Origin of the sequence: Mesobacillus sp. S13, from assembly GCF_020422885.1 — a bacterium.
In the GTDB taxonomy this organism is placed as follows: Bacteria; Bacillota; Bacilli; order Bacillales; family Cytobacillaceae; genus Mesobacillus; species Mesobacillus selenatarsenatis_A.
The window spans coordinates 2,402,444-2,460,114 of record NZ_CP084622.1 but is presented as its reverse complement, the minus strand read 5'-3'; the positions used below and the strand labels follow the sequence as shown (position 1 = coordinate 2,460,114).

The window sequence follows — 57,671 nt, the reverse complement described above, 5'->3', positions numbered from 1 at the left end:
TAGCCGCAGCATTCATAGCAGGAGCTGTAACCTCAGGCTGAAGGAAAACCAGCCCGGCATATAAAATAAATAAACCTACAACCAATTGGTGTGAATTGATGTAATCGCGAGGCTGGAGAAGCTTCCAGACAGGTAAAGTCGAGGCGATGTAAACATACACCATCAAAACGACAATCCAGACCAGGAATGCCATTGACACACCACTAAGACCGAACAGTACAGTATTATCCGCTCCGCCAAAGTACTTCACAAGATCAATTTGGAGTGCAGGCACACGGCTTGCAAGGATTGCCGCCCCATACATGACTCCCAGAGCTATCAATGAAGGTACAAGCATTCCCTTCTTCTTTTTATAAACTGCGTAACCAATCCAAATTGCAAGCGGGATCTGAAGGAAGACAGATAGAACACTCGCAGGGAATTTTACAAACAGGTTGGCAATGACCCATGCAAAAACAGCATTGACCATCAAAACAAGTATTAAAATAATGAATAAGAACATGATTTTTGCGCGTTTGCCAATCAGTTTATTGGTGATGGTCCCTACTGACTGCCCCTTATTCCTGACTGAGAGGACAAGAGTTCCGAAATCATGGACACCTGCAGCAAAGACCGTGCCCAAAGTAACCCACAGGAATGCTGGCAGCCAACCCCAATATACGGCGATTGCTGGCCCTACAATTGGTGCCGCACCGGCTACAGACGTAAAATGATGTCCCCAAAGGATCATTTTCTTTGTTGGGACAAAATCAACCCCGTCAGAATATTGATGTGCCGGTGTCACATAATTCGGATCGAGACGGTAAATCTTTTCTGCTACCCACTTGGAATAGAATCGATAGCCAATCGCAAAGACAATCATCCCGATCACGGCTAACCATAAAGAGTTCATTGATTAAAACCTCCCTTTTTATGAGTTGGTACTACAACTTAATAATAAAAATATATTGGTGAATTAGTCAATAAATTCTGACTACTTTTATTGAAATTTTGTTATATCCCCTTTTCTCATATCGCAAAAAATTTCCCAACATGATAATTCGACATTTTGCGACTTAGTTGTTGAAATGTTCAGACTATTGAAGTATAAATATGATAATCTACTAATTATTATTAGCTAGAATTTGATTTTAGGAGGAGTTTATTTGAAAAAGAAAGTAGTTTCCTTAAGTTTAACGGCAAGTTTGGCATTAAGCGGATTGGTTGCGGCAACAGGCTTTGCTGCCCCAACGGATTCAGCTTCAAAGAAGTTCACAAAAAGCCATGGCGCTCCTGAATTTGTTGCCGGGAAGCTGACGAATCCATCCCAAAAACCAGCAAAGGACGTTGTTCTTGGATACTTGAAAACTTCAAAAGGAAAATACAACCTGGGAACAAATGATGGTTTTGTCGTTAAATCACAGGAAGCAGATAAACTTGGTGGAGATGTAGTCCGCCTTCAACAGGTATATAATGGTGTCCCTGTCTGGGGAGCAACACAGGCTGCAAGAGTGGACGAAACGGGAGTTCTTAAAGTTCTTAGCGGAACGGTCAGCAAAGGACTTGATAACAAACTTGTTAAGGCATCCAATAAAAAATCCCAAAGAGACGCCATCTCTGTTGCTGAAGGCGACTTAGGTTTCAAACCTGATTATGAAGTTGCGCCATCCGCTGAATTGGTTGTTTATCCTGGAGAGGAACAAGCAGTATACGCTTACCATGTCACGTTGAATTTCCTTAGTCCTGAACCAGGTAATTACCAGTATTTTGTCAACGCAGCAACTGGGGAAATCATCAATAAATACAATGCCCTACACACTGCAGGGAAAACCAATCCTTCTTTAAGTGGAACAAACACTGTTGGATCTGGCGTAGGAGTTCTTGGAGACACCAAAACATTGAATACTCTTCTTTCAAGCGGCTCTTATTATTTGCAGGATAATACACGTGGAAATGGAGTATTCACATACGATGCAAAGAATCGCCAGAGAACGCCAGGTTCCCTCTGGGTGGATGCTGATAATAATTTGAACGCTTCTTATGACGGTGCCGCAGTAGATGCTCACTACTATGCAGGGCTAACTTATGATTACTATAAAAATACTTTTGGCCGTAATTCTTATGACAATAAGGGGGCAGCTTTGAAATCCACTGTCCACTATGGAAGAAGCTATAACAATGCTTTCTGGAATGGCCAGCAAATGGTATACGGTGATGGAGATGGAACTACATTCATCCCACTTTCCGGCGGACTCGATGTAGTGGCACATGAACTGACACACGCTGTGACTGATTTCAGTTCGGACCTTGTTTACCAGTATGAATCAGGTGCTTTGAATGAGGCGATTTCTGATATCTTCGGTACGCTTGCTGAATTCCATGACAACAATAATCCTGATTTTGAAATCGGTGAAGATATCTACACACCAAATAAAGCCGGTGATGCCCTTCGTTCCATGAGCGATCCTGCTAAATATGGTGATCCGGACCACTATTCTGTGCGTTACACTGGCACATCGGATAATGGTGGAGTCCATATCAACAGCGGAATCATCAATAAAGCTGCCTACCTTCTGAGCGAAGGCGGTTCGCATTATGGAGTATCTGTACCAGGCGTAGGAACGGATAAAATGGGCGCGATTTTCTACCGAGCAAACACAGTCTATTTCACATCTTCCACTAACTTCAGCCAGGCACGAGCCGGAGCTGTACAAGCAGCAAAAGATCTTTACGGATCCACCTCCGCAGAAGTAAATGCTGTCAATAAAGCCTTTGATGCTGTAGGAGTTTATTAATAGTTATCTATTAAGCAAGACTGGCTCATCTTTTAGAGGTGAGCTAGTTTTTTTATAGGGTTCTTTTGAAAATGAGGCTTGCTGTTTGGAATGGGTGCTGGGGTGCTCTTGACAGGTTTGCCTCCATAAACTGAAAAGCTGTCATAAAAACAGCAGATTCTTGACAGCTTTGCCCATATAAACTGAAAAGCTGTCATAAGAACAACGTATTCTTGACAGGTTTGCCCCTATAAGCTGAAAAATTGTCATAAAAACAGCAGATTCTTGACAGGTTTGCTCCTATAAGCTGAAAAGTTGTCATAAAAACAGCAGATTCTTGACAGGTTTGCCCCTATAAGCTGAAAAGTTGTCATAAAAACAGCAGATTCTTGACAGGTTTGCGTCCATAAGCTGAAAAGTTGTCATAAAAACAGCAGATTCTTGACAGAGTTATGCCTTTAATCTGAAAACCTATCATAATAACATCAGATTCATGACAGCAGTAGCCCCCTTATCCCCCAGAATCTATCAAAAACAAACTAATTCGCACACCCACCATGATTTTTTACCTATTTACTTTACCGCTTTAATTAAATGATTGACATTGACCCTGAATAGCTGTAATATTTAGAGAAATTTAATAATTCAATATTATGAAATCTTATCCAGAGAAGCTGAGGGTCCTGGCCCAATGAAGCTTCAGCAACCTTCAACCTTGTTTGTTGAAAAGGTGCTAATTCCAGCAAGTTTTTTAACTTGGCAGATAAGAAGAATGGCTATCATCTGTAAAAGTCTTCTTCTTAAGAAGGCTTTTTTTGTTTTATCAAGGACTTCCCGCATTGTTTTCTGGAGCTCATGTGGTACCTGTCTGTTTTAAGTCGAAGATCTCGTCTTTTCTCATAAAACAAAAATTGCCCTCCACTACATCATTAGGAGTGAGTCTATTGGCAGAAATCGATACAAAGCTTGCGCAGCTTGGAAACAGGAGTGAAACAATAACAGGAGCTGTCAATCCACCAATTTATTTGACTACAGCCTATCGTCATGAAGGGATCGGCCGATCAAGCGGCTATGATTATGTCCGCACCGGCAATCCTACTCGTGAAATTCTTGAGAAGGCGATCGCAGACCTTGAGGAGGGTGATCGCGGCTTTGCCTGCAGCTCCGGAATGGCAGCAATCTGGACCGTTCTTTCACTATTCGAGCACGGAGATGAATGGATTGTCTCTAAGGATTTATATGGAGGCACTTATCGTCTTCTCGAACAAGGTTTCAAAAAATGGGGATTAACCAGTACTTATACTGACATGTCTGATCTAATCGAAGTCAAATCGGCCATAACACAAAAGACGAAGGCTCTTTTTGTAGAGACGCCGACGAATCCGCTGATGGAACAAGCTGATATTGAAGCAATTGCCAAGATTGCTAAAGAAAACGGTATTCTTCTGATTGTTGATAATACCTTTTACACTCCCCTGCTGCAAAAACCATTGACTTTAGGAGCAGATATCGTCATTCACAGTGCAACTAAATATCTTGGCGGTCATAATGATGTGCTTGCTGGGCTGATCGTGGCAAAGGGTGAGCACCTATGTGAATCCCTCTTCCTCCATCATAATGGCGGCGGAGCGGTCTTAAGTCCATTCGACTCCTGGCTGCTGATTCGTGGTATGAAGACATTGTCATTAAGAATGGAACGCCATGAGAAAAATGCCAGTGAATTGGTCAGTTATTTACAGCATCATCCTGCAGTGAAGGATGTCCTTTATCCCGGAAGAGGCGGAATGATTTCTTTCAGGGTACACTCCCCTGCCATGGTCAATCCATTTTTACAAAGTCTATCAGTCATCACGTTTGCTGAAAGTCTTGGCGGAGTTGAAAGCTTTATTACCTATCCTGCAACACAGACACATGCTGACATCCCGGCAGAAATACGAGAAAAAACGGGTGTTTGTGAACGGCTGCTGCGGTTCTCGGTGGGAATCGAAAATGTGGAGGATTTGAAATCTGACTTGGATCATTCATTCAATAAAGCACGCCTGGAGGTTGAAGTTTTATGAGCCATCGATATACATTCGAAACCCAGTTGCTGCATAACAAACATAAAGTAGACCCAGCCACTGGCGGAGTGAGTGTGCCCATCCAGCATGCCTCTACCTTCCATCAGTTTTCTGCGGATGAGTTCGGAAAATATGATTATAGCCGCAGCCTTAATCCCACCAGAGAGGCACTAGAGGAAATTATAGCCGAACTGGAAGGCGGTGTCCGCGGGTTTGCTTTTTCATCTGGCATGGCTGCTATTTCAACGGCATTTTTGCTTCTCTCGCAGGGAGATCATGTGGTCGTCACCGAGGATGTTTATGGAGGAACATACCGGATGGTGACACAGGTGTTGAATCGTTTTGGTATAGAGCACACTTTTGTCGATATGACCGACCTTGAGGCAGTGGAACAAGCGATCAGGCCAAACACAGCCCTGCTATATGCAGAAACGCCTTCCAACCCCCTGTTAAAAGTAACGGATATTGCCGCGATCAGCGAAATAGCGAAGAGTCACGGTGCCCTAACCTTTGTCGACAACACTTTCATGACACCTTACTTGCAGCGTCCTCTTGAACTCGGAGCTGATATTGTCCTTCACAGCGCCACAAAGTTTTTATCCGGCCATAGTGATACGGTCGCGGGTCTAGCAGTAGTCAAGGATGAAGAACTGGCAAAAAGGCTGTATTGCCTTCAGAACTCATTCGGTGCAGTCTTGGGAGTACAGGATGCATGGCTTGTGATGCGAGGCATGAAGACTCTGTCGGTCAGAATGAATCAGTCTCAGGAAAGCGCCAAGAGAATCGCTGAATTTTTACATAAACAGCCTTTCATCAAGAATGTTTTTTACCCTGGTCTTCTGAACCACCCTCAGTCAGGCATTCAAAAGCAGCAGGCTTATGGACCCGGAGCTGTATTATCTTTTGTACTTGAGAATTCAGAGCTTTTATCTAGATTTATAGAACAACTGAAACTGCCTGTTTTTGCAGTTAGTCTTGGAGCGGTTGAGTCCATCCTCTCCTACCCCGCAAAAATGTCCCATGCAGCCATGCCGCAGCATGAACGTGAAAGACGCGGAATCAGTGATGGCCTCCTCCGGCTCTCAGTAGGGCTAGAGAGCGCAGAGGACCTGATTGCGGACATTGACCAAGCTTTGAATAGTGCAGGGATTTTTGCAGTAAAAAAGGAGGAAGCCAAATGAGTTTTCTGAAACGCCTGGAAAATGAAATATTAATTGCCGACGGAGCGATCGGGACTCTCCTCCACGCTTATGGAGCCGGTACTTGTTATGAGGAGTTGAATGTTTCGCATCCTGATGACATCATCCAGATCCATAAAGCTTATATCAATGCAGGTGCCGATTTGATTCAGACGAACACCTACGCAGCAAATTATATAAAACTTGAAAGATATGGACTCGAGGACCAGGTAAAAGAGATTAATAGTGCGGCAGTTAAGCTCGCCCGCCAGGCAGCAGGCACTGATGCATATGTACTTGGAACAATTGGCGGGAACCGTGGTATAAGACCATCTGCCATCCCCATTGAGGAAATCAAGAGAAGTTTCAGGGAGCAGCTATACTGCCTTCTTCTTGAGGGTGTAGATGGACTGCTGCTGGAAACCTTTTATGATATGGAAGAAATCGAAACTGTGCTCGAAATTGCCAGAAAGGAAACCAATTTGCCGATCATCGCCCAGGTTTCCCTTCAGGAAATTGGGATCATGCAGGATCAAACTCCCCTTCAGGAGGCATTCCATCGACTCGAAGATCTTGGCGCAGATTTAGTTGGCCTAAACTGCAGGCTTGGACCTCATCATATGATTTCAAGCCTGGAGCAGATTGAGCTGCCTTCTAAGGCATTTCTTTCAGCCTATCCTAATGCCGGTTTGCCTGCTTATACGGATGGTAAATTCCACTACGAAGGCGATCCTGAATATTTCGGTAAGTCGGCCCACAGTTTCCGGAACCAGGGCGTAAGGCTGATTGGCGGCTGCTGCGGAACGACGCCTGAACATATTAGGGCATTTGCTGATGAGTTAAAGGGTTCAGCACCGGTGTTAAATAAGCAAATCCCAGAAAAAAAACCGAAAATTATTGTCACTCCCACTGATATAAAAAGGCCGGTGGCTCCGCTTCATCAAGTAGTACAAGAGCGCCCTTCTGTAATCGTGGAGCTTGATTCACCTCGGAAACTGGATACTACTCGATTTTTTGAAGGAGCAAGAGCACTAAAGGATACAGGGATTGATGCCATTACCCTGGCTGACAATTCACTTGCTTCGCCAAGGATTTCGAATGCGGCAATCGGACAGCTTGTGAAGGAAAAAGTCGGTTTGCGCCCGCTAGTGCATCTAACATGCCGTGACCGCAATATCATAGGACTTCAATCTCATTTAATGGGTTTGCATACACTTGGGCTGCATGATGTGTTAGCCGTTACCGGGGATCCTGCCCGAGTAGGTGATTTTCCAGGAGCATCTTCTGTATTTGATGTCTCTTCCTTTGAGTTAATTGAAATGATCACTCAGTTTAACGAGGGCCTTTCCTACTCTGGAAAAGATCTAGGACAAAAAGGAGTTTTTTCAATAGGTGCAGCTTTCAATCCGAATGTCCGTTCCATCGATAAGGCTGTCTTGAGGATGGAAAAGAAAATCCGGGCTGGTGCACATTATTTCATCAGCCAGCCAGTTTATTCTGAAAAAATGCTTCTGGATGTTCACGAAGCGACGAAGCACATCGATGCTCCTATTTTCATCGGACTAATGCCGCTTACGAGCAGCCGAAACGCGGAATTCCTTCATAATGAGGTTCCTGGCATCAAGATTTCACAGGAAGTCCGTGACATTATGGCGAAATTTAATAATGAACCACTGCAATCGAAAAGGGAAGGAATAGCGATTACAAAGGGTTTGATTGAGGCTGCAGCAGAACTGTTTAATGGAATCTATATCATCACCCCTTTTATGAATTATGAAATGAGCGTCGAATTGTCCAGCTACGCTAATGAATACAGCAGCCTTCTAAAGAGGAGGAAACAAAATGTCAACGTTGTTAACTGAACAGATGAAGAAGAAAATCCTGATCATGGATGGCGCGATGGGAACAATGCTCCAGCAGGCAGATTTGACTCCAGAGGATTTTGGCGGAGAAGAATATGAAGGCTGTAACGAAATTTTGAATTTAACCGTACCAGATGTAATTGAAAATATACACCGGGAATACTTTGAAGCTGGCGCAGACATCGTTGAGACCAATACCTTCGGTGCCACAAGCCTTGTCTTAGATGAATATGGACTGGGCCATAGAGCATACGAAATCAACAAGGAAGCGGCTCTTATTGCCAGAAAAGCTGCTGACGCGTCCTCAGCACCCTCCAAGCCTCGATTTGTGGCAGGATCTATGGGACCGACAACCAAAACACTGAGCGTGACTGGGGGTTCAACCTTTGAAGAGATGTCTGCTTCCTACGAAGAACAGGCTCTAGGCCTGATTGATGGCAATGTTGATTTGCTATTGCTTGAAACAAGCCAGGATTTGCTAAACATAAAAGCAGCCTATACGGGAATCCAGCGTGCATTTCAGAAAAGTGGCAAAGAGCTCCCTCTTATGATTTCCGCCACCATCGAACCAATGGGAACGACACTTGCTGGCCAATCGATCGAAGCTTTCTATATTTCAGTGCAGCATATGAATCCGATTGCGATTGGACTGAACTGCGCAACTGGACCGGAATTCATGCAGGAACATCTGCGTTCACTAGCCTCCCTTTCGACTTCTGCTGTCAGCTGTTATCCGAACGCGGGCCTGCCAGATGAGGAAGGTCAATATCATGAAACACCTGACACGCTTGCCCAAAAGCTCTCCGATTTTGCCCGTGAAGGCTGGCTTAATATTGTTGGCGGCTGTTGTGGCACTACTCCAGCACATATAAAGGCAATTTCTGAAAAAATGCAGCAAAGCCTGCCAAGGCAGACGGAAGAAAATAAACTTCATATGGTTTCGGGGATCGAGCCTTTCATCTATGACGATCCAACACTAAGGCCAATTATGGTTGGTGAACGTACCAATGTAATTGGATCACGGAAGTTTAAGCGCCTGATTTCAGAAGGGAAATTGGAGGAAGCAGCTGAAATTGCAAGGGCTCAGGTCAGAAACGGGGCTCATGTCATCGACATCTGTCTGGCGGACCCGGACAGAGATGAGCTTCAAGATATGGAAGGATTCATAAAGGAAGTTGTTAAAAAAGTGAAGGCGCCGCTTGTGATTGATTCTACTGATGATGAAGTCATCGAAAAAGCGCTCAGTTATTCCCAGGGTAAGGCGATCATTAATTCCATCAATCTGGAAGATGGAGAAGATCGGTTCAAGTCAGTAGCTTCTCTTATACACAAATATGGTGCTGCAGTGGTGGTCGGAACGATTGATGAAGAGGGCATGGGTGTTACAGCTGAAAGAAAATTGGAGATTGCCAAACGATCCTATGATCTGTTAGTCAATAAATACAAAGTTCCGGCCCAGGATTTGATTTTTGATCCGCTCGTCTTCCCTGTCGGCACCGGTGATGAACAGTATATTGGCTCAGCGAAAGCAACCGTGGATGGAATCAGGAGGATTAAGGAAGCGCTCCCGGAAACACAAACGATTCTTGGAATCAGCAATGTTTCTTTTGGCCTCCCTCCTGTTGGCCGTGAAGTATTAAATTCTGTATTTCTTTATCACTGCACCCAGGCTGGACTGGATTACGCCATTGTGAACACGGAAAAACTTGAACGCTTTGCTTCAATAAGTCCACTTGAAATAAAAATGGCCGAGGACTTATTATTCAATACAACAGATAAGACACTTGCAGATTTCACTGATTTTTACCGTGATAAAAAGAAGGAAACAAAAAGCACCCTGCCAGATATGACACTGCACGAAAGACTCGCCTATTATGTAGTTGAAGGCACGAAAGAAGGCCTTCTTCCGGATTTAGATGCTGCTCTTGAAACCTTCCCTGCCCCGCTGGACATCATCAACGGTCCATTGATGGACGGGATGAAGGAAGTTGGCAGGCTATTCAATGATAATCAGCTGATTGTGGCCGAGGTCCTTCAGAGTGCCGAAGTCATGAAAGCTGCAGTTTCTCATTTGGAGCCTCATATGGAGAAAAATGATTCAACTGCTGCAAAGGGAAAGGTGCTTCTCGCCACAGTAAAAGGTGATGTCCATGATATCGGAAAAAACCTGGTGGATATTATCCTCAGCAATAATGGTTATGATGTTGTTGACCTTGGGATCAAGGTTACCCCTACTGCCCTTATTGAGAAGATTAAAAAGGAAAAGCCTGATATCATTGGTCTCTCAGGGTTGCTAGTGAAATCCGCTCAGCAGATGGTGCTGACTGCCCATGATATGAAGCAAGCTGGAATCGATACACCCATCCTGGTGGGTGGTGCTGCTTTATCCCGGAAATTCACAGATACAAAAATCGCCAAAGAGTATGACGGACTTGTAATATATGCAAAAGATGCGATGAACGGGCTGTCAATCGCAAATCAACTCAGGGAGCCGGGCGGGTACGAACAATTTTTAACAGAACATAAAGCGAAACAAGAAGCTGCAATGAATAAGCAAGAATTTTCAGCAGCTGGCCGCACTTCTGCTATAACCGTTTTGGAACGTCCAAAGGTAATCGCAAAGGCACCGGTATTTATTCCACAAGATACAAAAAGGCATTTGGTTAAATCATACTCCCTGTCCCATATTGAGCCTTATATCAACCAGCAAATGCTGATAGGGCACCATCTCGGATTAAAGGGAAAGGTAGATAAATTGCTTGCTGAAGGAAATGAAAAGGCAATTAAGCTTAATGAAATCGTTGAATCTTTGCTAAAAGAAGCAAAAGCAAATGGATGGATTAAACCAGCTGCTGTCTATCAGTTCTTCCCTGCCCAAGCAGATGGAAATAGTCTATATATATTTAATCCAGAACAGCATGATCAAATGATCGAGGCTTTTGAATTCCCGAGACAAGAGGTTTCTCCGGGGCTATGTCTGTCAGATTACGTCCGCCCTGTCAGTGATTTGGAAAAGGACTATGTCGGAATGTTCGCTGTCACAGCAGGAGCCGGAATACGCCAGGCGGCAGAACAGCTGAAAAACGAAGGCAGATTCCTGGAAAGCCATGCTCTTCAGGCACTTGCACTCGAGACGGCAGAAGGGTTTGCCGAATTGATCCACCGCCAAATCCGGGATCGATGGGGTTTCCCAGACACGCCTGATATGACAATGAAGGACCGATTTGCCGCTAAGTATCAAGGTCAGCGCTTCTCATTCGGCTATCCTGCCTGTCCTGATTTAGAAGATCAACGGAAGCTTTTTAACTTGATCAAACCAGAAGATATCGGTATTCAGTTGACCGAGGGGTTCATGATGGAACCTGAAGCATCAGTTACAGCAATCGTATTTTCCCATCCAGAGGCAAGATATTTCAATGTGTTGAAGAATTAAGAAAGGTGAATTGAAGCAAGAGGGTACCCCCCTTCTTGCTTTTATGATTTCAATAATGGATAAATAATCACGAATTGGTAAATATTATTTCCATGAAGAAATGCTGGAGGTTTTTTTTATGGAATATCAAAACAATATGGAGTTTGAAATTCAACATGGGTTTTTGCCGAATATGTACAATTCAGACAGGTTGAGGGTTTTGGAGGTTTCAAACAGCAGTGTGATCATCAAGATGAATAACACGGAGAATCGAAGTGTTTTTCCGCTGGATAATTTTGATTACTGGATCAAACGCGGCCTTTTGGTGAATGTAAACGAAAAAAAGCGAACCTCCTGACAGAATAGGATGCAGGAAGTCCTGGCTGAACTAAAATAAGAAAACAGCGGCTTTATTTTTTAGCCGCTGTTTTTTTGCTATGCTAAGGCCTGAGGCAACATTATTCTGACCTCTTCTCTCTCCTTAGCGGATTGTTCCAATTAAAACGCTTATAAAGTTTATACGTTTCACGAAATTCATCTTTCCTTTTCATTTCTTCTTTCTTTGTGTTCCAAATATATTCTAATGCTAAATAATTCATTTCCATATCGTTCGCCTCCCTTGTTCTTAATTTAAGAATAAGGGAATTTAAATATGGAAACATTCACCATCCGATTGATTCTTTCTACGTCTTTTGGCGGATTGTTTTTCAGACCTCTATACGCCTTTTTTCATTTGTGCTTCGTATTCCTTTGATGTCCTCACTTCTACTGTCAAAGATCCTTTTCCAACGATTGCTTTCAGTAAAAGAGGCACACCTGTTGTGTTCTCGAACCTGAAGTCTTTGCCTCCATAGGAAACCGTTGCGTCCCTTCCTTCTGGGACATAGCCAACAGATAGTGAGTGATGATGTTTTTCTACATACCCGACACCAACTACATCAATAGCGTTGTATAAAGTAGACGAGGTCTGGCAGATGCCTCCGCCTATTCCCATGACCAGCTTTTTATTGACAATTTCCTCAGCAGGCTGGTATCCATGCGCTTCATCACTAGGACCTACAGTCGTATTGAAAGAAAATACATCTCCTACTCCCAGGATGACATTGTTGATTGCCTCTGCTGACAGCTCGATGTTCTTCGTCCTGCCAGCAACGGATGCGTTATAGTAGGTTGTGTATTTACCCACAACTACCTCAGCAAGCTGCCCAGCATCACTAAGTTCATATCCGCTCGCGGTCACATACAGCGGAAGCTCGACATTCCCTCCTTTTTCTGAAGCCTGGATAATATTTTCCACTAGTTCAGCTTCTTCCAAAATGATTAAAGGACTCCCCGTTATCACCTGGCCACCCTGACCAAGTTTATCTGGGATCATCCTTTGGTCATATCCTGTAGTCGTATCAGTACCACGAGCCAACTCACTAGCCCACTTTGCCAATTCAGCTTTATACTTTTCATCATCGCTTCCATAACCCATGTCAATAGGTGTAAGTGATCTGATTATTTCTTGAGTGGTAGGCTCGATAATATGCACTACAATCGGTTCAGCCTCTTCTTCTTTTTCTTCTTCCTCAGGCTCAATTTTGTCATTTGCATTTTCTCTTTCTTGTTCGCCTTCCTGTTCAATCACCTTTTTCTCAGTGTCAGCCTTCTCTGCTGTAGGTTGGGTACAGCCAGTCAATCCAATGAATACCGCAACAATCAACAGCCAAATAACCTTCATTTTTCTCCCCATACTACCCCCATCATTCCTCTATATATTAAAATCCAGCATTCTATTATATTCAGGAATACTTTTCCATATTTCCTAAAGTTCTCTGGAAAATAAAAATAAATACTCATGGCTTCACATTTTTAAGAAAAAAAGATAAAATACATATAAACCAATAAGAAAGGTCGGAATTAATATGACTACCCAAATTCGTACGATTCCTAGGCCGCTGGTTAGAACCAATCAGTGGTTTATTGTCGTAAGTGTCATTAGCACATGGTTAACAGGCTTAGAATGGATCCTGGCTTTGCCGCTTCTCGCAGGAATCTCAGGACTGCTATTTGGATATAATCCGGTAATGAAAATAGCGAGCACCTTTCTTAGAAAGAAAAAATCAGACTATATCCCGGAAGACTGGGATCAACAGCAGTTCAATCAAAAAATCGCTGTTGGCTGCTTAGCAGGCGGACTTATTGCCTATGCCGCTGGTTTAACGTTTTTGGGACACATTTTTACGATCATGGTAGCGTTAGCCGCTTTTATAGCAATCCTGGGATTTTGCATCGGCTGCTTCATTCGTTTTCAATACTCTAAATACAAACCAAAGAAACATGCTGCCAATTCTTGAGAGAGGCCTTCTATTAGGTCTCTTCTTTATTTAGAGCCGACATCATATTCGCATTAAATTGCCGTGATTTCCCCTTTGGAATGCTGAGTGTGCTCCATTCCTCATTCTTGATCAACTTCGCTAAATAGACGATCTGTCCAGCATGAGATGCTTGATGGACAACCTGACGTTGAATCGCTTCAATTGCGGTGTGGGGTTCATTTCTAATGTAGACTGTTTTATCCAAGTCTTCCTGTGATAACTGCGAAAGTGTTTGGAAAAGTATATTCCAGCCAGCATTCCAATGAGAAAATAAATCCTCTCTCGTTTGAAATGCACCTTCGAATTCCCCGTCCCTGTCGCGGTCGGGCTTTTCACCATCACTTGTCAAAAAGTCACGGAATCTTGATTTGAGATTGCCGCTCATATGCTTCGCAATAATGGCAATGCTGTTTGATTCTTCGGTTGGCGAATAGTGAAGCTCCTCTAACTTCAATTGTTCCATTGCTCTTTCGGACTGATTTTTTATGCTTTTGAAATTCTCTGTGGCCAACTTTAAATAACCCATTTTCAACACCTCCATAAAATATTTATTCCTTCAAAAAGCGAGAATTCCTTCTTTGTTTTTTCCAGTATCAGGATTTTTTTAAAAAAATAAAAAAAGCGAGATTCCGATTGGAACCTCACTCAAATTAAACAACCTCTGCCAACTTAGCATTAAAACGACGCTTTTGGATAAAGATCAATCTCAACGATAAGGATATCCCTGCCGCGAGCAATCCGATTGTCAACCCTACCCAATATCCCGAAGCTCCTAGGCCGGTGTTGTGTGCCAGCAGGTAGCCGACCGGCAGGCAGATGAGCCAGTAGGCGATCAATGTGATGATAAAGGATATATTCACATCTTTATATCCGCGCAAGGCGGCTAGTGCAGTGGCCTGGATGGCATCAGATATCATAAAGAACAATGCATAAATCAAAAATTGGCCTGTTAAAGCAATGACCGCGGGTTCATTCGAGTAAAACCCGGCTACCTTATATCGGAATAGAACGACAAGCAGTCCTGCTCCAACAGCGATAATGGCGCCGAGATAAATGCCCATCCAGCTGTATGCTTTGGCATCTTCATAACGGCCGGCACCTACCTCAAAACCAACCAGTACAGTTTGAGCCATCGAAATACTCATCGGGATCATATATAAAAAGGAAACGATGTTCAGTGCTGACTGATAGGCAGCAATTGTCGTAATGTTGAATTTGCTGATAAGAATTGTGACAACAGCAAACATGCTGGTCTCAAAGAAAATCGATAATCCCATCGGCACACCGATTTTCAGAATCTCCTTCACTTTTTCACCGGAAAATTCCTTGAAGTATTTCAACCCGACAAACTCCGAGAATGGCCGTTGCTTGATGATCACCCACGCTGTCAAACCTGCTATCACATAATAAGTGATCGACGTGGCATAACCAGCTCCGGCCCCTCCTAATTCAGGAAAACCCCAGTGGCCGAAAATCAAGACGTAATTCAAAAAGAAATTGAGTGGCAATGACATGAGAAGGATATACATGACCACTCTTGTTTTTCCGAGAGCGTATATGAATGATCTCAATACATTAAAAATAAATAGTGGTATTATACCAAAACTTAAACCAGCCAGATAGCGAAATGCCGTTTCATGGACACTTTCCGGAAGATTCATCGCGGTTAAAATTGGATTAAGCAGAAAAACCCCCAGGATGATGACAAGTACAGCAATCATCAAAGCTAAGTAAATACCATGGGTGAGGATAGAAGATACTTCTCTTCCCTTCTTCTCACCAAATCGCTGAGCTGCAATTGGCGATACAGCAAGAAGGATCCCGCTGAGCCCTGTAAAGACCGGACTCCAGATCGAGGATCCAATGGCAACACCTGCAAGATCTGAGGAATTATACTTTCCCGACATGATGGTGTTGAAAAAAACCATTGAAAACATGCCTAATTGAGTGATTAAAATTGGGATCAACATGACAAAAATCTGTTTTATTTTCTCTTTTGTCGAATATGTCTGGTACATCTGTATACTCCTTGAATATAGTAATTACATAATTATAACAAAATATCATTTCAGGAACCGAAATTTTTTTGAATCACGAAATATTATTATTATTTTAAAAATGGAAATACCCCCCTAATTATTTCCTTTGCAATCCTTGATACAATAGAAGTATATCGAGGAGTGATTCACCATGAAAATCATCAAATTTCTTCTTCTGTCGTCTTTGCTTGCTCTTTTGTCGTTTTCCGCCTGGATCTATTATCCACAATACCAGATAAACAAAATCAAGCAGGAACATGCACCCAATACTGAAAAGACTAATAAGCTCACTTATATAGATTATTATCGTACCTCTTCTGAAAGTACCATCAATCACCTTGCACTCGGTGACTCAATTATCCGTGGATACCGAATCCCGGATGAAGAAAATATCATCAGTCAATTCTCCTCCCAGCTAGGTGTGGAAACTGGCAAACAAGTTCTTTCACAAAATGAAGGTGTGATTGGGATTACAAGCGAGAGGCTGAACGTTCTGGTTCAGGATGGAGTGTACGACGAAGCAATCAAAGAGGCTGACATCATCACTGTCAACGTCGGTGGCAATGACATTCTTAAATTGGTCAAAAAGAGCGATATATATAGTACCCTTAAATCCTTCGACAGTCTGCAGGAAGTGTTTTCTCAAAACCTTGCTGAAATCACTTCAAGAATTCAAGAATTGAATCCATCAGCAACGATCGTCCTCATGGAGCTTTATAACCCGATGCCAGCAGATCATCAATTTTACTCATTGGCAGATAAGCTTCTTCCGCAGTGGAATTTAATGATTTACGAAGCTGCAAATAACACATCGTCTTCTATCGTGGTTCAAACCACGAATGTCATTAACAGCAAAAACCTCGAGTACCTGGCTAGTGATGGAGTGCACCCGAACCTATCAGGGAATACGGCAATATCAAGTCAGATGCTAAAGCAATTTCAACAACAGCAGAAAGCGGATGCCGTACTGGCAAACCGCGAAAATTAAGCTGGGCCTTACGCCTGGCTTTTATTTATTTTCCTGTTCCTCCTGGAAATATTCATTTAACAGAGGATTTTCAGTTGTCGCAAAATTAACCGATTGCAAACTTGTTTCTTCATCCAGTCCGAATAGTTGAGCTACCTCACTCTCGTGACCTGCTTTATCCTTATGCATATCGGCAGACCTCCTTTCATGATTCAATCTATAGTGAACTTCAACTCATTGATTTTTTTCTCTGAGAATGTTTAAGTCTTCAATCAGAATGACGTTACTCATGGATTTCACCACATAGTTTTCAGCCTATAATCAGGTCCTTCACCAAGCAGAGGCAGGTTAAGTCTGTTCATCATCCGTCGGTATTCATGCGAATTAATCTTTCTAATAAACAATTTGTGTAACAAGAGGATGCGGCCTTTGCTAATTTCCAGCTGCCTCACTTCTTTTTTCTGTTTATTTAAGGATAGATTCCCCTTTGAAAACGAAATTATAATGGTATTACTGAACCTGTAATGGTCAGCTTTTACAGTTTTGAAATGACGAATTGATTCACCCTGAGCAACACCTATATTCGTTCGCCACAAAGAAATAAAGCCAGCATCCTGATGTTAATAGGAGTGCTGGCTTTATTTTTTTCATTTTATAAAAACCATACTTTTGCTATCTTCTCGCCATCTATTTCATATATGGCGACAGCTTTTTTGGGTGTGGAATTTGCCCTGCCTGTGACAAGTTCATGGTCGACTACTCTATTGCCATGGACGATCCTTGCCAATAATTCCGCATGATTATTTGGATGCTCCTTAAAAAGCTGGCGATATCTTATCCGCATTTCATCAATGCCCTTAGTCATTACCTTATTGCCGGGAAAATCCATGATGATCACATCATCACTATACACAGATAAAAACTCTTCTAAATCTTGTTTATTATAGGCATCAAGTTGCTTTTGCGCGAGCATTTCTGATATTTTTTCCATAATCCGGTCTCCTCGGTTAGAATGAGTTCACTTCCAATTATACAAAAACCCCCTGGAAACAGGGGGAATGAATTAATTATTGACCAATTTAGCACTTTGCTTCTTAACTGGGGATTTTTTGCCAATTGTGTCTTCTGCCTGTGTAGCTCGTTTGATAAAGAAAGCAAGTACCAAAGCGATGGCTGATAAAAATACAGTGACATAAAATGCGTCATTGATTCCGTGGAGCATAGCCTGCATGGCAATCTGCTGTTGCATTTCTGCCTGAACTGCAGGTGTTACGGCATTTCCTGCTGCTGAAGCCTCTTTTAGCGCTGAAGCAGCTAATTCTTTCCCATATGATTCCGCGCGCATGGACATGACAGTGACCAGCAATGCTGTTCCAATTGCTCCGGATACCTGCTGCATCGTATTGTTCATAGCCGTGCCATGTGGATAATAACGTGCAGGCAACTGGTTAAGTCCGTTTGTATTAACGGGCATATTCACCATCGACATGCCGAACATGCGAACTGTATAGAGGATGATCAGCTGTGTGTATGTTGTTTCCATTGATAGCTTGCTGAAATAGTAGCTAGTCACAAGCGTAATGGTCAAACCTATTAACGCCAAAGCACGGCCGCCAAATTTATCAAATAATCTTCCCGTGATAGGAGACATGATCGCCATGGCAATCGCGCCGGGCAATAACATCAATCCTGCATCCAATGGAGAAATTCCGCGGATGGTCTGTACGTAAATCGGCAGCAACAGCATTCCTGAGAACATGGCCATTGTGACAATCATTGAAATCACAGAAGATAAAGCGAACATTGGATACTTATAGATCCTGAAGTTTAGCATTGGATTATCCTGGCTTAATTGGCGAAGGATAAAGACAATAAGTGAAACCGCCCCGACTGTCAGTGTCAGATAGACATGCGGACTGTCCCAACCTTTCGATCCAGCAGAGCTGAAACCGTACAACAGTCCGCCAAAACCGATACTTGATAAGGATAAAGAGATAATGTCGAGACGCATCTGTACTTTTTCTTTTTTATCTTTTAGCATGAAGAACCCAAGTAAAAGGACAATAGCTGCGATTGGTGTGACAAAATGGAAAAGCATTCTCCAGTCGTAATGCTCGATGAGCCACCCTGAAAGTGTCGGTCCAATAGCTGGAGCGAACATTAGGACCAGACCGAATACACCCATTGCCGTTCCTCGTTTTTCAATCGGAAAGCTGACAAGCATAACATTCATCAATAACGGCATCATGATTGCCGTCCCGGAAGCCTGAATCATCCTTCCTGCCAATAAAAGCGGGAAAATATGAGCTGCTCCGGCTAAAATCGTACCGGCTGTAAACAAACCCATTGCTGTCAAGAATAATCGTCTTACCGAATATTTTTGAATCAAATAGGCACTAAGCGGGATCATCACACCGCTTACAAGCATGAAGCCAGTCGTAAGCCATTGAACTGTTGTTGCTTCGACCTTCAAATCAGTCATTATGGAAGGCAAAGCTATATTGAGCAATGTATTATTTAAAAATGCAATAAATGCTCCAACAATTAATACCGCCAGTATTCCATAGGGCGGTTTGTCAGGTGTTTTCATATTCTGTTCCATTCTTTATTTCCCCCTAGATTGTTCACAAATTTGTAAACAATGTAATTGCATAGACACTAGCATATACCATCGGTCCAATTTTTGCAACGGTTTTAAATCACCTTTACAAAGGGATTTGTAATGTCCGAAAATTTAATGTAGTATATTTTTTATACAACCGGTACAAAAAAGGTCAGGGTGATGAAATGAACGACAGAAAACGCCATGTAATTGAAAAAGCACACCAGCTTTTTATCGAAAAAGGATTTCAGACCACCTCTATTCAGGATATCCTGGATTTCAGCGGAATATCAAAAGGAACCTTCTATAATTATTTTTCGTCTAAGAACGAGCTGCTTATGGATATTTTCAGAACAGCTTTCCGTAAGATGGAATATGAACGGAATGGCATGTTGCTTGGTAAAGATCCTGGGGACGCGGAAATTTTCATCAATCAAATCGAATTTCAGGTGAACGCTAACCGTGAAAATAAGATCATTCCTCTTTTTGAAGAAGTGTATTTCTCAGGAGACAAAGAACTGAAACAATTCATCGAAGTAGGACAAATGAAGGTATTACGCTGGTTCGCTGAACGACTTGGGCAAATAACGGACGTAAGTACACAGCCATATCTTCTTGATGCGGCAATCATGCTTAATGGCATCCTTCTCCAGAACATCAGGTTCCATCGTAAAGCGAACGGAGAAACATCGAGTTTGCACCCTGTTGTTCGGTATAGCGTTACTCGAATTTTGAATATGCTAGATGAGCTTGTGTTTTCCGGGGAACAATTAGTAGCACCAGAAATCATGGAGAAGTGGCTGCCTGTTTCCAAATCAGAGGAACTTGACTGGAGGATTAAAATTCATACAGTCATCTCGCGCTTGAAAAAGCCAGTCTGCAATAACACTGATTATATAAGGAAGCTTGAATTCATTGAGGAAGAAATCCTCCGTTCATCCTCACCAAGAAAATTCCTGATTGATAGTGTCCTTCATTCAATGAAAGAAGTCGATGCCAATGAAATTAACGACTTACAAGCTTTAATTGATGAGAACCTGCTTGAAAAAGCATAAAAAAACGTGGCAGAAAACGATTTTGTTTTCTGCCACGTTTTTTTAAGGAATTTATTGAGGAGATTCCCCTTGCGTACAATTATATTTTTTTACCGCAGTTTGTTTTTGTCCTTCTAATCGAAAATGAGTAAATCTATGGTTCAGTTCTATAAGATCATAATGGCTAATGCATTTTATTGGCAATTTTCACAATTTTATTGGCGATAATTTCGTTTTATTGGCGGTTTCTCTCTCTTTATTGGCGAAAATTTAAATTTATTGGCGAACTGGAAATTTCGAGCGCTTTTTTCCAGGTGAGCAAAAATGGTATCTCGGCCAACTGCATATTCACTACCGCCACTTGCGGTCATTAACCACATAGAAATTACTCTTACTAAACAGTATGTTACGTAGATTCCTGATCAAGTTTACTTAAATAATATTCCACGAGTTCTGGATAGTCCTCGAGTTCTGATTTTCCTTGCTCTGTAATCACATAAATGCCTCTCTCCACTCTTTCAAACCACTTATAATAGTTTTTCTGAAGAATCAAGGGCGTTTTATTTCCTGTTCCGAGAGCAACCAGTGCTTTTGGAGACATTTGCCCGAGCTTTTCAAGATAACAGGCGATTTGGATGCAATTTTCTTTGTAGGCAGTCATGATCTTGGTTTTGCTGCTGCCGCCAATATTATAGTCAGCGCTTCTTCCTTCTATCTCCTTGATCAGCGCAGCTTTTTTCCTGGTGTTCTTGCTTGTCATACGTTTATAAGGTTCGGGGTGAATCTTGAATTCAACTTTCTTCCGGTTACCAGCAAATGATACGATAATCAACCCCAGCTCAAGCCTTTGGATCAATTGTGTAATATCATTCCATCGTTTCCTCGTGATCCGTTTCGGCTTAGGAATAGCTATATAAACAAGGTCTGTCAGGCGCTGCCTTCTCGTAGCCTGAAGCAAAAGGTCGATATTCAGATTTAGTTTTAATTCCACGATTATGAGAACGTCATCCTTTACAGCTGTTAAATCGCAATCGTGCACCTCACCATTGACACGATAGCCTTGTTTTATAAAATGCTTGCGGATCGGCTCATATAAATCGGCTTCGTATAGTTTCGTCATGTGTCAAACCCTTCTGTCTATCCGGCAGTTTTTCCTATCATTATAGCAAACTTTTTAAATGTTTAAGTCATTTAGACAAGCCTTCAACATATAATGTTTACGGATTAAGCAGTGGAGGATGAATGATGAGGGTAGTGTTCTTGTTTTTATTGACGATGCTTCTTGGATTGATGATTTACTTGAAGGTTGAAATGGATGAAGCCAAAAGAGCTTCGAACGAGACGGAAGCAGAGTATATTTTCGAAGAATACACAATCAGCGAGAGAGATGATTCTGGATATTACGGAGCAAGCAGAGATGGCAAAAGCATTTATTTTAAAAAGGAAAAAGTGCCAGACCACGAGAAGATTGAAAATGGCGATTCCGTTCTAGTGTACTTTGATAAAAGCGGGCGAATTGACGGACCTGTAAAAATAGAAAAAATAGACTAGGGAGCCAGTTGATAACCGGCTCCCTCGAATTTTTATCGGATTACCTTTCTTTCCTCAAGCTTTTGTGCGATTGCCGTCGTAAGCTCTTGGCCGCTTTTCGGCAAAGATGTCTTCATTACGGCATTCATAACTGGTGCAAGTGCGCCTTCAGCGGTCATTTCCAGATAACCAGTCATCTTTGTCCGGTTTTTATCCAGCGCTTCAGCGTTAAAATAACCGTTACCACTGAGGTTTTCATTGATTCCCTTTAAATCAAAAGTCACTCTAGTCGGCTCAATCCATTCCTTGATAGTCACCTGCAAACTGATTTTTTTCTTCAATACACCCACTGTTTCCTTGAACGTCCAATTGGACTGTTTTTCGTTCAACTTTTCATGGCTGATATATCCAGGCAATAATGGCGCCCAGTTGTCCATGTCTTTTACGAAATCCCAGACCTGTTCGATTGGAACATCAATGACAATATCGTGTTTTCCTTCTGGCATAATATCTCCTCCTTTTTCATCCTTTATGAGATATATGTTTTCTGTATGGATTTATACTTTGTCCATACTATTTAAAAGAGCAGTTTGCCATTCAATTAAAATTGTATTTACTGTAAAAAAAGACCATTCTAGATTGGAGCCCTCTGTCTGTATATTCCCAACATAAAACACAAAAACACACCTTTTCAGATGTGTTTTGCTGCTACTTCATATCAAATCCATTGACGAAAAATTGTACTGTTTCAAGTTCGTCCTCGCTAAGGTCCCTGCCAGCCATATTCCTGTATTCGTCAATGATCACTTTTGAAACTCCTTCGTATTTTTCTGTCAGATCCGCGATGGATCTTAGGAGTTTTACTTCCTCCTCGAACTGTTGCTTAGATAAGATGCCGGTATGCGACAGAATATAAAAGTCTGCATCAAAGACTTCAAGTTTGTTCAATAATTCCCTGATTCCATCGACTGTATAGTTATCTTTCCCGGAAAAAATATCTGGATAAAAGCTGTCTGCCAGGAACAATATCTTTTCCTCTTTGACATAGATGACCACCGAATCGTCAGCATGGTCACCTCCAACATGTTTAATAATGCATGTGATGCCGCCAAGGTCGATCTCGATTTCATCTTCGAATGTCATCACAGGCAGAGTGATGCTAATGTCCCGCTTTTCAGGAAACTCCTGTTTTATCGCATTAGCGCAAAATTCAATCTCCGTTCCTTCCGCTACCCTTTGATCTATTGCCTGATTGGACCAGGATAATGGGCGCAGCTTTTCAATTTCTTTTTTCGTCTTCGTCGAAGAAATGGATATTATTTTGCCCAAAGCAGATAGGCCGAATATATGATCCCAATGCCAGTGAGTCAAAACTACATAAGAAGGAAGATCCACGCCCTTTTCATTGACCATTTTCATGAAAAGGTTAGCGTGGGCTTCAGAATTTCCCGCGTCAATCATCAGAGTTCTTTCGCTGCCTGCAACGATTCCGAGGATTGGCCTGTCTGTCTCAGAAACTGGCGTCATATACCAAAATCGCTCGCCAATTCTTTCAATTGTTTGCATCCATTTCACCTATTTTCCTATTGCTTTCGTCCAGAAAGCCTTTAATTTTTCTTGATATTCTTCTTCAGCGATTGTATACGCCTCTGTGTGCCCAGCTCCCGGCACAATCCAAAGTTCTTTTTCGCTATTTGCTGTATCAAATAAACGTTGTCCCATTTCAGTTGGAACTAATGCATCCTGATCACCGTGGATGATGAGTAATGGAATTTTGTTTTTTGCAACACTGTCAATTGCCGATGCTTCAGCGAATGAATATCCTGCCCTGATATCCGTGATGAAACTTGTAACCTGCATGACCGGGAAAGCTGGCAGTTTGTATAAATACTTCAATTGGTGGCTTAATTCCTCAAGAACTGTCGTATATCCACTGTCAGCAATGATTCCCTTAACTTGCTCAGGAAGTTTTTCGCCGCTCGCCATTAGGACCGTTGCTGCCCCCATGGAAAAGCCATGCAAGAAGATCGTTTCCGCTCCAGCTCCTTCAGCTAAAAACCTTGACCATTGAACATAATCTTTGCGATCATGCCAGCCATACCCAATATACTCACCTTCGCTAAGACCGTGTCCCCTTGCATCAGGCTTAAGAATATCATAGCCCTGCTCATAATAAAACTTCGTGATACCAGGCATTTGTTCACTGTTTCCTTTATATCCATGAGCAAGAATCACTGCTTTACCGGAGGGATTCTCATTCTTTAGAAAGCGAGCCTTCAGTTTGAGCCCGTCTTCTGATTCTATTTCTACCAACTCAAAATCCTGTTTCGCTGTCCAGTCAGTGATTTCCTCCAGCTTCCTCTGCTCCTCATCTTCACTTAACAGTTTGGCAGCCGTTACACTTTTTCCGCCACCATGAAGGTCAACAGATTCTTGGCTCCGATTAATCGCGACATTATAAAAATAATTCCCTGCAGCAATCAATAGAATGAAAATCGTCAGAAACGTACCAGTTACTATCCATATTAATTTTTTCTTCACAATCACATTCCCCTTTTTCCCCTAGTTCTTGTCCTTTTTAAAAATAGTTTACCAGAAAGTATGGAAAAAAAGACCTTTTAGCGGGAATTTGTAAAAGTTAGTGCGGACCATTTTATGGGTATATACCAATAAAACGGATAGGAGGCTGATTGCAATGGAAATTGAAAAAAAACATATCCTTAAGTCATATAAAAACGAAGAAGAAGCTATAGATTCTATTGAAAAAATGAAAGATGAAAAAGATCATCCAGTAAACAGTTCCATTTCCGGCTATAACGTAGAAAAGAAATCCACCAAAGAATACCCTACGAATGCCTTTAGTCCAGGCGAGCTCGATATGGGAGAGCCGGCTTTTGAAGATTACAAGGATGACCCAACAGAAAACCCAGCATTAGAAACAGATAAAAAAAGGGATATAGAGCGGCCATTGCCTGAACGGGCTATGAATAATCGCATTAGATAAAACAAGGTGCACGGATGTTTATCCGTGCACCTTGTTTATTATTCAATTTCATCGATACATTGATATGCAACAGATTTTTCTAATCTATTTGTGAAAAACACATTTGTTAACTAATATATTTTTAGGTTGACATAAAATATTCAAAAAGTTTATTCTTTATTTATATTACGAAAAAGGAGCGCATCATACATGAAGTTCAAAGCATTGGATTTAACTCTAGCATCAATGTTCGTTGGCCTAATGGCTATCGGAGCTAACATCACCTCATTTGTGCCGTTCATGGTCGTTGGCGGTGTACCAATCACTCTTCAAACATTTTTTGCTATATTAGCAGGGATTATCCTCGGCAGCAGATTAGGAGCAATCTCAATGACTGTATACGCATTAGTAGGATTAGTAGGCGTACCGATTTTCGCTAGATTTGGAGCTGGTTTTTCTACTATTATCAGTCCAACATTCGGATTTATCCTTTCTTTTATTTTAACCGCCTATGTTGCAGGCAAAATCGTTGAAAAAAACCGAACACTTTCTGCTTTTGTCATTGCTTCATTAATCGGTCTCGTCATCAATTATGTTTTCGGAACAAACTGGATGTATTTTGCCTATAAATTCTGGGCAACTGCACCGGAAGGATTTACATATAAAATGGCTTGGCTCTGGATGGTCGCGCCGCTTCCAAAAGATATCATCCTTGCCGTGTTCGCTGGCATGATGGGTCACAGACTGGAAAGAACGGTCCTATCCAAAGGCAGTTTCAAGCACTTAAGAAAAGCAGCATAATCTAAAGGGGTGTAAGCATGGGAAACTGGAAGGAGTTAGCGCTTCACATTCTCGATGGATACGAGTTATCTGATGCAGAGGCATTAAGTATACTTAATTGTCCCGACAGTGAACTGCTCGAATTGCTTCAAGGAGCATATACAATACGGCATAACTATTATGGAAATAAAGTTAAGCTAAACATGATCATCAATACTAAATCTGGATTATGCCCGGAAAATTGCGGTTACTGTGCTCAGTCGAGTGTCTCTAATGCACCGATCGAAAAATATCGGATGATGGATAAGGAAACAATCCTGCAAGGTGCAGAACAAGCATATAACCTGAATGCAGGCACGTATTGTATTGTTGCCAGCGGCAGAGGACCTAGTGAAAAAGAAATTGATACAGTTACTTCTGCTGTTGAGGAAATTAAAGAAAAATTTGGACTTAAGGTTTGTGCTTGTCTCGGTATCCTTAAGCCTTCTCAAGCAGAAAGACTCAAGGCAGCAGGTGTTGACCGGTATAATCATAATCTCAATACGTCAGCAAGCCATCACAATGCCATCACGACATCACATACATACGAAGATCGAATCAATACTGTTGAACTTGTTAAAAGTTCCGGGATCTCACCATGTTCTGGAGTCATTATCGGAATGAAAGAAACTATGCAGGATGTGGTCGATATGGCCAGAAGTCTCAAGACGTTGGACGCTGATTCGATTCCAGTGAATTTTCTTCATGCTATTGACGGTACTCCTCTTGAAGGAACAGACGAATTGAATCCACGCTATTGCTTAAAAGTCCTTTGCCTGATGAGATACATCAATCCAACAAAAGAAATTAGAATTTCCGGCGGCAGAGAAGTTCATTTGCGAAGCTTGCAGCCTTTAGGCCTCTACCCTGCAAACTCCATCTTTGTTGGAGATTACTTGACAACAGCAGGCCAAGAAACTACTGCTGACCATATGATGCTACAAGATTTGGGATTTGAAATTGAATTTGCAAAAGAAATGGCAACATAAAAAAGGAAAACAGCTATTAAGGCTGTTTTCCTTTTTTGTTCTATAGCTATATGTAAGGAGACTGTACCTAATCAACCCTAAGGTCATGTCCCCAGTAAAAAGTAATCTGGCTCCCCAGGCAACTCACAAATCACTTCCTTTTATTATCCTTTTCAATTTTCCTGTGATCCGGTTTCTTCGGATAATCAGCAGTACCTTGAGGCGGTGCAGTAAAATCCCCTCTTTCATTTAGGTAATTACTTTTACTCTTCATTATAAAATCCTCTCCCTTCTATTACATATCAGAATGTTGCTCCTTGATTTGTTTCTTGATCGCCTTATCCCTCTCTCCACCATCTGCAAGTTCCTCGGAAAACTCATGCTCCTGAAGTCCCGGCTTACCCAAGAGTTTTGAACTCTCAATTGTCTCGGCAGAAAGATTATTATTGGCTGCACCTTCTTCGTTCCATTTTCCCATGCTACTCCCCCCTTTTTTCTTACTATTTGTTAAATCATTCCCCTTCATTCCAGATTAATGATGTATGAAAAAGAAATAAATCATTTGCTTTATTTCATGCACTTTTTTAAAAGTGGGCAAGAATAAAGATATAAATTTACATGGATGGACGTGAATTTCATGGATCACTGCGAACTGGTTGTGCTTCAAACAAGCGATATTCATGGCAATCTTTTACCTATAAATTATGGAGATCATTCGATAACACATTCAGGGATGGCGAAACTGGCATCTGCCTTCAAAGAGGCACGGCTAAATTGTGATTGCAGCTTATTAATAGATAACGGAGATGTCATTCAGGGCACGCCCCTTACTTATTATTATGCGAGATATATGAACAGACTAAAAAATCCAGTTATCAGTGTAATGAATTACCTGGGGTATGATGGCGCAGTCATTGGTAATCATGAATTCAATTATGGAAAGGAATTATTGAAAAATGCCATTAAGGAATCCAATTTTCCATGGCTATCCGCGAATATAGTGACGATGCATTCTGGGGAACCTGCTTTCGGAAAGCCGTATTTTATCAAACCCTTCTCAAACGGCTTGCGTGTAGCGGTCCTTGGAGCCACAACACATTATATACCGAACTGGGAAAACCCTGCTCACATCAAAGGGCTTGAATTCCATGATGCTTTTGAAACACTAAAAAAATGGGTTGTGTATTTACAAGAACACGAGAAATACGACCTCCTCATTGTTTCTTATCATGGTGGATTTGAACGAGACATTGAAACAGGATGTGAGACTGAACAACTAACTGGTGAAAATCAAGCCTATCGAATTTGTAAGGAAATACCGGGAATCCATGTTTTACTGACTGGTCACCAGCACTGCCAGCTTGCGGGGCAACTTAATGGAGTGCTGGTTGTTCAGCCAGGCCATAACGCACAGGCTTTTTCAAAGGTATGTATTAAATTTGAAAAACCGAATGGTACTTGGAATATTGCTGATCAGTTACTTGAGGTAATAGAAATTGATAAAAGCGTTAAGCCTGATGCAATTATCCTAGAGTTGACCAAGGAGTACGAAGAGGCAACGCAAAAGTGGCTCGATCAGCCTATCGGGGAAATTATTGGGGATATGCGTGTCTACTCCCCTTTTGAAGTCAGAAAAAAAGATCATCCACTCATCGAGTTTATAAATAAGGTACAAATGGATGCTGCCCAAGTGGATATATCTTCAACAGCGCTTTTCCATAATGGTGCCCCTGGATTTCCGAATAGGATCACCATGAGAGACATCGTTTCAAACTATGTCTACCCCAATACGTTGAAAGTGATCACTGTTTCAGGACAGGATATTAAAGACGCACTCGAAAAATCCGCAGAATATTTCCTATTAGATTCCAAAGGCGAAATCCAGGTTAATCCCGCCTTTGAGTCTCCTAAACCACAGCATTATAACTATGATATGTGGGAGGGAATTGAATACCTGCTTGATATCTCCCAACCTATCGGTAACAGGGTGAAACATCTGGAGTATAAAGGGAAACCTTTGCAATTAGATAATGCCTTTGACATAGTCGTCAATAATTACCGTGCAGGCGGTGGCGGAAACTACAATATGATCAAAGATAAGCCTGTTAAAAGAGAAATCCAGACAGACATGACAGAATTACTAGCTGAATATATCCAGAGACATGGGAGAATTCAGGCTACTTGCAATAATAATTGGAGAGTGTTGTCGCCTTAATAGGCAATTAGGACGAAATCTTTTATTAATGTTTGCTATTGATTCCAGTATCTGTTATGATGAAATAGAATTATTTTTGTTCGGTGTAAAGGATAGAAATTATTTCGTCTTAATGATCACTTTGGGCAAGGATAGTAACATAATGTGCAAATGCACTGGGAGGTAACAAGTAATGGAACAAGGTACAGTAAAATGGTTTAACGCAGAAAAAGGTTTTGGATTCATCGAGCGCGAAGGTGGAGACGACGTATTCGTACACTTCTCTGCTATCCAATCTGAAGGTTTCAAATCATTAGACGAAGGTCAAAAAGTATCTTTCGACGTTGAGCAAGGCGCTCGCGGACCACAAGCTGCTAACGTAACAAAACTATAATATTAGTTTTGTAAAATGAAGAAGGTTCCACTGGGACCTTCTTTTTATTATGCTTACTTCCCTCTCTCACCACCCCACTAATCCAACAATCACCAACTTTTTCATTCACATATCCCAATCAAGCTATAATTAGAAATGAACTTTTTACTAACCATGAGAATGGAATGTGAATTTTATCGAATATGTTATCGACTCCAAGCAAATAATTTAAAAGACTAAAAATAAGGCGGGATTACTATTGAATCAGCTGGAATTATTGCTCAGGATCGCTATTGGTTTTATTGTCTTACTTTCAATGGCACGATGGGCTGGCCGAAAAGAAATCAGCCAAATGACTTTTTTTAACCTAGTATCCGCTATTGCATTTGGGTCAATAGCGGCCGCGCTGGTAGTCAATTCTGCGGTAAGCATTGTTAATGGTGTCATTGCGTTAGTTGGCTGGGCTGCTTTTACAGTCCTAACCGACCAAATTCACTTAAAATCTAAAAAAGCCAGGAAACTGCTCGTCGGTAACCCGGTTATTGTTATTAACAAAGGTGAAATAATGGAGGGGGCTCTTAGGCAGACTCGTCTTGATGCAGATTCACTACAAGCGAGACTCCGGGAGAAGAATATCTTTTCTTTGAGCGATGTTGACTATGCAATCTTTGAAACAGACGGAAAACTTTCTGTCTTAAAGAAAGAAGGCAAGCAGACGGTTACAAAAAGTGACATGAAAATAGCGAAGACTTCAAGCGACTTTGTTCCGCTTTCAACAGAACTGGTATCTGATGGAATAGTAAATGTCCAAAACCTTGCAAAGATGAATAAGGATCAATTGTGGCTTAACCAGCAGCTTCAACAGGCTGGAATTCAGTCTGCAGAGGATGTCTTTTATACAGAAGTACAGCCTGATGGGAAGTTGTATATTGATAAAAGAGATGATCTTTTGAATTAAAAAGGGTGATGTTTAACGTATTCTCTTTATTGTAGTTCAATCTGAAACTATTGGAATGGGCCTCAAAACTAGAGAATAACTCATACTGAAAAAGTAAAAGAGGTGGAAAGCATACATCCACCCCTTTTCTTTCTATTACACTCCCTTAAATGCCAATCGATAGATTTCGGCTAGTTCTGATACTAATGGCAGCTTAGGGTTGGCAGTTGTGCACTGGTCTTCGAAAGCACGATCTGCAAGCTGGTCTACTTTTGCTTCAAATTCGGCTTTGTCTACTCCATTTGCTTCGATGCTCATTGGAATATCCATTTTCCTTGCTAATTTGATGATTGCCTGGACGAGACTTTCCACCCCTTCTTCAGTGGTTCGACATGGAAGTCCTAGTATCCTGGCGATTTCTGCGTACCGCTGGTCGGCGACAAAGCTTTCATATTTAGGGAATGCCGTGAATTTCTTCGGCTTTGTCGCGTTATAACGGATGACATGCGGCATTAAGATAGTATTGGAACGGCCGTGTGCAATATGGAATTCCGCTCCAAGCTTATGCGCCAGGCTATGGTTGATACCCAGGAATGCATTGGCGAACGCCATTCCGGCAATCGTTGAGGCGTTGTGAACCTTTTCCCGTGCCACTTCATCCTCCCCATTTCGATACGCTCTTGGCAGATACTCAAATACCAATTGGATGGCTTTAATTGCAAGACCGTCTGTATAGTCATTTGCCATGCAGCTGACATACGCTTCAATGGCATGTGTCAGTACATCCATTCCTGTATCGGCCGTAATATGCTTCGGCACAGTCATGACAAACTGCGGATCGACAATTGCGACATCAGGAGTCAATTCATAGTCTGCGAGAGGGTATTTGATATTGGCCTTTTTATCGGTAATAACCGAGAAAGATGTCACTTCTGATCCAGTGCCTGATGTTGTCGGAATCGCCACAAATTGTGCTTTGCGGCCTAGCTGCGGGTATTTGACGATTCGTTTGCGAATATCAAGGAATTTCTGCTTCAAGCCATGGAAATCGGCGTCAGGATATTCATAGAACAGCCACATGCCTTTTGCCGCGTCCATCGCTGAGCCACCGCCCAATGCAATGATGACATCCGGCTGGAAGCTCGTCATCATTTCCGCGCCTTTCATGACCGTTTCAATAGATGGATCTGGCTCTACATCAGAGAAGATTTCACAGTGTACGTAATCTGGACGCTTCCTTAAGTGATATAGCACTCTATCAACATATCCCAGCTTCACCATACCAGGATCGGTGACAATGAAAGCTTTCGAGATTTTTGGCATTTTCGCAAGATATTGCGTTGAGTTCTTTTCAAAGTATATTTTTGATGGGACCTTGAACCACTGCATATTCACGTTCCTTCTCGCAACTTTTTTCACATTGATCAGGTTGATGGCACCGACGTTCGTAGAAACTGAGTTTCCGCCATACGTTCCGCAGCCAAGTGTCAAGGATGGCAGGTAGGCATTATAGATATCACCAATCGCCCCCTGGGAAGACGGTGCATTCACGATGATACGCCCCGCTTTCATTTTTAGCCCGAATGCTTTTATGACTTCATCACTAGTGGAATGAATGACAGCAGAGTGGCCAAGCCCGCCGAATTCGAGCATCTCTTCTGCCCGCTTAAGACCTTCTTCCGTTCCATTCACTTTGTAGCAAGCCAATACAGGACTTAACTTTTCACGTGAAAGCGGGTATTGCGCACCGACACCCTTCAGCTCTGCAATAAGAATTTTAGTTTCTTCAGGTACTTTCACTCCTGCCATTTCAGCAATCTTATGTGCCGGCATTCCCACTATATCTGCATTAACTGCACATGAGTGTTCATTGATGACAAGTTTCTCAACCTTCGATCTTTCTTCTTCATTTAAAAAGTAGCAGCTATTGGCGATCATTTCTGCTTTAACCTCATGATAAATCTCTTTGTCAATGATGACAGCCTGTTCGGAAGCGCAGATCATCCCGTTATCGAAAGTTTTGGATAAAATCAGGTCATTGACTGCGCGTTTCACATTAGCAGTCCGTTCGATATAGCAAGGCACATTCCCTGGCCCAACGCCTAATGCTGGTTTTCCTGAACTGTAAGCCGATTTCACCATTCCGGCACCGCCAGTAGCTAATATCAAAGAAATCTTCGGATGGTTCATCAATGATTGTGTTGCTTCCAGAGAAGGCTTTTCAATCCACTGGATACAATCTTCTGGTGCACCGGCTCTAACTGCTGCATCGCGGAGGATTTTCGCTGCCTCACTGCTGCATTTTTGCGCAGACGGGTGAAAAGCGAATATGATAGGGTTTCTTGTCTTTATTGAGATTAACGCTTTGAACATCGTTGTTGAAGTAGGATTCGTTACAGGTGTAACTCCCGCAATCACTCCAACTGGCTCAGCAATCGTGATCATTCCTTCATGCTCGTTCTCGTCAATGATGCCTGCTGTCTTGTCATATTTGATATTGTGATACACATACTCTGTCGCAAACATATTCTTGATGATCTTATCCTCATAAACACCGCGTTTTGTTTCTTCAACTGCCATTTTAGCAAGGGGCATATGTTGATCAAGACCCGCCAGCGCCATTTCTTTTACAATTTTATTCACGGCTTCTTGATCTAGCTCCCGCATTTTCGCTAATGCATTCAATCCTTTTTCTAAAAGACTATCAACCATTTTAGTGACGGTTGTTTGTTCTTTTACCACTTTTTCAATTGTCCCCATGTTCAGGACCTCCTCTTTCTTTTAGGTTTTGCTAAATGTATGTTGTTCATATGTTGTTGAGTTTTGGATTAGGTTCATTGATTGAAGAGAGTAAGTGTTTTGTTTGTGAACATTTTCACAATTAGTGTCGAAAAAATCACTCGCAAACTGGATTTCTAGGTATTTTTTCAAAGCTGATGTCTGTTAAGAATTTCGTGCTTCTCTTAACAATGACAACGAAGTTAACTGTCCAGATGTAAGCTGGAATTTCTGTATCATCTTTATACATCATTGCTTCAAACTCATCACCTATTACTTCCTCGAGCATTTCCTGAGTATAGGTCTCAGTATCAGTTGAGAAAGGTTTAAATTCGCAGTACATCATTTTAATCACTCCTTTTCCTTTTCTAATTAAAGATTAACACATAAAACGAATAATACTTTGTGAAATATTGAACAAAGTATGAATTATCATTGTTCAATATTAGTAGGAAGTGAGACCAATAAAATGAAAACGCTTACAAATATAATGTTATTTAAATATAATAAAAGAGACTCTTTAAAGAGTCTCTAAAAATCAAATTGTACCCCGGTCAACTCTTCTGACACTTGCCATAAACGGTTCATGGTCACTTCATTAAACACACCAGGGGCCGGGATTTCAATTGCAGGATATCCTTTTCTATTGCCCCTGCCATCTGGGCCGATATATTCACCGCCGTTCAAGCTGTCATCCGCTGCGGCATAAATCGTCGGAAGTGCCCCCATTGCTGCAGGTTGGGAGAAGAGTTTCATCAGACCTTTCATATATTTAGGAGTTTCACCTTTTCCTAAATTGAATAGATTCGTATTTGATATTCCCGGGTGACAGGCAACACTGATTGTTTCAATTCCATGCAGTTTCAAGCGGTTATCAAGCTCCTTTGCGAATAACAGGTTCGCAAGCTTGCTCTGACCGTAAAACTTCATTGCTTTATAGCCTTTAGAGCCGTCTAGATTGTCAAAGTCGATTGAAGCTCCACGATGAGCAATACTGCTTAGAGTGACCACTCGGGATCCAGGTGTCTTTTTCAAAAGTGGCAGTAAAAGGCCTGTCAACGCAAAATGTCCTATGTGATTGCTGCCAAATTGAAGTTCGAACCCATCTTTTGTCTTGCCGTATGGAGGAATCATCACCCCAGCGTTATTGATTAATATATGTAAATGTCTAAATTTTTCGATAAAACCTGAAGTAAAATGGCGGACACTTGCAAGGTCTGCCAGATCCAGTTTCATCATTTCAACTGATACTTTACTATTTTCTTGCAGAATGGAATCTACAGCAGCCTTGCCCTTTTCTTCATTCCTCACCGCGAGAATGACATGAGCTCCCTTGTCGGAAAGCTTTCTGGCAGCTTCAAAGCCAATTCCGCTATTTGCTCCCGTAATAATAACGGTTTGTCCTGATAAGTTCTCCCTTAACATATACATGCACCTCCAAAAGCTTCTATTTTACAAAATGGCAAATGTTCTCGATGACTTCTTTTTCCCAATAGTATGAATTAAAGGTATGGTCTGCCCCAGTCACCAGGTGTAGTGCAGCCCGTCCCTGGTAGCATTTCTCCTGATATTTCTTGGATTCCTCAATCGAAACAGCTTCATCCCTTGTTCCATGGATGATCAAAACATCCCGTTCAAATGATTTAGCCCTTTCCCATACATTAAAGGAATTTAGCTCAGCAATAAAATCCTTTCCTATTAAATTCCCACCTATGTCGAATGCGTTCTCTTCTTTTATATAAGCAGAATTTTTCTCCATAACTTTCACCTTCTCTGCCATATTGCCAGCTGGAGCCAGTAAAATAAGTTTCTCAATTTCCCCTGGATGATCTCCGGCAAGAAGACTGGCAACCAATCCTCCCATGCTAAAACCAAGAACAATTACTTTTTCCTTATCAATTTCTGGATGTGATTGAACATACTCGAGAATCGTTTCTGCCTCTGCTAACTCATTCAAAACAGTCATATCTTCAAAATTTCCATCGCTTTCTCCGCTTCCTAAAAAATCGAATCGGAAGCTGGCAATCCCAAGTTCTTCAAGTGCCCTGGAAATCTTTAAAAAGAAACGGTGCGGCTCGAGCTTGCTTCCAGTAAAGCCATGCAGAAGAATAACAGCAGGAGCCTTTTTCTGAGCCAACAAGGGGAAATGCGCCATCCCCCTCATCACCTTGTTTTTATGTAATAGCGAAACAGCTTGTTGCATTCGCATAACTCCTTCCGATGTTTTCAATATCTTCAATGGTATCACAATTGGTCTGATTAACCATTGAAATTAACTTGAATATATTCCATACTAAACACATAGGAATTATTGGAGGGATAAAAACATGAATCTTTTTGCTGAAAAATGTCCGCGTTGTAAAAAAACGCTGGAAGTTAAAGCGCATCCTTCAAGCAAGACGATCATCATTAAGGCTTGCACCTCAGGCCATTATGAAAAGGAATTCCATCCAGCATTGGAGACCTATATAGAGAGAAATAAAGTATCATAGTCTTTGAAGCAGGGCCTCAATTTGAGTGCCCTGCTTTTTCGTCAATGGGTTTTATTTTTAATTCACCAAGATGACAATTTTTGTTTTCATAATTTGTTCACATTTGTCTTCAAAACCGTAACAATTTCCATGTTAGAATGATTACAAATAAATTAGTGTGATATTTATCACACTTATTACCACAACTTACCGTTCATTTTTGGCTCTTTTTCGAAAACTTTGTGAACGAATGAACATAAGTTTGTGATAGAATGAACAAGTTCGATATTTGAAAGGAGCTGCAGTGATGAAGAAATCAAAACTTTTTTTGGTCTCCCTCACCTCGATCATAGCTGTGCTGTTGCTTAGCGGCTGTGAAAACAATATGGTGGTATTCAATCCAGAGGGACCAATTGCAAGGCAAATTCTGGAGTTAATCAACTTTTCGATTGCTTTGATGCTACTTGTTACAGTGGTTGTTTTCGGGCTATTCGGATTCATCGTCTGGAAGTATCGTGAAAAGAAAGACAATATGGATTACGAACCACCTGAAGAACACGGCAGCACTGTGCTCGAAATAATTTGGACAGTGATTCCGATATTGATTATCGTAGCTTTGACGATCCCTACTGTTAAGACGATTTACGCTATAGATGAAATCCCTAAAGGATATGAGAATAAAGAACCTCTTGTCATTAACGTTACATCCGCAGATTGGAAATGGATATTCAGCTATCCGGAACAAGGTATCGAAACTGTGAACTATGTGAATATTCCTGAAGACCGCCCGATTGATTTCAGGCTGACTTCTGCAGGTACGATGCAAAGCTTCTGGATCCCTGCTTTAGCGGGCCAAAAGTACACGATGGCAAAAGCTGAAACACAGCTGTATCTAGTGGCAGATAATCCTGGTTCCTATGTTGGAAAGAACACGAACTTCAACGGCCAGGGATATGCGGGCATGGAGTTCGAGGTACTTTCCCAGACACAAGAAGATTGGGATCAATGGATCAAAGACGTAAAAGAAACTGCTCCAAAAATGACATTGCAAGAGTATGAGAAAATGCTCGAGCCTTCCCACCTTGGACGGAAGACATTCTCAAATACTCACCTTGAGTGGGTTGATCACTCTGATCCGCATTCAAAGAACTACACAAATCCAGAAATGTATGACAGAGGACATGGCTGGCCTGGAAAGATCTTTGAGGATAAGGATAATTACAAGAATAAAGATGGAAACAATGAGCATTCAAATCATGGAAACAATGAAGATATGAAACATAAAGAATCCGAAACTGAAGATTCACACGGAGGTGACCACAGTGGGCATTAAGTGGGATGAATTTTTCGTAACAGGTGATCCATTAATTTTCGCATCACAAATCGGGATTGCCCTGACATTAGTTGGTGCATTAGCCGGCCTCACCTATTTTAAAAAATGGAATTATCTTTGGTCGGAATGGTTTACAACTGTTGACCACAAGAAGATTGGGATTATGTATATCCTGCTTGGCGTCGTGATGTTTTTCCGTGGCGGTATTGATGGCTTGATGATGAAAGGCCAGACTGCCGTACCGGAAAATGAATTCCTGAATGCACAGCACTATAACGAGGTATTCACCACTCACGGTGTCATCATGATTCTGTTTGTTGCGATGCCGCTCTTGATCGGTCTCATGAACTTTGTGATTCCTCTCCAGATCGGTGCTCGTGACGTTGCTTTTCCGCAGCTGAACGCCCTTAGCTTTTGGCTTACTGTCAGCGGTGCGGCGTTGTTCAATATTTCATTTATCATCGGCGGATCTCCTGATGCCGGTTGGACTTCCTACTTCCCTCTTGCCGGGAAAGAATTCAGTCCGGGAATAGGAAATAACTTTTACGCAGTGGCCCTGCAAATTGCGGGTGCAGGTACTTTGATGACGGGTATTAACTTCGTTGTCACAGTGTTAAAAATGAGGACTAAAGGCATGACCCTGATGAAGATGCCGATGTTCACATGGACATCTTTCATTACATCCATCATCATCGTAGCCAGCTTCCCTATTTTTACAGTAGCACTTGCCTTGATGACTTTTGACCGCACTTTCGGTACACACTTCTTCACGATTTCCGGAGGCGGCATGGATATGCTCTGGGCGAACTTGTTCTGGCTATGGGGACATCCAGAAGTTTACATCGTGGTGCTCCCGGCATTCGGTATGCTGTCGGATATTATCTCGACTTTTGCCCGTAAAACTTTGTATGGCTATAAGTCAATGGTCATCTCGATTGTTATGATTTCGGTTTTAAGTATGCTCGTTTGGGTTCACCACTTCTTCACAATGGGTAATAGCGCCGGCGTGAACTCTTTCTTCTCGATCACGACGATGGCCATTGCCATCCCGACAGGGGTTAAGGTTTTCAACTGGCTGTTCACGATGAGAAAAGGAAGGATCAAGTTTACGACAGCGATGCTCTGGGCATTGGCGTTCGTTCCTAACTTTGTTATCGGTGGTGTGACAGGAGTCATGCTGGCAATGGCCGCAGCTGACTATCAGTATCACAACACATTATTCCTGGTCGCTCACTTCCACTATGTGTTGATTCCTGGTGTAGTGTTCCCGATTTTTGCAGGTCTTTACTTCTGGTGGCCTAAAATGTTCGGATACATGCTGAACGAAAAGATTGGAAAATGGCATTTCTGGCTGTTCGTTGTTGGATTCAATGTTACATTCATGCCAATGTTCTTCCTTGGACTAGACGGTGCGGTCCGCCGCGCATACACTTACTCAGCTGAGACTGGGTTTGGTCCATTGATGATGATTTCTGCTGTTGGATCAGTGATTCTTGCGGCAGGCTTTGCAGCTCTTGTTTACAACATCTACTGGAGCGCACGTAACGCTGACCGAAATATCGGAAATGACCCATGGGATGCAAGAACGCTTGAGTGGGCAACAGCAACACCTGTACAGCATTATAATTTTGCTTCCCTTCCGGAAGTTACAAAGCTTGATGCTTTCTGGCATATGAAAAAGAACAATGAACTTCAGCCACTTACTGAAGATGAGATTGAGGAAATCCATCTGCCAAGCAATACATGGATCCCGATCTACATGGGTGTCATTTTTGGAATCTCTGGATTCTTGCTTGTATTTGAATGGACGATCGCAGCTGGAATTGCCGCTTTAGGTATTCTCGCTGGACTTGCCTTCCGTTCATTCGATTACGATGAAGGATTCCATGTCCACAAGGATGAAATCTTTGAAACAGAAAGTAAATGGAGAAAAAGCGCGAAAAAAGGAGTGAAGAACCATGTCAGCTAAAGTCAATGCCGCTTTGCCGCTTGAATACCAGACAGAACAAAACAGGATGAATATCCTTGGATTCTGGGTATTCCTTGGAGCGGAAATCGTTCTCTTCGCTACCCTTTTCGGAGTGTATGGAGTGCTAGGTGAGCGTTATGCCGGCGGACCGACACAGAAGGATATCTTCATAGTAAAAGATGTTATGATTCAAACGTTTTTGCTGCTGACAAGCAGCTTTACAATGGGTATCTCAATCTTTGAAATGCGAAGAAGCAATATAAAAGGCATGCTTATGTGGCTAGTTTTCACTCTGCTGCTGGGCGGCGGATTCCTTTTCATGGAGATTCGCGAATTCATACACTATGTCCATGAAGGTGCAACGATGCAGACAAGCGCGTTCCTATCCAGCTTCTTCGTTCTTCTGGGAACGCACGGGTTACACGTTACCATTGGGATTGGCTGGGCAATCCTGTTGATCATTCAAATATTGCAGCGAGGATTGACACCCATTACAGCCCGTAAAGCATTCATCTTCGGACTATACTGGCACTTCCTTGACGTCGTCTGGATCTTCATCTTTACATTTGTTTATTTACAAGGGTTGGTGATGTAATATGGATAATCATTCAAAAGGCTTACCAATCAGCCATGTCATTGGATTCTTCACGTCCCTTATACTGACCTTCGGCGCAGCATGGATTGCCCTTCAGAGCTCCCTTTCAATGAAGGCGGTAATGTGGATCATTGGCACACTGGCAGTTTTCCAGGCCGGAATCCAGCTATACATGTTCATGCACATCAATGAAGGCGATGATAAAATAACGAATAACATCAATATTCTCTATTCAGCCTTTATCGCTGTCGTCATTGTCGCAGGCTCGATCTGGGTCATGACATCAGGTCACTCACATTAAAATAACGAAACCAGGCATCCTTTCGGGGTGCCTGGTTTTTTGTATGCATATTCGTTTCGATTAAGTCCGGATTACCTGTTTCGTGGTTGTGCCAGTAGGGTTATGTCCGAACTTGCTCCTACTTCGGACAACTTGTTCTTGAATGCCTTCGATTTTGTCCGAACCTGCCCCTACTTCGGACAACTTTCGCTTGAATGCCTTCGATTTTGTCCGAACCTGCCCCTACTTCGGACAACTTTCGCTTGAATGCCTTAAATTTTGTCCGAAGTTGCCTCTACTTGGGATAACTTTCGCTTGAATGTCTTCGATTTTGTCCGAAGTTGCCTCTACTTCAGACAACTTTCGTTTGAATGTCTTCAATTTTGTCCGAAGTTGCCTCTACTTCAGACAGCTTTTGATTGAATGTCTTCGATTTTGTCCGAACCTGTTCCTACTCAGACATCTTTCGCTTCTACGGCCGGGATTTTGTCTGAAGCTTCTCTGCTCCGAATAAAAGAATACGCTTTTTTAAATCTTGGCCATCTCGTTTTTTCGTCCTTTAATCAAACGTAAACGAGGCAGCTTGCCTTCTTTCCTGAATAAAGAAAACATCGCAAAGTTAAATGCTGCAAGGAACAGCGAGAGGACAGCATGCTGAAATCCGTGTGATGCCAATGCCAGGAATCCGCTTACAAGACAATACAATCCAACAATTAAATAAAAATACAAAAGAAGTTTTCCCACTTCTCATTCCCCCAACTTTTTCGTATGTAATTTTAATATTAACAGAATTTATAAATAAATGTCACATAATGTTCACAAATTGCTATTTATTTTTTCAAAATTTAGATTTCAAAACTAATTTCAATTTCCTCAAAAAAAAAACAACGGGCGTTTACCCGTTGTTACCTTAATCCATTGTTCTTGTTTTTCGGTAATACAGATTATCCTATTCTTAAAACGATGGTTTGGATAAAGAACAATTACCAACCAGTTTCTGCAATCTTGGTTCATAGTAACTTAAACTCGCAAGAAAGTAACATGTTTCTGGGAAGTGGTGTTCCAGGAACCTGAGATTTGATTTATTTAATATGGTATTTTCCTTGTACTTTGCAACCATTTGCTTAATGAACTGATTCATTTCAAGTGTAGTCTTTCCTACTTCATAGATAAATTCCTGCTGGCGCGCAAAGCCGGGCTGTTTTACCCTTAAATAATTTTTTAAGTGGTGATTTTGGACGATGTATAACTGGAACCTTTTTTTGAATTCTTGCGCGGCCATGTTTGCACCCACTTCAATAGGGTCAAGCAGATTTTCGAAAAGCACAGCATGACCAAGTTGATCTTCAAGCCAAAGATCCATTATTTGTGTAATTGACAGCCGAACTGGTTCCTGGCCTTCTACTAGATAGCTCAGTATCCGTAAATATTCCTGATTTTCACTTAAAGTACCGTTTAAATAAGTAGGTGACAAATTCAAGTTGACTTTATTGTCGATACGGAGCGATTGCAAAGCGCCTTCAAAATCATAATAATTTTTGGCAAGCTTCCATGCTCTTCTTGAAAAATCAATCATTTGACTATCCTGGTAACCAGCATCACGAGGAATTGTTTTTAACTTTGTTAAAAGATTGTCATATAAGCCGATGAATTGGTTGGCGATTTTTACATACTCACTCTCGGCTGGCGATAACCCATCCCTGACAAAATAAGCATGATCACGCAGCATTTCAAGCCAAAATGATTGTTCATCCCACAGAGAAATCATTTCCTTTCCCCCTCCTTTTACCCTACTTATACTTACTGTTCAAAAGAAGGAGAAATGATGGCCAGCAGAAATTTTTAAATGGACTCATCTTTTACCCTAAATTGAAGATACTAAGAAGAATCAAATTCAATTCTCTTCCAAAAGGTGTTGCTAATGAAAAACTTAAAACTTTACATATTTTTAATGGCTGTCCTGCCCTGGCTCTCATTGCCCCTTCTTGGTAAACAAACGTTCAAAAAATTTCTCCCTGGAACATTGTTCATGGGAATATATTTAATGTTTGAAGGAAGATTGGCTGAAAGGAGAAAGTGGTGGTGGTTTCCGTTCAAGGTCAAACCGAACGTTATAGGTGAACTGCCCCTGATATGGGGACCTTTTTTTATAGGATCATTTTGGATCATGAAATATACCTATAAAAAATTCAACTTATATTTATTAGTCAACATCCTGATTGACTCACTATTCACTTATTATGTTTTGGACTTTTTCAAGAAATTTGGTTATGTGTCATTGGTGCGGCTGACAAAATTTCAATTATCAATAGTGTTTTTGATCAAGACCTTTGTTTTATATGGATTCCAGGTATTTTATGACAATGTAGTGAGGGGAATATCGAATAGGACTATCAATAATAAAAACCTAAATGAGCATAATAATAGATAAATCAACAGAAAGTGAGATGAGTGTATGGCAAGACAAGGTATGCGTAACAAGGATCAAACTAGAGAGCAAATAGAAAAGCATGATGAAAGAAATGATATTGAATTGGGCTCCGAGTTCCAGATCGGAAATTCAAAATCACAGAGCCAGAAAAAAAGCGGAAAACAAGTAAATAAGAAATAACGAAATAACAAAGACGTCCATCATTGATTGGGCGTCTTTTCTTGTGAATTACTTTCCCAATAATAAAAGGGATAAATTTCAGGAAGTTTATTTCAATTTTTAGTTTTAGAACATGAATCATCGGGAAGGAACGTAATAAGAATGATAGAGGGAGGTGCTGAAGGTGAGCTTGTTGTACAGCAAGGCAATGGAAGCTTTTAAGAAGGATGCTGAACGGCAGAATGATTTCCAAAAGAATGCAAAAAGAAAGGCGAAAAAATAATCCGCCTTCCAAATTGTTCATTCATCTTCTAGTCATCCCCAAATTGAGGATGATTTTTTTTGTTTTATTCAAGAGCATGTTAACTGTTCCAATGCGTATTGCTGATGGCCTTGAGAATCAGGCTAATAATTGCGGCAAATAGGATCGTTGAAAATAACAATAAGAGCGGGATACCCCTCTGAAGAAAATCCGTTAAAATGATGTTATCAAAGTAAGCAATGACTAAAACCCCTATTATATATAGAAAATGTATCAAGAACGAAATCGACAACGCAGGTTTTAAAACGTTCATTCTATCACTCCATAAAAAATGTTTCTTCTTAAATAATTCCATATTATGTAACCAAAATCCTCTTTTTTCGCCAAATTTCTACTGAACTTTTTAAAGATAATGGCTCTGTTAAACTCGGCTGTTGATTTTCGTTCCAGGCGCTTCGCTTTCCGCGGGCAGTCGGGGAGCCTCCTCGGCGCTTTATGCGCCTGCGGGGTCTCCCCATGACTTGCTGATCCCGCAGGACATTGATTGTGCTTCCTCGAACCCGCCCACGCACGATGGAAATGCGTTAGCATTTTCGGAGGAGTCTACGCGCCTTCCACTACAATCAACAGGCTTTAAAACAACATTGGTCTTTAACAGAGCCAAGATAATAAAAAAGAACGAAATCATGTAGATTTCGTCCTGTTTATTATAAATTCTCAATAAAAACCCTGATTACATCTGCACCGCCAATGAAGGTTCCGAGGGAACTCCCAAGGTTCGCAAGTACGACAATCAGCAATACACGGCTGACCTTATTTCGCCAGAATCCTTTAACACTGAATACATCTTCAGATAATGTCTCAAAGTCCTTGACACTCGGCCTGCGAATATACGCCTGTGTCAATCCTGCAAACCAGCCTGCGGCAAGCAAAGGATTTAAGGAAGTAATCGGCGCAGCTATAAAAGCAGTCAAAATTGTCAGTGGATGGCCCATGGCGATCGCAGCTCCCAGTGCGGAAAGGCTGCCATTCCATAAAATCCAGCTGATAGTCTGGGCAAAACCAGCAGTGGGGTTAGCCAAAAAAGTATAGAGAATAATAGCCAGAATCAATACAGGGATGCTCCAGCCTATGACTTTTGGCCATTTGGATTTCGGCGGAATTGCTCTAAGTTTTTTCAGATCGTGTGACTTTTTGATTTCTTCCTTTATTCCCGGTACGTGGGCCGCACCAAGGACAGCGATGATTTTTTCGCCAGGTGCCTCTTTGATTTTTTGAGCCAGATACTGGTCACGCTCATCAATCAATGGCTTTTTCAGACGCGGAAACGTTTCGGTGAATTCATTCAGCATCGCATTAATCGTATCCTGTTCCTTCAGTTTTTCCAGTTCCTCCTCCGAGATGCTGTCCCGGCTGAAGATGCTTGTGATGATTTGACTTAAAAGTAAAGCTTTTCCTTTCAAACCAAGGTTGCCCCAGATTCGGGAAAAAGTAATCTGGATATTCCGGTCAGCGAGCACAAGTTCTGCGCCAACTTCCTTTGCAGATTCAATTCCCTGAATCATTTCCTGCCCTGCTTTGATTCCAAGCTCCTTCGCCATCCGGTTTTGGAAAGATGAAATAGCGAGATTCATCAATAATAAGGAGGCTCGTTTTTCTTTGATGACCTGGATAATATCCATCTCCTGCCACTTTGAGCCCTCGGTGATTGTTTGATATCGCTGCTCGTCCAACTCAACGCAGACCGAGTCCGGTCTTTCTGCCTCAATGACCTCTTTTACCTGCTCTGCACTGTGTTTAGATACATGAGCAGTTCCAATCAGTATGTATTCCTTGCCATTCATTTCTAATCTCGTAATATTTTCCTCGCCCATAGATACCTTCCTTTTAATAGACCCATGTAAGCCAACTATATGTATTATAGATTTCGAAACATAGTTTATGATTCATTTTACCATTATAACATGAACAATATCCCAAATATAAAGATATTTTACAAGCTTAAATATTTGCCGGGATAGTCTGCACACGTACGAACTGTTTGAACAGAGAAAGACCGCTCAAAAGTTAAAATTCACTTCTGTGCGGTCAGGTTAAAATCTATTTCGAATAGCTTGTTTTTATTGAGGATGATTTCCTGTTACTCATCAATTTTTTCACGATTGGATAAAGAACAGGACCCCACTTTAGAGCCGTTTTGATTAACTTTTTCATGCTTCATCCCTCCTCGAGTCTTAATATGTATATACCCTGACTAAATGAGAGACAATCCTGCATGATTTTGGCAATAGGCAAATTTTACTTTGCAGGAGAAAGTTCGTCTTCCGTCACCCATTGATGGTTGGTCACTTTTTCAGACCCATCAGTCGGCGAAAAATCAACCATATAGACTGTTATTTCTTCGGATGTATCGATGACGGCTTTTGCTCCTTGCATTCCTTCCATATGATTGGTATTGATAGTTGCTTCATCCCCTGGCTTTAATGGCTTGGCTCCGGCATCAAGCAATTCCTCATGGATGACCCACTCATGTCGTTCTACACGGTCTCCCCCATTCTTCGGATCATATGATAAGGAGTAAACGGTGGTGTCATAAGCTCCAACAATCGTCGCTTCCGCCCCATCCATGCCAGGCATGTGATCGTCAGTTATGATTGCCTTGCTGCCAACTTTGTATGTTGGATTTGCGGCTTCCTTCAGGCCTGCAGGTAAATCTCCTGATCCTGAGTGCTCCATATTAGCATGGCTGTTGTGGTTTTCATTATTGGACTTTTCTTGATCACCAGTGCAGGCAGTTAAAAATAAAGCTGTTGTCATTGATATCATTACCAATACAAATTTATTGTTATGTTTCATTCTGTTTCTCCCTCCCATATTTAAGAAATTTATATCATTTATTTATGCAGAAATTATGAAGGTGGATTTACAAAGAGAAAAAATAAGAAATCAATGATGGTTTTCTAATTTGCCATCCTTTGTCTATGCATTCGCATACATACCCGCATTTAACTATGGATACTTTAAATATGAGGTGAGAAGTATGGACTTGCAACGTGTGAAAGAAATATTAGCTGCTGAAAATGAAATCTCTGTCCACTATCACGGAGTACCGATCTGGATTGAAAGCATCGATTCTACTTCGAGCATGGCGATCATCTCGCCAAGAGGAACCCATGAAGAAAGACAGCTTGTCTCTATAGACGGTTTGGATGAAACTAGGTAGGATTTTGATCTTTGCACAAAAAAATCCAGGCCTTTGCGCCTGGATTCATTTTAAAAAGCCCAATCCCCTAAGGGAGTCATTTTACGATCCTGCTTGCAGGACTCGCACACATGAAGCCTCACGGGTTGGAAAAGCTTTTCTTCCCTGTTTTCTGAAACATCCTTCCTTCCGCATACTTCGCAAATTCTCATCCATTTCACCTCATTTTTGATATTGTCAAATGGCTAAGTTCTGTCGCGACTTCTTCTTGTTAACATTGGATTCATTAATACTATTTACAAGCAAGGAAAAATTATTTAAGGATTGCATGATATTTTTTTTAAGGCAATGATTTATGTTTACATAACATTATTATTATTTACTTATGATGATCCTATATCCCATATGTCCGAAAAACTCTTTCAAAACTGTTTCAGCATTGGTTTCAGCTTTTTGTAAAATGCCTGAATCGATGGCTTCCTTCTTGATTTCTTCCTGAGCTAAAGCAGCTAAATCGAATCCTTGATCCCATTGTACTTTTCCGCGTAGAAGGCCTTCATCTGAAAATGTCCTTACCTCATTCATTTTAATGGATGGCTCTTGAATGAATGCAGCCGGAGGCAATGCAATTTCTACAATCTTTTTCTCGTCATCAACCTTTATGTCTTCCTGGTTCATTCCTTCTAAATCTACACCTGCAATTACAGTGGCTGGAACAATTAAAAGCAATTCACGTTTTGTGCCAGGAAGATTCAGGTTTATTTTTTCCCCGAACAACTCATTATCCTCCTGCTCAAGTATTACCTTTACATGAGCCTCAGCTGTCGCGAGTGTTGCCAGGCCATGAACTTGTTCAATAAATACAGTCGATTCAGCTTTTCCTGTACTTCCCGTAACATACCAGACTCCAACACCAATCAATGATGTTAACAATAGCGAAATGAGCAGGATCCTGCTAAAAGTGCTTACCTTCGAACTTCTTGGGAAATTGGCAGCAAGGGCAGTTGATGTTTCCGCTCTTCCCGCCCTTAATTCCGTCAAAAGTTCATCAATTTTATTCATGACTTTTTCCTGCTTGTCCATTTATGTTCTAACCTCCTGTACATTAAAAAATATAAATAATCCTTTTATTCGACAAATGCTTTTTTTAAAAAAAGCTCCATGAAGGAGACATAGTATTTATTACGTCCTAGTTTGGAATAAGTTTCATAAAATGACAGTTTGCGAGTTTTAACAGTTTTATTTCACAAGAATTGGGGGATAGTTAACAATATTCAATCACCAAGAAGGAGGATTTTCAATTTGAGCCAATTAGAAGGAAAGGTCGCTTTTATAACAGGTGCCAGCTCAGGAATCGGAAGAGCGGCGGCGATCAAAGTGGCTAATGAGGGGGCAAAAGTAGCACTGATTGATGTAAAGGAAGAAAACGCCAGGGAAGTAAAAGAGTCAATTGAAGCTGCTGGGGGGAATGCCCTTATAGTCGAATGTGATATAGCCAATCCGACTGAAATGGAACAAAGCTTTCAAATGGTGGCTGATACCTGGGGGAATGTAGATATCGTTTTTGCCAACGCAGGCATAAACGGTGTTATTGCCCCAATTGAAGACCTGACAGTAGAGGATTGGGACGAAACCATCAACACGAACCTCCGAGGGACTTTTCTTACTGTAAAATATGCCATACCGCATATGAAGAAGAATGGCGGCAGCATCATCATCACAAGCTCCATCAACGGTAACAGGATATATAAGAATTTTGGTATGTCCGCCTACAGCACTTCTAAAATAGGACAAACAGGCTTCGGCAAAATGGCGGCACTTGAACTCGCACAGTATAAAATAAGAGTCAATGTCATCTGTCCGGGAGCGATTGAAACCAATATAGGGAAAAACACATTTCCTCAAGAGGATGAACTTGAGAAAATCAAAATTCCGGTCGAATATCCAGAAGGCAACCAGCCACTTGAAGAAAATGCCGGAAAACCGGAACAAGTAGCAGATCTTGTCTTCTTTCTAGCATCTGATCTGTCCTCGCACATAACTGGCACAGAAGTCTATATAGATGGAGCAGAGTCGCTTTTATAATAGCTTCATGAAAAAATGCTCAGGCTTTCCTGAGCATTTTTACTTGTTGATTATTCCATAATGAACTAAATCTTCATATCGGTCATCTTTCCTGATGTGGTCGGTTAAAGTCCCTTCTTCTTTCATTCCCAACTTCACCAAAACCCGTGCAGAAGCCGGATTTGAACCGAAGCAGCGAGCAAATACTTTATGTAATTTCTTTTCTTCGAAAGCAAATTGAAGCACCGCTTCCGCTGCCTCTGTTGCATAACCTTTTCCCCAAAACTCCTCGCCAATCCAATAAGCTATTTCACCTTGATTGAATCTCTGGTTACATGATAATCCGATAGCACCCAACAGTTGCCCGCTTTCCTTCTCGGTTACAGCAAATTCGTATGATACACCCGCTTCATAATTTTCAAGATGCCTTTCCATCCATGACAAAGCATCTTCTAATGAATATGGATAAGGCAGGTACAAAGTATTATTGTAGATATTAAAATTATTGCAAAGCCTGGCGACTTCTTTCGCATCAGACTGATCAAACATCCGCAGAATCAGTCTTGAAGTTGTGATTGTTTTGTTTTCTTGATCAAAGATCATTTCGTCTCCCCTATCCCATTCAAAATTTTGCCAACTTATTCCCTGTATTCAATCAGCCAGCAGTCACGATATTCTTTTTCATGGAGCCCGTGTTCAGTCAAGAGTTTAACTTTTTTGAAACCGCATTTTTCGTAGCATTTTATCGCACGCGCATTCCACACTTGCGGATCCATGACCACTATGTCAGCATGAAGCTGGTTAATGAGAAATTCCGTCATGGATGTGACCAGACTAGTTCCTATCCCTCTATTCCAATAGTCGACTTCCCCAATAAACTGATCTATTCCAAAAACTTTTTCCGGGCCATACCCATATTCACCTTTTGTTGCCTCGTCCAATTCATAATATTGAATATAGCCTATGGGCTGCCCATCGTACTCAATTATGCATTTAACTTCCTCGTCATCCGCAGCATAAAAAACATTTTCGACTTTTTCTAAATCGAAAGGTTGATCCCGGCCTTCATAGTATTCAAGTACCTTTGGATTTGAAAGCCACTTTGCTAATAAAGGTTTATCTTTTTCTTTTAACCTTCGGACCGATAAACTGCCGTTTTGGAAAAAAACATCCATACTATTTTGAGTCCCATTCTTCAGCCAGAATCCCATAAACAATATGATCCACATAGTGATCATATAACCATTCTGCTTGCCTGATTTTTCCTTCCTCCACAAACCCCAATCTTTCAGGGATGCCTCTGCTCTTTTTATTATCCGCCGCCGCCCTGATTTCAACTTTGTTCAATTTCAAATGGTCAAAGGCGTATTCAGTCAGTGCCCTGGCAACCTTCGTCATAATTCCTTTTCCTTGATATTCATGGCCAATCCAATAGCCGATGTAAGCCGTTTTGTTTGACCAATTGATACTGTTGAAACCTGCAGTTCCAACGATTTCTCCTTCGTATAAAATAACGGTAGTCATGCTATTGTTATCGGCGTAACCTTTCATCGTTCCTTTTAAAAATTCTTTCGTGTCTTCAACCTTAGTTGTAAAGTCCAGCCACGGCAGCCACTCTTTTAAATAATCCCTAGACTTTTCTGTTAGTTCAAATACTCGGTCTGCATCATTTACCTCAGCTAGTTTTAAAGATAGTTGTTCATTTATTTTATAAAGAAACATATGATTTCCTCCTGAATTTTTCACTGATAACTAAATTCATTAAAAAGATTAGATTATAATAAGGTACTATTCGACAAAATTTTCGGTTTTCCTTTTATTGCTAGTGATTTCTTTCAAAGAGAAAGAGCTGCCCACTATTTTGGCAGCTCTTCAAAAACTATCTATAACTTTTCCCCGTTGGTGTTAATCACATCTTTATACCAAAAGAATGACTTTTTCCTCCTCCGTTCCAAAGTTCCGCTGCCATCGTCATGCTTGTCCACATAGATGTAGCCATACCTTTTGGAGAACTCGCCCGTTGACATGCTGACCATATCGATGCATCCCCAGCTCGTATAACCCATCAAGTCGACACCATCTTCAATTGCTTCGCCCATTGCTTTAATATGCTCACGCAAATAGTCAATCCGATAGTCATCGTTTATACTGCCGTCTTTCTCCATTTTGTCATAGGCTCCCAAACCGTTTTCAACGACAAAGAGCGGAATCTGATAGCGATCATATAGTTTGTTCAAACTGATTCGCAATCCAACCGGATCGATTTCCCATCCCCAGTCACTAACTTCCAGGAATGGATTCCTCACACCGCCAATGATATTTCCTTCTGATGCATCATCTTCGGTCTTCTCAATTTTCTCAGTGCGTGACATATAGTAGCTAAACCCGACGTAATCCACGGTGCCCTGCTTTAGTATTTTTAAATCCCCTTCTTCAATCTCTAGTTTAATATTGTGTTCTTTAAAGTATCGATTCATAAAGGGAGGATACTCTCCGCGCACCTGGACATCTCCGCAAAAATAATTGAAGATCTGCTCTTCCTGAAGTGCGTGCAGGACATTTACAGGGTTGCTGTCATAAGGGTAAACCGGCGCGAAAAGGATCATACATCCGATTTGCGAACTTGGAATAATTTCATGGCAGGCTTTAACGGCAATGGCACTTGCTACTAATTGATGATGGTATGCTTGAAATGTTTGCTGGTATCGGTCCTCTTCTTTTTCAATCGAAAAACCAAGGCCATTAATCGGCATCACCAGAGCACTATTGATTTCATTGAACGTCATCCAATACTTAACCTTATCCTTATAACGGGTTAAGATGGTGTTGGCATATCTTTCGAAGAATGTCACCACCTGGCGATTACGCCAGCCTCCATACTCTTTCACCAAATGAAGAGGCATTTCATAGTGGGAAATGGTCACGATTGGCTCAATCCCATGCTTGCGCAATTCATCCAAAACCCGGTCGTAAAATTGAAGACCTTCCTCATTCGGCTCGGCCTCATCGCCATTCGGAAAAATTCTCGTCCAGGCAATCGACATCCTGAATGCCTTGAAACCCATCTCCGCGAACAAAGCAATATCCTCTTTGTATCGATGGTAAAAATCGATCGCTTCATGATTCGGGTAGTATTGATCAGTTTTGATTTCAAAATCGAAACCAGGTTTCGTTAAAATATCGTATCTTGCTTTTCCTCCTGGCAGAACATCCGCGACATTCAGGCCCTTCTTACCTTCGTTGTAGCCCCCTTCAATTTGATTGGCCGCAGTAGCACCGCCCCATAAAAAACCCTCAGGGAATTGATATGTTTTCATTGTTGTGAACCTCCTCGTACTGTTTTGGATGGACAGCTTCCGTATTATGTCTGAATGCGGCACGATTCCGGTTTTACTTCGACGGCTTTTCGCCTGGTAGCATTGAACCTGTGAAGAATCCGGCTTTTTCTGACAGCTATTCCTCTCTAAGGCCCAAACCTGTCTTAAGATAGGCGAACTTATGACAACTTTCCTTCTCAAAACCCCCAAACCTGTCTTAAGATGCGCGAACTTATGACAGCTTTCCTTCTCAAAACCCCCAAACCTGTCTTAAGATAGGCGAACTTATGACAGCTTTCCTTCTCAAATACTCAAACCTGTCTTAAGATAGGCGAACTTGTGACAACTTTCCTTCTCAAAGGCCCGAACCTGTCTTAAGATAGGCGAACTTATGACAGCTTTCCTTCTCAAAGGCCCAAACCTGTCTTAAGATGGGTGAACTTATGACAGCTTTCCTACCCAAAGGCCCAAACCTGTCTTAAGATGGGTGAACTTATGACAGCTTTCCTTCTCAAATACTCAAACCTGTCTTAAGATAGGCGAACTTGTGACAGCTTTCCTTCCTAAAGGCCCAAACCTGTCTTAAATTGAAAGCAAACAAAGTAACTTTCCTGCTTTATTAATCCTCACTACAAATTCTTCCCACCAGCTCAGTAAATCAATCCTACTAAAATTCCTTCTATTAATCAGTTCTAAACCTAGTAACCCGCAAATATGTTAGTGATAGGAACACTACTACTATAGAAAAAGGTGATAGGCTATGTTTGTTGTCCATTTTTTTGAAAACCGAACGGAGCTTTTGAATCAGCTTCGGCAGCAGGTTCCTGCCGTTGGAGAGGACTTGAAGATCAAGGGACGCAAGGGGAAAGTAACAAGTGTGTTGGCAGTTGATGAACAGACTTACCATGTGCAGCTGACACTGGAGTCGAAGGCGAAACAGGCGCAGGCGGCGGCTGATCTGTCCAAAAAGAAAAAGAGGTAATTAAAAAGTGGAGAGCCTCAGAGGGTTCTCCACTTTTTATGAGTCAGCTTCTGTTCAAATAAGCCCAGGCATACTGGGCATATAGCTCTGCGCCAGTACTCAACGCATCTTCATCGATATTGAATTTGCCATGATGGTGAGCCCAATCGGTATCTTTGTCAGGATTGCCGCTTCCAACTAATGCAAAGCTTCCTGGAACCTCATCGAGATAGAAGCTGAAATCCTCCCCGCCCATGGTTGGCTTTTCGTGATAAATGACATCTTCGCCAAAGGCCTCTGCAGCTACCTGCTGGACAAGCCGAGCACTACCTTCGTCATTGATGACTGCTTGAGTGCCACGTGTATATTCCACTTTAGCCGTAGCACCATAAACTGCTGCAACGTTTTCAGCGTAATGTGTCAGCTGTTTCTCGATATGGTCGCGAACTTCAGGGTCGAAACAACGGACTGTTCCTTCTATCACTGCATTCTCGGCAATGACATTGAATCGAGTACCGACAACCATTTTACCGACCGTAAGTACTGCGCCCTGCTGCGGATCAATCGTTCTCGACACTACAGATTGGACATTCATGACAAAGGATGATGCAACCACTGCTGTATCGATACAAGCCTGCGGGATCGCTCCATGGCCGCCTTTTCCTTTGAATGTCACTTTGAACAAATCAGCTGAAGCAAAGGAAGGTCCCGGTGTGCAGCTGACCTTATGCGTCGGCATTTGCGACCAGATATGGATTCCGAAGACGTTGTCCACTCCGTCAACAGCGCCTTGTTTAACAAGAGCCTTTGCGCCCTGTGCAACTTCTTCCGCTGGCTGGAACAATAAACGGACATTTCCAGGCATATCTTCCTTGATCACATTCAATGCTTTAGCCGCGATCATCAGCATGGCGGTATGAGCATCATGGCCGCAAGCATGCATTTTCCCAGCTTCCTTTGAAGCGTACGACAACTCCTTGTTTAGTTCTTCAACTGAAAGTGCATCCATATCCCCTCTTAAGGCGACCGTTTTTCCTGGCTTGCCTCCCTCGATTTCAGCAATAACTCCAGTTGGCTCGGTGCGCCGATACGAAATTCCCAGCTCATCCAGATAAGCGCAAACAAAATCTGTCGTCTTAAACTCTTCCCATGAAAGCTCTGGCTCGCTGTGGAGCTTCCTCCTAATCTTTGTTAATTCGTTATTGTAGCTCTTAATGGCCTCTTTAACTCTATCGTTTATCATTACTCCGCCTCCGTTAAGTTCTTAGCTGTTTCGTAAAAAATCTCTGCCGCTCGAGCTATGTCTTCAGAGTCGGACCATTCTTCCGGACAATGGCTTAATCCATTCTTACTTGGAATAAACAGCATTCCAACATCGGTATAATCGGATAAAACCATTGCATCATGACCTGCGCCGCTATGGATCGAACAATACGGAATTTGCAACGCTTCGCTTTTCTCTTTTAAAAGGGAGCGGATACCTGGGTTCAGTTCTTTCGGCTGGATATATAAGAGTTGCTCAATTGTTATATCAATTCCACTTCCATTAAAAGAATGAACAAGATTCTTTGTTTTTTCGATCACATTCAAGACATGCTCTTCCTTTCCCGACCGAATATCAACCGAGAAAACGACCTGATCAGGGATGACATTGGCGCCATTGGGATAGACATTCAATCGACCGGTGGTAATGACTGTTCCTTGTCCTTCTTCTTCAGCAAGCGCGGGCAATTGAGCGATAATACTAGCCGAGGCCACTAGAGCGTCGGACCGGCGATCCATCGGAGTGGTGCCTGCGTGTCCCGCCTGCCCTTTAACAGTCACTTCCAGTTGTGTCAGTCCTACAATCGCTTCTACAACTCCAATTGGTATATCCTTTTCTTCTAAAATAGGACCTTGTTCAATATGTAATTCAAGAAATGCTTTCATCGTTTTCGAATCTCTTTTTTTAGGGAGCGATGGGTCAAGCCCAATGCCACTCATTGCTTCGATTGTGGATACACCATTATGGTCTCTCAGGCTCTTAAACTCTTCCTCTCCAAGCAATCCGACCATTCCGCGGGAACCCATGAGCCCTCCGCCAAACCTTGCTCCTTCTTCCTCTACCAAGGCAACGATTTCAAGAGGATACTTCGGCCTCATTTTGTTTTTTGCAAAGAGTGCTGCTACCTCAAGCGCCGCAACGACTCCTGCGGGACCATCATATGAACCCCCGTGAGGGACCGAGTCAAAATGAGACCCGACCATCACACTAGGCGCGTCCTTTATAGTTCCTTCCAGTTTGCCAAAAATATTGCCAAATCCATCTTCTCTAACCTGCAATCCGTACTCTTTCATTTTCGCTTTAATATAATTGCGAGTTTTTAAATCCTCCTGGCTGTATGTCAGCCTTGTCGTCCCTTTTCCGGGAGTTGCGGTGTACTCACTGATTTGATCGATATGCTGTTGAATGCGTTCCTTTAATTCTAGCAATCTCATTCGCCTCTTTTCCTACAAGAATCCTACGAAGATACCGGCAAGTACAACCGATACGATCGTGACGGTGACAAATCCGCCCACAAGCATCGGCGGAAGCATATGACTGGTCAAAGCTTCTCTTTCTTTTTCATCCTCAGTCAATGAATTGATGACTTCATTGGTGATGATGTAATCTGCTGGGAAACCATAAAGTGCAGTCAATGATACAGCAAAGGCCATTTCTTTGCTCACCTTTAAAATCTTGCCGACGATGAATGAAAAAATGTACATTCCAGTGATGCCCAGAACGATTGCTCCAATCAGGGGAACCATAATTTCAAGAAGCATTCCTGGCGTTGCCTGCTTCAGTCCATCGAAAATGAATAACATCAGGACAAGAATCGCGATTCCAAATCCGTTTGCTTTTTGCAGGGCCTGTTTCTCAAGGAATCCTACGCTTGTCCCGATGACACCAAATAAAAGTGCCAGTACAAACGGACTCACCGAGACGATTGGTGCCAGAAGTGTAGATGTTTGGTATGCCAGAAAAGCGACCAAAGAGAGTCTGAAAAACTTAAAGAATTGCGTGTTGTATTTCTCTGGCAGGTTTTTAAACATTTTCAATTCAACAGGTTTCGCTGGGGCCTCTACGGTTGCGGCTACTTCAGCTGCTGCCAGGCTTCCCTCGCGATACTGCTTTAAAATCCTTTTTCCTTCTTTTTTTAGAACGAGTGAGGTTAATGGGTATCCCGCAAATCCCTGCATGACATAAATAACGATGGCGAATACGGATAGTGTTGCGAGTCCAGCTTCTTTTGCCCCTTCAGACATGATCAAGGCGGATACGACTCCACCAACCAAAGGCGGAACGGCAACGACCATTGTCTGGAATCCAAAGATGAGCGTACCAACACTCAATAATACGGCTACTATTCCTAAAATACCTGATAGAGCGATAACGATGGTTTTCCATTGATTTTTCAATTCCTGGATCGAAAGCAATGTTCCCATATTTGTAATTAACAAGTACATCATCATGACCGCTACTGCCGATGGCACACCAGCCAGTGAAACGATCTCTTTTGGGAAAAACGTCCAGTACCCAATCAGGAATAGTACTGCTGACACGAACATGGATGGAATCCATGCCTTAGTCCTTACTGCTACTAAATCTCCTACTAATAAAATGAATACAACAATAACTAAAGCTAACATCTGTGACATCATGAATCCCCCCATTATCTTTTTTACTTAAACGCTTCGCTTTACGAAAGGAAAAAAGTATTAGGTACGATAATAGTATAGATATAATATTCAGTCAATTATAAATTTTATAATTTTTAAAAGAAAGCGGTTACTTACCTCATTTGGTTCCTAAGGCCTATATTGATGCAAATAAAAAAGCGAACCGCTATTAAAGCGGCTCGCCTTTGGGATTTATCTTTTTAATCAGGATCCTTAGTTTTCAGGGAAACCGCCAGTGGCTTTTTATCCAAACAGTATTCCAGCAAGACGATTTTGCCTTCAAGTTCCAGGTGTTTTGCCAGGGCGATTACTTCTTCTCCTTCTTCTGTTGAGGAAACAGACGAAATCTCTAAGCTGCCATTACTATTCTTGATTTGGTTTAATAGCTCTTCTTTTGACATTTTTTCTTTCGTCTTCATTTTTATCACCCCTTGTTAGGATTACCTTTCTTTACCCAGGAGTGACACCGGCGAATCTAGGAAATTAATATCTTTTTTGGAAAAATAAACCTCGAGTAGATCAGCAGTTGCAAATCATTAATACGTTTCCATCAGGATCTTTGAAATTGAAGTACGCAAAATCACCAATGCGTTCGATTTCTTTAGTAACGATAATTCCATTTAATTTTACAAAGCGGTAAGCCTCATCAACATCATCCACTAGGAAATTAAATAGAACATGGTCGGAAGGCTTCAGGTTAAAGCCCGGGTCGAATGTGTGATCATCCAAAGTTAACCCGGTTTCAGACATTACAGGGATATTATGAACGGGTGATTCTATTTTTTCGGCATCAAATGAAATCCCCAGAAGGTTGTAATACCATTTTGCAGATTCTTTCAAGTTGCTCACGTGGATAAAAACATTGTTAACTTTATTGAAAAGTGGTGATTTCAAAACGACTCCCCCTAAGTTTTAATAATCTAACGGATGATCTCCATATCTTTCCTATAAAGCAGGAAACCTCTTTTTCAAACCTTCTTCATCATCTTCATCCCAGTCCAATTCTATTTCAGGAGGGATGGCTTTGTCCCCAGTCAATTTTTCATATAAATCATAATAATCCTCATAGTCCAGCCCTGTCTTTTCTTCATAGGCAATACTTGCGGCACTTATCAAGTCCTCTAACTGCGGGACATCCTCTTCTTCCTCAATGACTTTTAGATGGGGGATGATTTTTTCGGGATTACTTATGACTGTTTCGTATGTCTCTTTCCCCTGAAATAGCAGCCATGCTCTGAAATAATCAAAGGAATCATCAGAAGCTCCTCCCATGATGATATAGGCTGCTGCCCACAAATCGGACGTGTATGACTTCTTATAGTATTGATTAAAAAAATAATCGAACATGACAATTTCCTTGACTGGCTTTCTTATTAAATGGCTCACCAGCCATTCAATCTGTTCTTCAGAATCTTCCCCTTTTTGCTTGGCGGTCTTAAGAATCTCCCAAAATAGGATTTCAGACATAGAGCATTCCTTCACAACCTGATCAACTGGACCAGCCGGAGTATAGCCTTTCTTCATTTTTGATTTAATCAGTTTATCTGCATCCTTTTGACAGGCTTCTTCAGTTTCAAAATTTTTCACTTTCACAGCTCCTACGGTTCCAATTTTTCCATAGGTAAGCGTATAACTTTTTCCGGAAACTTGGATTTTCCAAAACTTATTAGAAGAACCATCTTTATAAATGAGCGTTGTGACCATCGCAATCACACTCCTGCTGTCTTATTTCCGGTTAGGATGTTTCCTGTCCTGGATGTCATCCTGTCCGAGCCGGCATCTTCTATTAACTTGTTGTAACTGAATTTATCTCTTTTAAACAAACGCTCTATTTCCATTTCAAGCTCCTCTAGTAATGGAAACGTAGACGAATGGCCAAGGCTTTTCAACACATTCCTGTAATACCATTCTTGTTGGTCTTGTCCGCGTTTGAATCTGCTCCAAACTTCTTCGCCACATTGTTCTACGTCCTGGCGTATGGACCTGACATTGTGCAATTTGTCTGCACAAGCTACTACGCGTATTTCTTCACATGCAGTCCTCAGAAACTCGATTGTGTGCTGCTTGCGCTCTTCC

The 57,671-nt window shown here is 41.7% G+C and carries 60 protein-coding genes and 1 riboswitch (2 of these 61 running past the window's edge); of the genes, 25 read left to right on the top strand and 35 right to left on the bottom strand.

Features of this window, described 5'->3' with window-relative positions; genetic code table 11:
- Positions 1-892, bottom strand: the 5' portion of a protein-coding gene (locus LGO15_RS12600; RefSeq protein WP_167830759.1) for a carbon starvation CstA family protein. 851 nt of this gene lie to the left of the window's left edge; 892 of the gene's 1,743 nt are visible here — the first part of the coding sequence; the start codon lies at positions 890-892; its stop codon lies beyond the left edge, outside the window.
- Between the two features lie 253 nt (positions 893-1,145).
- Between LGO15_RS12600 and LGO15_RS12595 the strand changes: the two genes are divergently transcribed.
- The 6 genes from LGO15_RS12595 (at position 1,146) to LGO15_RS12570 (ending at position 11,623) form a co-directional block, all read left to right on the top strand.
- A complete protein-coding gene (locus LGO15_RS12595) occupies positions 1,146-2,774 on the top strand; it encodes a M4 family metallopeptidase (protein WP_167830758.1) in 1,629 nt (542 codons plus the stop codon).
- A gap of 637 nt (positions 2,775-3,411) precedes the next feature.
- A riboswitch (SAM riboswitch) is annotated at positions 3,412-3,523 on the top strand.
- 174 nt (positions 3,524-3,697) lie between these two features.
- Positions 3,698-4,813, top strand: a complete 1,116-nt coding sequence (locus LGO15_RS12590; protein WP_167830757.1) for a methionine biosynthesis PLP-dependent protein — start codon at positions 3,698-3,700, stop codon at positions 4,811-4,813.
- Positions 4,810-5,994, top strand: a complete 1,185-nt coding sequence (gene metC / locus LGO15_RS12585; protein WP_167830756.1) for a cystathionine beta-lyase — start codon at positions 4,810-4,812, stop codon at positions 5,992-5,994. The genes LGO15_RS12590 and metC overlap by 4 nt, the downstream gene beginning before the upstream one ends.
- A complete protein-coding gene (locus LGO15_RS12580; RefSeq protein WP_226084948.1) occupies positions 5,991-7,853 on the top strand; it encodes a bifunctional homocysteine S-methyltransferase/methylenetetrahydrofolate reductase in 1,863 nt (620 codons plus the stop codon). The genes metC and LGO15_RS12580 overlap by 4 nt, the downstream gene beginning before the upstream one ends.
- Positions 7,834-11,286: a methionine synthase gene (gene metH / locus LGO15_RS12575; protein WP_167830754.1), complete on the top strand. Its 3,453-nt coding sequence runs from the start codon at positions 7,834-7,836 to the stop codon at positions 11,284-11,286. The genes LGO15_RS12580 and metH overlap by 20 nt, the downstream gene beginning before the upstream one ends.
- Positions 11,287-11,404: 118 nt before the next feature.
- Positions 11,405-11,623 carry a hypothetical protein gene (locus LGO15_RS12570; protein ID WP_167830753.1) on the top strand — a complete coding sequence of 73 codons (219 nt, stop codon included), beginning with the start codon at positions 11,405-11,407 and terminating at the stop codon, positions 11,621-11,623.
- Between the two features lie 100 nt (positions 11,624-11,723).
- On the opposite strand, the gene LGO15_RS12565 is transcribed toward LGO15_RS12570, so the two are convergent.
- The gene (locus tag LGO15_RS12565) at positions 11,724-11,870 is read right to left on the bottom strand and encodes a hypothetical protein (protein ID WP_167830752.1); all 147 of its coding nucleotides are present in this window, start codon (positions 11,868-11,870) and stop codon (positions 11,724-11,726) included.
- 110 nt (positions 11,871-11,980) lie between these two features.
- Positions 11,981-13,000, bottom strand: coding sequence for a VanW family protein (locus tag LGO15_RS12560; protein WP_226084947.1), 1,020 nt, complete (start codon positions 12,998-13,000; stop codon positions 11,981-11,983).
- A gap of 172 nt (positions 13,001-13,172) precedes the next feature.
- On the opposite strand from LGO15_RS12560, the gene LGO15_RS12555 reads away from it, so the two are divergent.
- Positions 13,173-13,604, top strand: a complete 432-nt coding sequence (locus LGO15_RS12555) for a DUF4395 domain-containing protein (RefSeq protein ID WP_226084946.1) — start codon at positions 13,173-13,175, stop codon at positions 13,602-13,604.
- 13 nt (positions 13,605-13,617) lie between these two features.
- Here the strand turns inward: LGO15_RS12555 and LGO15_RS12550 are convergent, their stop codons facing one another.
- The gene (locus tag LGO15_RS12550) at positions 13,618-14,151 is read right to left on the bottom strand and encodes a DUF1572 family protein (RefSeq protein ID WP_226084945.1); all 534 of its coding nucleotides are present in this window, start codon (positions 14,149-14,151) and stop codon (positions 13,618-13,620) included.
- 124 nt (positions 14,152-14,275) lie between these two features.
- Positions 14,276-15,643 carry an MATE family efflux transporter gene (locus LGO15_RS12545; RefSeq protein WP_167830748.1) on the bottom strand — a complete coding sequence of 456 codons (1,368 nt, stop codon included), beginning with the start codon at positions 15,641-15,643 and terminating at the stop codon, positions 14,276-14,278.
- Positions 15,644-15,815: 172 nt separating this feature from the next.
- On the opposite strand from LGO15_RS12545, the gene LGO15_RS12540 reads away from it, so the two are divergent.
- Positions 15,816-16,652, top strand: a complete 837-nt coding sequence (locus LGO15_RS12540) for a GDSL-type esterase/lipase family protein (RefSeq protein WP_226084944.1) — start codon at positions 15,816-15,818, stop codon at positions 16,650-16,652.
- A 21-nt stretch (positions 16,653-16,673) separates the two neighbouring features.
- Here the strand turns inward: LGO15_RS12540 and LGO15_RS12535 are convergent, their stop codons facing one another.
- The 3 genes from LGO15_RS12535 to LGO15_RS12525 form a co-directional block, all read right to left on the bottom strand.
- Positions 16,674-16,820, bottom strand: a complete 147-nt coding sequence (locus tag LGO15_RS12535; RefSeq protein ID WP_226084943.1) for a hypothetical protein — start codon at positions 16,818-16,820, stop codon at positions 16,674-16,676.
- 463 nt (positions 16,821-17,283) lie between these two features.
- Complete coding sequence (locus LGO15_RS12530) at positions 17,284-17,622, bottom strand: nuclear transport factor 2 family protein (RefSeq protein WP_226084942.1); 339 nt, start codon at positions 17,620-17,622, stop codon at positions 17,284-17,286.
- Positions 17,623-17,694: 72 nt separating this feature from the next.
- On the bottom strand, positions 17,695-19,233 hold the full coding sequence (locus LGO15_RS12525; RefSeq protein ID WP_226084941.1) for a DHA2 family efflux MFS transporter permease subunit: 1,539 nt from the start codon (positions 19,231-19,233) through the stop codon (positions 17,695-17,697).
- A gap of 185 nt (positions 19,234-19,418) precedes the next feature.
- Here LGO15_RS12525 and LGO15_RS12520 point away from each other — a divergent pair, with 185 nt between their 5' ends.
- Positions 19,419-20,288 (top strand): TetR/AcrR family transcriptional regulator, encoded by an 870-nt coding sequence (locus tag LGO15_RS12520; protein ID WP_226084940.1) that lies wholly within the window; start codon positions 19,419-19,421, stop codon positions 20,286-20,288.
- Between the two features lie 385 nt (positions 20,289-20,673).
- Here the strand turns inward: LGO15_RS12520 and LGO15_RS12515 are convergent, their stop codons facing one another.
- The gene (locus LGO15_RS12515; protein WP_226084939.1) at positions 20,674-21,387 is read right to left on the bottom strand and encodes a DUF2161 domain-containing phosphodiesterase; all 714 of its coding nucleotides are present in this window, start codon (positions 21,385-21,387) and stop codon (positions 20,674-20,676) included.
- Positions 21,388-21,509: 122 nt separating this feature from the next.
- Between LGO15_RS12515 and LGO15_RS12510 the strand changes: the two genes are divergently transcribed.
- Positions 21,510-21,818, top strand: coding sequence for a hypothetical protein (locus LGO15_RS12510; protein WP_226084938.1), 309 nt, complete (start codon positions 21,510-21,512; stop codon positions 21,816-21,818).
- Positions 21,819-21,850: 32 nt separating this feature from the next.
- Here LGO15_RS12510 and LGO15_RS12505 read toward each other — a convergent pair whose 3' ends face one another.
- The 3 genes from LGO15_RS12505 to LGO15_RS12495 form a co-directional block, all read right to left on the bottom strand.
- Positions 21,851-22,303 (bottom strand): SRPBCC family protein, encoded by a 453-nt coding sequence (locus LGO15_RS12505; protein WP_167830740.1) that lies wholly within the window; start codon positions 22,301-22,303, stop codon positions 21,851-21,853.
- 202 nt (positions 22,304-22,505) lie between these two features.
- Positions 22,506-23,363 carry an MBL fold metallo-hydrolase gene (locus LGO15_RS12500; protein WP_226084937.1) on the bottom strand — a complete coding sequence of 286 codons (858 nt, stop codon included), beginning with the start codon at positions 23,361-23,363 and terminating at the stop codon, positions 22,506-22,508.
- A 9-nt stretch (positions 23,364-23,372) separates the two neighbouring features.
- The gene (locus tag LGO15_RS12495; RefSeq protein WP_226084936.1) at positions 23,373-24,338 is read right to left on the bottom strand and encodes an alpha/beta hydrolase; all 966 of its coding nucleotides are present in this window, start codon (positions 24,336-24,338) and stop codon (positions 23,373-23,375) included.
- A gap of 154 nt (positions 24,339-24,492) precedes the next feature.
- Here LGO15_RS12495 and LGO15_RS12490 point away from each other — a divergent pair, with 154 nt between their 5' ends.
- The 3 genes from LGO15_RS12490 to bioB all read left to right on the top strand — a co-directional run bounded on the left by LGO15_RS12490 (position 24,493) and on the right by bioB (position 26,588).
- A complete protein-coding gene (locus LGO15_RS12490) occupies positions 24,493-24,801 on the top strand; it encodes a hypothetical protein (RefSeq protein WP_226084935.1) in 309 nt (102 codons plus the stop codon).
- 189 nt (positions 24,802-24,990) lie between these two features.
- Positions 24,991-25,581, top strand: a complete 591-nt coding sequence (locus tag LGO15_RS12485) for a biotin transporter BioY (RefSeq protein ID WP_226084934.1) — start codon at positions 24,991-24,993, stop codon at positions 25,579-25,581.
- 17 nt (positions 25,582-25,598) lie between these two features.
- Positions 25,599-26,588, top strand: a complete 990-nt coding sequence (gene bioB, locus LGO15_RS12480) for a biotin synthase BioB (RefSeq protein WP_226084933.1) — start codon at positions 25,599-25,601, stop codon at positions 26,586-26,588.
- A gap of 130 nt (positions 26,589-26,718) precedes the next feature.
- On the opposite strand, the gene LGO15_RS24185 is transcribed toward bioB, so the two are convergent.
- Both LGO15_RS24185 and LGO15_RS12475 read right to left on the bottom strand, forming a co-directional pair.
- Positions 26,719-26,841 carry a hypothetical protein gene (locus LGO15_RS24185; RefSeq protein WP_264163688.1) on the bottom strand — a complete coding sequence of 41 codons (123 nt, stop codon included), beginning with the start codon at positions 26,839-26,841 and terminating at the stop codon, positions 26,719-26,721.
- 21 nt (positions 26,842-26,862) lie between these two features.
- Positions 26,863-27,045 (bottom strand): hypothetical protein, encoded by a 183-nt coding sequence (locus tag LGO15_RS12475; protein ID WP_167830734.1) that lies wholly within the window; start codon positions 27,043-27,045, stop codon positions 26,863-26,865.
- Between the two features lie 159 nt (positions 27,046-27,204).
- On the opposite strand from LGO15_RS12475, the gene LGO15_RS12470 reads away from it, so the two are divergent.
- The 3 genes from LGO15_RS12470 to LGO15_RS12460 all read left to right on the top strand — a co-directional run bounded on the left by LGO15_RS12470 (position 27,205) and on the right by LGO15_RS12460 (position 30,092).
- Positions 27,205-28,782 carry a bifunctional metallophosphatase/5'-nucleotidase gene (locus tag LGO15_RS12470; RefSeq protein WP_226084932.1) on the top strand — a complete coding sequence of 526 codons (1,578 nt, stop codon included), beginning with the start codon at positions 27,205-27,207 and terminating at the stop codon, positions 28,780-28,782.
- Positions 28,783-28,954: 172 nt separating this feature from the next.
- Entirely contained in the window at positions 28,955-29,155 is a 201-nt protein-coding gene (locus LGO15_RS12465; protein WP_044392209.1) for a cold-shock protein, read from the top strand.
- A gap of 238 nt (positions 29,156-29,393) precedes the next feature.
- Complete coding sequence (locus LGO15_RS12460) at positions 29,394-30,092, top strand: DUF421 domain-containing protein (RefSeq protein WP_226084931.1); 699 nt, start codon at positions 29,394-29,396, stop codon at positions 30,090-30,092.
- A gap of 135 nt (positions 30,093-30,227) precedes the next feature.
- Here the strand turns inward: LGO15_RS12460 and adhE are convergent, their stop codons facing one another.
- The 4 genes from adhE to LGO15_RS12440 all read right to left on the bottom strand — a co-directional run bounded on the left by adhE (position 30,228) and on the right by LGO15_RS12440 (position 35,052).
- Complete coding sequence (gene adhE / locus LGO15_RS12455; protein WP_167830731.1) at positions 30,228-32,831, bottom strand: bifunctional acetaldehyde-CoA/alcohol dehydrogenase; 2,604 nt, start codon at positions 32,829-32,831, stop codon at positions 30,228-30,230.
- Between the two features lie 136 nt (positions 32,832-32,967).
- Entirely contained in the window at positions 32,968-33,195 is a 228-nt protein-coding gene (locus LGO15_RS12450; protein WP_167830730.1) for a hypothetical protein, read from the bottom strand.
- Positions 33,196-33,380: 185 nt separating this feature from the next.
- Positions 33,381-34,274, bottom strand: a complete 894-nt coding sequence (locus tag LGO15_RS12445) for an oxidoreductase (RefSeq protein ID WP_167830729.1) — start codon at positions 34,272-34,274, stop codon at positions 33,381-33,383.
- 22 nt (positions 34,275-34,296) lie between these two features.
- The gene (locus LGO15_RS12440) at positions 34,297-35,052 is read right to left on the bottom strand and encodes an alpha/beta hydrolase family protein (RefSeq protein WP_226084930.1); all 756 of its coding nucleotides are present in this window, start codon (positions 35,050-35,052) and stop codon (positions 34,297-34,299) included.
- A gap of 124 nt (positions 35,053-35,176) precedes the next feature.
- On the opposite strand from LGO15_RS12440, the gene LGO15_RS12435 reads away from it, so the two are divergent.
- From LGO15_RS12435 to qoxD, 5 genes are all read left to right on the top strand, one after another.
- Positions 35,177-35,341: a hypothetical protein gene (locus LGO15_RS12435; protein WP_167830727.1), complete on the top strand. Its 165-nt coding sequence runs from the start codon at positions 35,177-35,179 to the stop codon at positions 35,339-35,341.
- 286 nt (positions 35,342-35,627) lie between these two features.
- On the top strand, positions 35,628-36,653 hold the full coding sequence (qoxA, locus tag LGO15_RS12430) for a cytochrome aa3 quinol oxidase subunit II (protein ID WP_167830726.1): 1,026 nt from the start codon (positions 35,628-35,630) through the stop codon (positions 36,651-36,653).
- Positions 36,643-38,622 carry a cytochrome aa3 quinol oxidase subunit I gene (gene qoxB, locus LGO15_RS12425; RefSeq protein WP_226084929.1) on the top strand — a complete coding sequence of 660 codons (1,980 nt, stop codon included), beginning with the start codon at positions 36,643-36,645 and terminating at the stop codon, positions 38,620-38,622. The genes qoxA and qoxB overlap by 11 nt, the downstream gene beginning before the upstream one ends.
- Positions 38,612-39,217: a cytochrome aa3 quinol oxidase subunit III gene (qoxC, locus tag LGO15_RS12420; protein ID WP_226084928.1), complete on the top strand. Its 606-nt coding sequence runs from the start codon at positions 38,612-38,614 to the stop codon at positions 39,215-39,217. Before qoxB ends, qoxC begins: the two co-directional genes overlap by 11 nt.
- Before the next feature lies 1 nt (position 39,218).
- Positions 39,219-39,518: a cytochrome aa3 quinol oxidase subunit IV gene (gene qoxD / locus LGO15_RS12415; protein WP_226084927.1), complete on the top strand. Its 300-nt coding sequence runs from the start codon at positions 39,219-39,221 to the stop codon at positions 39,516-39,518.
- Between the two features lie 507 nt (positions 39,519-40,025).
- Here qoxD and LGO15_RS12410 read toward each other — a convergent pair.
- Positions 40,026-40,241, bottom strand: coding sequence for a hypothetical protein (locus LGO15_RS12410; protein ID WP_226084926.1), 216 nt, complete (start codon positions 40,239-40,241; stop codon positions 40,026-40,028).
- 211 nt (positions 40,242-40,452) lie between these two features.
- On the bottom strand, positions 40,453-41,265 hold the full coding sequence (locus LGO15_RS12405; RefSeq protein ID WP_226084925.1) for a DUF2935 domain-containing protein: 813 nt from the start codon (positions 41,263-41,265) through the stop codon (positions 40,453-40,455).
- Positions 41,266-41,952: 687 nt separating this feature from the next.
- Here LGO15_RS12405 and LGO15_RS12400 point away from each other — a divergent pair.
- Positions 41,953-42,108, top strand: a complete 156-nt coding sequence (locus LGO15_RS12400) for a hypothetical protein (RefSeq protein WP_167830720.1) — start codon at positions 41,953-41,955, stop codon at positions 42,106-42,108.
- A 341-nt stretch (positions 42,109-42,449) separates the two neighbouring features.
- On the opposite strand, the gene LGO15_RS12395 is transcribed toward LGO15_RS12400, so the two are convergent.
- From LGO15_RS12395 to LGO15_RS12385, 3 genes are all read right to left on the bottom strand, one after another.
- Positions 42,450-42,662, bottom strand: a complete 213-nt coding sequence (locus LGO15_RS12395; protein WP_167830719.1) for a hypothetical protein — start codon at positions 42,660-42,662, stop codon at positions 42,450-42,452.
- Positions 42,663-43,056: 394 nt separating this feature from the next.
- Complete coding sequence (locus tag LGO15_RS12390) at positions 43,057-44,223, bottom strand: TraB/GumN family protein (protein WP_226084924.1); 1,167 nt, start codon at positions 44,221-44,223, stop codon at positions 43,057-43,059.
- A 424-nt stretch (positions 44,224-44,647) separates the two neighbouring features.
- Complete coding sequence (locus tag LGO15_RS12385) at positions 44,648-45,205, bottom strand: YdhK family protein (protein WP_167830717.1); 558 nt, start codon at positions 45,203-45,205, stop codon at positions 44,648-44,650.
- A 184-nt stretch (positions 45,206-45,389) separates the two neighbouring features.
- Between LGO15_RS12385 and LGO15_RS12380 the strand changes: the two genes are divergently transcribed.
- Positions 45,390-45,572, top strand: a complete 183-nt coding sequence (locus LGO15_RS12380; RefSeq protein WP_167830716.1) for an H-type small acid-soluble spore protein — start codon at positions 45,390-45,392, stop codon at positions 45,570-45,572.
- A 354-nt stretch (positions 45,573-45,926) separates the two neighbouring features.
- On the opposite strand, the gene LGO15_RS12375 is transcribed toward LGO15_RS12380, so the two are convergent.
- Complete coding sequence (locus LGO15_RS12375; protein ID WP_226084923.1) at positions 45,927-46,634, bottom strand: DUF4230 domain-containing protein; 708 nt, start codon at positions 46,632-46,634, stop codon at positions 45,927-45,929.
- 219 nt (positions 46,635-46,853) lie between these two features.
- Between LGO15_RS12375 and LGO15_RS12370 the strand changes: the two genes are divergently transcribed.
- A complete protein-coding gene (locus tag LGO15_RS12370; protein ID WP_167830714.1) occupies positions 46,854-47,636 on the top strand; it encodes an SDR family oxidoreductase in 783 nt (260 codons plus the stop codon).
- Between the two features lie 39 nt (positions 47,637-47,675).
- Here the strand turns inward: LGO15_RS12370 and LGO15_RS12365 are convergent, their stop codons facing one another.
- From LGO15_RS12365 to LGO15_RS12350, 4 genes are all read right to left on the bottom strand, one after another.
- On the bottom strand, positions 47,676-48,218 hold the full coding sequence (locus LGO15_RS12365) for a GNAT family N-acetyltransferase (RefSeq protein ID WP_167830713.1): 543 nt from the start codon (positions 48,216-48,218) through the stop codon (positions 47,676-47,678).
- A 35-nt stretch (positions 48,219-48,253) separates the two neighbouring features.
- Positions 48,254-48,790, bottom strand: a complete 537-nt coding sequence (locus LGO15_RS12360) for a GNAT family N-acetyltransferase (RefSeq protein ID WP_413231400.1) — start codon at positions 48,788-48,790, stop codon at positions 48,254-48,256.
- Position 48,791: 1 nt separating this feature from the next.
- The gene (locus LGO15_RS12355) at positions 48,792-49,337 is read right to left on the bottom strand and encodes a GNAT family N-acetyltransferase (RefSeq protein WP_226084922.1); all 546 of its coding nucleotides are present in this window, start codon (positions 49,335-49,337) and stop codon (positions 48,792-48,794) included.
- Positions 49,338-49,498: 161 nt separating this feature from the next.
- Positions 49,499-50,932 (bottom strand): glycoside hydrolase family 1 protein, encoded by a 1,434-nt coding sequence (locus LGO15_RS12350; protein WP_226084921.1) that lies wholly within the window; start codon positions 50,930-50,932, stop codon positions 49,499-49,501.
- A gap of 760 nt (positions 50,933-51,692) precedes the next feature.
- Between LGO15_RS12350 and LGO15_RS12345 the strand changes: the two genes are divergently transcribed.
- Positions 51,693-51,914 (top strand): hypothetical protein, encoded by a 222-nt coding sequence (locus LGO15_RS12345; protein WP_167830710.1) that lies wholly within the window; start codon positions 51,693-51,695, stop codon positions 51,912-51,914.
- Between the two features lie 43 nt (positions 51,915-51,957).
- Here the strand turns inward: LGO15_RS12345 and LGO15_RS12340 are convergent, their stop codons facing one another.
- The 7 genes from LGO15_RS12340 to LGO15_RS12310 all read right to left on the bottom strand — a co-directional run.
- Positions 51,958-53,136, bottom strand: a complete 1,179-nt coding sequence (locus tag LGO15_RS12340; protein ID WP_226084920.1) for an amidohydrolase — start codon at positions 53,134-53,136, stop codon at positions 51,958-51,960.
- Positions 53,136-54,371 carry a Zn-dependent hydrolase gene (locus LGO15_RS12335; RefSeq protein ID WP_226084919.1) on the bottom strand — a complete coding sequence of 412 codons (1,236 nt, stop codon included), beginning with the start codon at positions 54,369-54,371 and terminating at the stop codon, positions 53,136-53,138. The genes LGO15_RS12340 and LGO15_RS12335 overlap by 1 nt, the downstream gene beginning before the upstream one ends.
- Positions 54,372-54,383: 12 nt before the next feature.
- The gene (locus LGO15_RS12330; RefSeq protein WP_226087884.1) at positions 54,384-55,574 is read right to left on the bottom strand and encodes a hypothetical protein; all 1,191 of its coding nucleotides are present in this window, start codon (positions 55,572-55,574) and stop codon (positions 54,384-54,386) included.
- Between the two features lie 221 nt (positions 55,575-55,795).
- Entirely contained in the window at positions 55,796-56,014 is a 219-nt protein-coding gene (locus LGO15_RS12325) for a hypothetical protein (RefSeq protein ID WP_167830707.1), read from the bottom strand.
- 100 nt (positions 56,015-56,114) lie between these two features.
- A complete protein-coding gene (locus LGO15_RS12320; protein WP_226084918.1) occupies positions 56,115-56,489 on the bottom strand; it encodes a VOC family protein in 375 nt (124 codons plus the stop codon).
- A gap of 51 nt (positions 56,490-56,540) precedes the next feature.
- Entirely contained in the window at positions 56,541-57,299 is a 759-nt protein-coding gene (locus LGO15_RS12315; protein ID WP_226087784.1) for a DUF4240 domain-containing protein, read from the bottom strand.
- Positions 57,300-57,304: 5 nt separating this feature from the next.
- A protein-coding gene (locus LGO15_RS12310) for an HD domain-containing protein (RefSeq protein WP_318999839.1) crosses the window boundary here: on the bottom strand, positions 57,305-57,671 show its 3' portion. 272 nt of this gene lie beyond the right edge of the window; 367 of the gene's 639 nt are visible here — the last part of the coding sequence; its start codon lies beyond the right edge, outside the window; the stop codon is at positions 57,305-57,307.

Bases quoted from the DNA above. Each gene is read 5' to 3' on its own strand.
- metC (WP_167830756.1), top strand. From the start codon at position 4,810: ATGAGCCATCGATATACATTCGAAACCCAGTTGCTGCATAACAAACAT.
- LGO15_RS12580 (WP_226084948.1), top strand. From the start codon at position 5,991: ATGAGTTTTCTGAAACGCCTGGAAAATGAAATATTAATTGCCGACGGA.
- metH (WP_167830754.1), top strand. From the start codon at position 7,834: ATGTCAACGTTGTTAACTGAACAGATGAAGAAGAAAATCCTGATCATG.
- LGO15_RS12570 (WP_167830753.1), top strand. From the start codon at position 11,405: ATGGAATATCAAAACAATATGGAGTTTGAAATTCAACATGGGTTTTTG.
- LGO15_RS12565 (WP_167830752.1), bottom strand. From the start codon at position 11,870: ATGGAAATGAATTATTTAGCATTAGAATATATTTGGAACACAAAGAAA.
- LGO15_RS12560 (WP_226084947.1), bottom strand. From the start codon at position 13,000: ATGGGGAGAAAAATGAAGGTTATTTGGCTGTTGATTGTTGCGGTATTC.
- LGO15_RS12555 (WP_226084946.1), top strand. From the start codon at position 13,173: ATGACTACCCAAATTCGTACGATTCCTAGGCCGCTGGTTAGAACCAAT.
- LGO15_RS12550 (WP_226084945.1), bottom strand. From the start codon at position 14,151: ATGGGTTATTTAAAGTTGGCCACAGAGAATTTCAAAAGCATAAAAAAT.
- LGO15_RS12545 (WP_167830748.1), bottom strand. From the start codon at position 15,643: ATGTACCAGACATATTCGACAAAAGAGAAAATAAAACAGATTTTTGTC.
- LGO15_RS12540 (WP_226084944.1), top strand. From the start codon at position 15,816: ATGAAAATCATCAAATTTCTTCTTCTGTCGTCTTTGCTTGCTCTTTTG.
- LGO15_RS12535 (WP_226084943.1), bottom strand. From the start codon at position 16,820: ATGCATAAGGATAAAGCAGGTCACGAGAGTGAGGTAGCTCAACTATTC.
- LGO15_RS12530 (WP_226084942.1), bottom strand. From the start codon at position 17,622: ATGGAAAAAATATCAGAAATGCTCGCGCAAAAGCAACTTGATGCCTAT.
- LGO15_RS12525 (WP_226084941.1), bottom strand. From the start codon at position 19,233: ATGGAACAGAATATGAAAACACCTGACAAACCGCCCTATGGAATACTG.
- LGO15_RS12520 (WP_226084940.1), top strand. From the start codon at position 19,419: ATGAACGACAGAAAACGCCATGTAATTGAAAAAGCACACCAGCTTTTT.
- LGO15_RS12515 (WP_226084939.1), bottom strand. From the start codon at position 21,387: ATGACGAAACTATACGAAGCCGATTTATATGAGCCGATCCGCAAGCAT.
- LGO15_RS12510 (WP_226084938.1), top strand. From the start codon at position 21,510: ATGATGAGGGTAGTGTTCTTGTTTTTATTGACGATGCTTCTTGGATTG.
- LGO15_RS12505 (WP_167830740.1), bottom strand. From the start codon at position 22,303: ATGCCAGAAGGAAAACACGATATTGTCATTGATGTTCCAATCGAACAG.
- LGO15_RS12500 (WP_226084937.1), bottom strand. From the start codon at position 23,363: ATGCAAACAATTGAAAGAATTGGCGAGCGATTTTGGTATATGACGCCA.
- LGO15_RS12490 (WP_226084935.1), top strand. From the start codon at position 24,493: ATGGAAATTGAAAAAAAACATATCCTTAAGTCATATAAAAACGAAGAA.
- LGO15_RS12485 (WP_226084934.1), top strand. From the start codon at position 24,991: ATGAAGTTCAAAGCATTGGATTTAACTCTAGCATCAATGTTCGTTGGC.
- bioB (WP_226084933.1), top strand. From the start codon at position 25,599: ATGGGAAACTGGAAGGAGTTAGCGCTTCACATTCTCGATGGATACGAG.
- LGO15_RS24185 (WP_264163688.1), bottom strand. From the start codon at position 26,841: ATGAAGAGTAAAAGTAATTACCTAAATGAAAGAGGGGATTTTACTGCA.
- LGO15_RS12475 (WP_167830734.1), bottom strand. From the start codon at position 27,045: ATGGGAAAATGGAACGAAGAAGGTGCAGCCAATAATAATCTTTCTGCC.
- LGO15_RS12470 (WP_226084932.1), top strand. From the start codon at position 27,205: ATGGATCACTGCGAACTGGTTGTGCTTCAAACAAGCGATATTCATGGC.
- LGO15_RS12465 (WP_044392209.1), top strand. From the start codon at position 28,955: ATGGAACAAGGTACAGTAAAATGGTTTAACGCAGAAAAAGGTTTTGGA.
- adhE (WP_167830731.1), bottom strand. From the start codon at position 32,831: ATGGGGACAATTGAAAAAGTGGTAAAAGAACAAACAACCGTCACTAAA.
- LGO15_RS12450 (WP_167830730.1), bottom strand. From the start codon at position 33,195: ATGATGTACTGCGAATTTAAACCTTTCTCAACTGATACTGAGACCTAT.
- LGO15_RS12445 (WP_167830729.1), bottom strand. From the start codon at position 34,274: ATGTTAAGGGAGAACTTATCAGGACAAACCGTTATTATTACGGGAGCA.
- LGO15_RS12440 (WP_226084930.1), bottom strand. From the start codon at position 35,052: ATGCAACAAGCTGTTTCGCTATTACATAAAAACAAGGTGATGAGGGGG.
- LGO15_RS12435 (WP_167830727.1), top strand. From the start codon at position 35,177: ATGAATCTTTTTGCTGAAAAATGTCCGCGTTGTAAAAAAACGCTGGAA.
- qoxA (WP_167830726.1), top strand. From the start codon at position 35,628: ATGAAGAAATCAAAACTTTTTTTGGTCTCCCTCACCTCGATCATAGCT.
- qoxC (WP_226084928.1), top strand. From the start codon at position 38,612: ATGTCAGCTAAAGTCAATGCCGCTTTGCCGCTTGAATACCAGACAGAA.
- qoxD (WP_226084927.1), top strand. From the start codon at position 39,219: ATGGATAATCATTCAAAAGGCTTACCAATCAGCCATGTCATTGGATTC.
- LGO15_RS12405 (WP_226084925.1), bottom strand. From the start codon at position 41,265: ATGATTTCTCTGTGGGATGAACAATCATTTTGGCTTGAAATGCTGCGT.
- LGO15_RS12400 (WP_167830720.1), top strand. From the start codon at position 41,953: ATGGCAAGACAAGGTATGCGTAACAAGGATCAAACTAGAGAGCAAATA.
- LGO15_RS12395 (WP_167830719.1), bottom strand. From the start codon at position 42,662: ATGAACGTTTTAAAACCTGCGTTGTCGATTTCGTTCTTGATACATTTT.
- LGO15_RS12390 (WP_226084924.1), bottom strand. From the start codon at position 44,223: ATGGGCGAGGAAAATATTACGAGATTAGAAATGAATGGCAAGGAATAC.
- LGO15_RS12385 (WP_167830717.1), bottom strand. From the start codon at position 45,205: ATGAAACATAACAATAAATTTGTATTGGTAATGATATCAATGACAACA.
- LGO15_RS12380 (WP_167830716.1), top strand. From the start codon at position 45,390: ATGGACTTGCAACGTGTGAAAGAAATATTAGCTGCTGAAAATGAAATC.
- LGO15_RS12375 (WP_226084923.1), bottom strand. From the start codon at position 46,634: ATGGACAAGCAGGAAAAAGTCATGAATAAAATTGATGAACTTTTGACG.
- LGO15_RS12365 (WP_167830713.1), bottom strand. From the start codon at position 48,218: ATGATCTTTGATCAAGAAAACAAAACAATCACAACTTCAAGACTGATT.
- LGO15_RS12360 (WP_413231400.1), bottom strand. From the start codon at position 48,790: ATGGATGTTTTTTTCCAAAACGGCAGTTTATCGGTCCGAAGGTTAAAA.
- LGO15_RS12355 (WP_226084922.1), bottom strand. From the start codon at position 49,337: ATGTTTCTTTATAAAATAAATGAACAACTATCTTTAAAACTAGCTGAG.
- LGO15_RS12350 (WP_226084921.1), bottom strand. From the start codon at position 50,932: ATGAAAACATATCAATTCCCTGAGGGTTTTTTATGGGGCGGTGCTACT.
- LGO15_RS12345 (WP_167830710.1), top strand. From the start codon at position 51,693: ATGTTTGTTGTCCATTTTTTTGAAAACCGAACGGAGCTTTTGAATCAG.
- LGO15_RS12340 (WP_226084920.1), bottom strand. From the start codon at position 53,136: ATGATAAACGATAGAGTTAAAGAGGCCATTAAGAGCTACAATAACGAA.
- LGO15_RS12335 (WP_226084919.1), bottom strand. From the start codon at position 54,371: ATGAGATTGCTAGAATTAAAGGAACGCATTCAACAGCATATCGATCAA.
- LGO15_RS12330 (WP_226087884.1), bottom strand. From the start codon at position 55,574: ATGTCACAGATGTTAGCTTTAGTTATTGTTGTATTCATTTTATTAGTA.
- LGO15_RS12325 (WP_167830707.1), bottom strand. From the start codon at position 56,014: ATGAAGACGAAAGAAAAAATGTCAAAAGAAGAGCTATTAAACCAAATC.
- LGO15_RS12315 (WP_226087784.1), bottom strand. From the start codon at position 57,299: ATGGTCACAACGCTCATTTATAAAGATGGTTCTTCTAATAAGTTTTGG.